This is a genomic window from Caloramator australicus RC3 (assembly GCF_000297115.1).
Lineage (GTDB): Bacteria > Bacillota > Clostridia > Clostridiales > Caloramatoraceae > Caloramator > Caloramator australicus.
On the sequence record NZ_CAKP01000138.1, the window covers coordinates 57,672 to 115,342 of the forward strand.

53 protein-coding genes, 1 other RNA gene, 1 pseudogene, 1 riboswitch and 2 other annotated features (2 of these 58 cut by a window edge) are annotated in these 57,671 nt (G+C 34.0%); of the genes and pseudogenes, 3 read left to right on the forward strand and 52 right to left on the reverse strand.

Going from position 1 to position 57,671, the window contains the following annotated elements; translation table 11 throughout:
* Both CAAU_RS12955 and CAAU_RS12960 read right to left on the reverse strand, forming a co-directional pair.
* Window positions 1-534, reverse strand: partial view of a replication-associated recombination protein A gene (locus CAAU_RS12955; RefSeq protein ID WP_008909887.1) — the start only. Its footprint begins 780 nt before the window's first position; only the first 534 of its 1,314 coding nucleotides appear in the window; it begins with the start codon at window positions 532-534; its stop codon lies beyond the left edge, outside the window.
* 63 nt (window positions 535-597) lie between these two features.
* Window positions 598-1,642: pseudogene (locus CAAU_RS12960) on the reverse strand (PTS sugar transporter subunit IIC).
* A 64-nt stretch (window positions 1,643-1,706) separates the two neighbouring features.
* Window positions 1,707-1,800, reverse strand: a riboswitch (glycine riboswitch).
* A 283-nt stretch (window positions 1,801-2,083) separates the two neighbouring features.
* Here CAAU_RS12960 and CAAU_RS12965 point away from each other — a divergent pair.
* Window positions 2,084-3,286 carry an MFS transporter gene (locus CAAU_RS12965; RefSeq protein ID WP_008909889.1) on the forward strand — a complete coding sequence of 401 codons (1,203 nt, stop codon included), beginning with the start codon at window positions 2,084-2,086 and terminating at the stop codon, window positions 3,284-3,286.
* A gap of 46 nt (window positions 3,287-3,332) precedes the next feature.
* Here CAAU_RS12965 and CAAU_RS12970 read toward each other — a convergent pair whose 3' ends face one another.
* From CAAU_RS12970 to CAAU_RS12990, 5 genes are all read right to left on the reverse strand, one after another.
* Complete coding sequence (locus CAAU_RS12970; RefSeq protein ID WP_008909890.1) at window positions 3,333-5,639, reverse strand: helicase C-terminal domain-containing protein; 2,307 nt, start codon at window positions 5,637-5,639, stop codon at window positions 3,333-3,335.
* A gap of 13 nt (window positions 5,640-5,652) precedes the next feature.
* Window positions 5,653-6,936, reverse strand: a complete 1,284-nt coding sequence (locus CAAU_RS12975) for a hypothetical protein (protein ID WP_008909891.1) — start codon at window positions 6,934-6,936, stop codon at window positions 5,653-5,655.
* A 77-nt stretch (window positions 6,937-7,013) separates the two neighbouring features.
* A complete protein-coding gene (hcp, locus tag CAAU_RS12980; RefSeq protein WP_008909892.1) occupies window positions 7,014-8,675 on the reverse strand; it encodes a hydroxylamine reductase in 1,662 nt (553 codons plus the stop codon).
* 102 nt (window positions 8,676-8,777) lie between these two features.
* On the reverse strand, window positions 8,778-9,362 hold the full coding sequence (gene rbr, locus CAAU_RS12985) for a rubrerythrin (RefSeq protein WP_008909893.1): 585 nt from the start codon (window positions 9,360-9,362) through the stop codon (window positions 8,778-8,780).
* Window positions 9,363-9,374: 12 nt separating this feature from the next.
* Window positions 9,375-9,635: an ATP cone domain-containing protein gene (locus CAAU_RS12990; protein ID WP_008909894.1), complete on the reverse strand. Its 261-nt coding sequence runs from the start codon at window positions 9,633-9,635 to the stop codon at window positions 9,375-9,377.
* A gap of 109 nt (window positions 9,636-9,744) precedes the next feature.
* Window positions 9,745-9,959: a binding site (T-box leader), on the forward strand.
* Between the two features lie 102 nt (window positions 9,960-10,061).
* Here CAAU_RS12990 and trpS point away from each other — a divergent pair.
* The gene (gene trpS / locus CAAU_RS12995; RefSeq protein ID WP_008909895.1) at window positions 10,062-11,057 is read left to right on the forward strand and encodes a tryptophan--tRNA ligase; all 996 of its coding nucleotides are present in this window, start codon (window positions 10,062-10,064) and stop codon (window positions 11,055-11,057) included.
* 64 nt (window positions 11,058-11,121) lie between these two features.
* Here the strand turns inward: trpS and orr are convergent, their stop codons facing one another.
* From orr to CAAU_RS13205, 44 genes are all read right to left on the reverse strand, one after another.
* Window positions 11,122-12,180: an ornithine racemase Orr gene (gene orr / locus CAAU_RS13000; RefSeq protein ID WP_008909896.1), complete on the reverse strand. Its 1,059-nt coding sequence runs from the start codon at window positions 12,178-12,180 to the stop codon at window positions 11,122-11,124.
* 1 nt (window position 12,181) lies between these two features.
* On the reverse strand, window positions 12,182-13,540 hold the full coding sequence (locus tag CAAU_RS13005; RefSeq protein WP_008909897.1) for a GlmL-related ornithine degradation protein: 1,359 nt from the start codon (window positions 13,538-13,540) through the stop codon (window positions 12,182-12,184).
* Window positions 13,530-15,734, reverse strand: coding sequence for a D-ornithine 4,5-aminomutase subunit OraE (oraE, locus tag CAAU_RS13010; RefSeq protein ID WP_008909898.1), 2,205 nt, complete (start codon window positions 15,732-15,734; stop codon window positions 13,530-13,532). The genes CAAU_RS13005 and oraE overlap by 11 nt, the downstream gene beginning before the upstream one ends.
* Window positions 15,727-16,101 carry an ornithine aminomutase subunit alpha gene (locus CAAU_RS13015; protein WP_008909899.1) on the reverse strand — a complete coding sequence of 125 codons (375 nt, stop codon included), beginning with the start codon at window positions 16,099-16,101 and terminating at the stop codon, window positions 15,727-15,729. The genes oraE and CAAU_RS13015 overlap by 8 nt, the downstream gene beginning before the upstream one ends.
* 111 nt (window positions 16,102-16,212) lie before the next feature.
* A complete protein-coding gene (ortB, locus tag CAAU_RS13020; RefSeq protein WP_040306747.1) occupies window positions 16,213-17,640 on the reverse strand; it encodes a 2-amino-4-oxopentanoate thiolase subunit OrtB in 1,428 nt (475 codons plus the stop codon).
* Window positions 17,627-17,935, reverse strand: a complete 309-nt coding sequence (ortA, locus tag CAAU_RS13025; RefSeq protein WP_008909901.1) for a 2-amino-4-oxopentanoate thiolase subunit OrtA — start codon at window positions 17,933-17,935, stop codon at window positions 17,627-17,629. The genes ortB and ortA overlap by 14 nt, the downstream gene beginning before the upstream one ends.
* A gap of 16 nt (window positions 17,936-17,951) precedes the next feature.
* The gene (ord, locus tag CAAU_RS13030) at window positions 17,952-18,992 is read right to left on the reverse strand and encodes a 2,4-diaminopentanoate dehydrogenase (protein WP_008909902.1); all 1,041 of its coding nucleotides are present in this window, start codon (window positions 18,990-18,992) and stop codon (window positions 17,952-17,954) included.
* Between the two features lie 278 nt (window positions 18,993-19,270).
* Window positions 19,271-20,671 (reverse strand): sigma-54 interaction domain-containing protein, encoded by a 1,401-nt coding sequence (locus tag CAAU_RS13035; RefSeq protein WP_008909903.1) that lies wholly within the window; start codon window positions 20,669-20,671, stop codon window positions 19,271-19,273.
* Window positions 20,668-21,915 (reverse strand): competence/damage-inducible protein A, encoded by a 1,248-nt coding sequence (locus CAAU_RS13040; protein ID WP_008909904.1) that lies wholly within the window; start codon window positions 21,913-21,915, stop codon window positions 20,668-20,670. The genes CAAU_RS13035 and CAAU_RS13040 overlap by 4 nt, the downstream gene beginning before the upstream one ends.
* A 9-nt stretch (window positions 21,916-21,924) precedes the next feature.
* Window positions 21,925-22,146 (reverse strand): (2Fe-2S)-binding protein, encoded by a 222-nt coding sequence (locus tag CAAU_RS13045; protein ID WP_008909905.1) that lies wholly within the window; start codon window positions 22,144-22,146, stop codon window positions 21,925-21,927.
* 150 nt (window positions 22,147-22,296) lie between these two features.
* On the reverse strand, window positions 22,297-25,428 hold the full coding sequence (locus CAAU_RS13050; protein ID WP_040306748.1) for a hypothetical protein: 3,132 nt from the start codon (window positions 25,426-25,428) through the stop codon (window positions 22,297-22,299).
* A gap of 86 nt (window positions 25,429-25,514) precedes the next feature.
* On the reverse strand, window positions 25,515-27,533 hold the full coding sequence (locus tag CAAU_RS13055; protein WP_008909908.1) for a beta-propeller domain-containing protein: 2,019 nt from the start codon (window positions 27,531-27,533) through the stop codon (window positions 25,515-25,517).
* The gene (locus CAAU_RS13060; protein ID WP_008909909.1) at window positions 27,523-28,047 is read right to left on the reverse strand and encodes a sigma-70 family RNA polymerase sigma factor; all 525 of its coding nucleotides are present in this window, start codon (window positions 28,045-28,047) and stop codon (window positions 27,523-27,525) included. The genes CAAU_RS13055 and CAAU_RS13060 overlap by 11 nt, the downstream gene beginning before the upstream one ends.
* Before the next feature lie 74 nt (window positions 28,048-28,121).
* Window positions 28,122-28,889 (reverse strand): patatin-like phospholipase family protein, encoded by a 768-nt coding sequence (locus CAAU_RS13065; protein WP_008909910.1) that lies wholly within the window; start codon window positions 28,887-28,889, stop codon window positions 28,122-28,124.
* 21 nt (window positions 28,890-28,910) lie between these two features.
* On the reverse strand, window positions 28,911-30,173 hold the full coding sequence (locus CAAU_RS13070) for an MFS transporter (RefSeq protein WP_008909911.1): 1,263 nt from the start codon (window positions 30,171-30,173) through the stop codon (window positions 28,911-28,913).
* A 16-nt stretch (window positions 30,174-30,189) separates the two neighbouring features.
* Window positions 30,190-31,416 (reverse strand): alkaline phosphatase family protein, encoded by a 1,227-nt coding sequence (locus CAAU_RS13075; protein ID WP_008909912.1) that lies wholly within the window; start codon window positions 31,414-31,416, stop codon window positions 30,190-30,192.
* Window positions 31,417-31,645: 229 nt separating this feature from the next.
* Window positions 31,646-31,825 carry a dipeptidase-like gene (locus tag CAAU_RS13080; RefSeq protein ID WP_008909914.1) on the reverse strand — a complete coding sequence of 60 codons (180 nt, stop codon included), beginning with the start codon at window positions 31,823-31,825 and terminating at the stop codon, window positions 31,646-31,648.
* A gap of 55 nt (window positions 31,826-31,880) precedes the next feature.
* Window positions 31,881-33,113: a serine hydroxymethyltransferase gene (locus CAAU_RS13085; protein WP_008909915.1), complete on the reverse strand. Its 1,233-nt coding sequence runs from the start codon at window positions 33,111-33,113 to the stop codon at window positions 31,881-31,883.
* A gap of 159 nt (window positions 33,114-33,272) precedes the next feature.
* Entirely contained in the window at window positions 33,273-33,545 is a 273-nt protein-coding gene (locus tag CAAU_RS13090; RefSeq protein WP_008909916.1) for a metal-sensitive transcriptional regulator, read from the reverse strand.
* A 12-nt stretch (window positions 33,546-33,557) separates the two neighbouring features.
* The gene (locus CAAU_RS13095; RefSeq protein ID WP_008909917.1) at window positions 33,558-34,052 is read right to left on the reverse strand and encodes a YajQ family cyclic di-GMP-binding protein; all 495 of its coding nucleotides are present in this window, start codon (window positions 34,050-34,052) and stop codon (window positions 33,558-33,560) included.
* 81 nt (window positions 34,053-34,133) lie between these two features.
* On the reverse strand, window positions 34,134-34,898 hold the full coding sequence (locus CAAU_RS13100) for a tRNA threonylcarbamoyladenosine dehydratase (protein WP_008909918.1): 765 nt from the start codon (window positions 34,896-34,898) through the stop codon (window positions 34,134-34,136).
* A 17-nt stretch (window positions 34,899-34,915) separates the two neighbouring features.
* Window positions 34,916-35,096: non-coding RNA, 6S RNA (gene ssrS / locus CAAU_RS14425), on the reverse strand.
* Between the two features lie 69 nt (window positions 35,097-35,165).
* The gene (aspS, locus tag CAAU_RS13105) at window positions 35,166-36,950 is read right to left on the reverse strand and encodes an aspartate--tRNA ligase (protein ID WP_008909919.1); all 1,785 of its coding nucleotides are present in this window, start codon (window positions 36,948-36,950) and stop codon (window positions 35,166-35,168) included.
* A gap of 10 nt (window positions 36,951-36,960) precedes the next feature.
* Window positions 36,961-38,220 (reverse strand): histidine--tRNA ligase, encoded by a 1,260-nt coding sequence (gene hisS, locus CAAU_RS13110; protein ID WP_008909920.1) that lies wholly within the window; start codon window positions 38,218-38,220, stop codon window positions 36,961-36,963.
* 50 nt (window positions 38,221-38,270) lie between these two features.
* Window positions 38,271-38,474: a binding site (T-box leader), on the reverse strand.
* Window positions 38,475-38,509: 35 nt separating this feature from the next.
* Window positions 38,510-39,919 carry a coproporphyrinogen dehydrogenase HemZ gene (gene hemZ / locus CAAU_RS13115; RefSeq protein ID WP_008909921.1) on the reverse strand — a complete coding sequence of 470 codons (1,410 nt, stop codon included), beginning with the start codon at window positions 39,917-39,919 and terminating at the stop codon, window positions 38,510-38,512.
* 11 nt (window positions 39,920-39,930) lie between these two features.
* Window positions 39,931-40,113 carry a hypothetical protein gene (locus CAAU_RS13120; RefSeq protein ID WP_008909922.1) on the reverse strand — a complete coding sequence of 61 codons (183 nt, stop codon included), beginning with the start codon at window positions 40,111-40,113 and terminating at the stop codon, window positions 39,931-39,933.
* A gap of 51 nt (window positions 40,114-40,164) precedes the next feature.
* On the reverse strand, window positions 40,165-40,785 hold the full coding sequence (locus tag CAAU_RS13125; protein ID WP_008909923.1) for an MBL fold metallo-hydrolase: 621 nt from the start codon (window positions 40,783-40,785) through the stop codon (window positions 40,165-40,167).
* 9 nt (window positions 40,786-40,794) lie between these two features.
* Complete coding sequence (dtd, locus tag CAAU_RS13130; RefSeq protein ID WP_008909924.1) at window positions 40,795-41,244, reverse strand: D-aminoacyl-tRNA deacylase; 450 nt, start codon at window positions 41,242-41,244, stop codon at window positions 40,795-40,797.
* A 10-nt stretch (window positions 41,245-41,254) separates the two neighbouring features.
* Complete coding sequence (locus CAAU_RS13135) at window positions 41,255-43,423, reverse strand: RelA/SpoT family protein (protein WP_008909925.1); 2,169 nt, start codon at window positions 43,421-43,423, stop codon at window positions 41,255-41,257.
* Window positions 43,424-43,529: 106 nt separating this feature from the next.
* Window positions 43,530-44,048 (reverse strand): adenine phosphoribosyltransferase, encoded by a 519-nt coding sequence (locus CAAU_RS13140; RefSeq protein ID WP_008909926.1) that lies wholly within the window; start codon window positions 44,046-44,048, stop codon window positions 43,530-43,532.
* Between the two features lie 2 nt (window positions 44,049-44,050).
* The gene (locus tag CAAU_RS14050; RefSeq protein ID WP_083852907.1) at window positions 44,051-45,475 is read right to left on the reverse strand and encodes a DHHA1 domain-containing protein; all 1,425 of its coding nucleotides are present in this window, start codon (window positions 45,473-45,475) and stop codon (window positions 44,051-44,053) included.
* Complete coding sequence (locus tag CAAU_RS14055; RefSeq protein ID WP_008909928.1) at window positions 45,457-46,419, reverse strand: single-stranded-DNA-specific exonuclease RecJ; 963 nt, start codon at window positions 46,417-46,419, stop codon at window positions 45,457-45,459. The genes CAAU_RS14050 and CAAU_RS14055 overlap by 19 nt, the downstream gene beginning before the upstream one ends.
* A 103-nt stretch (window positions 46,420-46,522) precedes the next feature.
* Window positions 46,523-47,383 carry a protein translocase subunit SecF gene (gene secF, locus CAAU_RS13150; protein ID WP_040306764.1) on the reverse strand — a complete coding sequence of 287 codons (861 nt, stop codon included), beginning with the start codon at window positions 47,381-47,383 and terminating at the stop codon, window positions 46,523-46,525.
* A 23-nt stretch (window positions 47,384-47,406) separates the two neighbouring features.
* Complete coding sequence (secD, locus tag CAAU_RS13155) at window positions 47,407-48,639, reverse strand: protein translocase subunit SecD (protein ID WP_008909930.1); 1,233 nt, start codon at window positions 48,637-48,639, stop codon at window positions 47,407-47,409.
* 105 nt (window positions 48,640-48,744) lie between these two features.
* A complete protein-coding gene (scfB, locus tag CAAU_RS13160; RefSeq protein WP_008909931.1) occupies window positions 48,745-50,103 on the reverse strand; it encodes a thioether cross-link-forming SCIFF peptide maturase in 1,359 nt (452 codons plus the stop codon).
* 53 nt (window positions 50,104-50,156) lie between these two features.
* Window positions 50,157-50,297 carry a six-cysteine ranthipeptide SCIFF gene (scfA, locus tag CAAU_RS13165; RefSeq protein WP_008909932.1) on the reverse strand — a complete coding sequence of 47 codons (141 nt, stop codon included), beginning with the start codon at window positions 50,295-50,297 and terminating at the stop codon, window positions 50,157-50,159.
* Window positions 50,298-50,391: 94 nt separating this feature from the next.
* Window positions 50,392-50,790 (reverse strand): TIGR04086 family membrane protein, encoded by a 399-nt coding sequence (locus CAAU_RS13170; protein ID WP_008909933.1) that lies wholly within the window; start codon window positions 50,788-50,790, stop codon window positions 50,392-50,394.
* A 41-nt stretch (window positions 50,791-50,831) separates the two neighbouring features.
* Entirely contained in the window at window positions 50,832-51,956 is a 1,125-nt protein-coding gene (gene tgt, locus CAAU_RS13175) for a tRNA guanosine(34) transglycosylase Tgt (RefSeq protein ID WP_008909934.1), read from the reverse strand.
* A 10-nt stretch (window positions 51,957-51,966) separates the two neighbouring features.
* Window positions 51,967-52,992 carry a tRNA preQ1(34) S-adenosylmethionine ribosyltransferase-isomerase QueA gene (queA, locus tag CAAU_RS13180; protein ID WP_008909935.1) on the reverse strand — a complete coding sequence of 342 codons (1,026 nt, stop codon included), beginning with the start codon at window positions 52,990-52,992 and terminating at the stop codon, window positions 51,967-51,969.
* Window positions 52,982-53,995: a Holliday junction branch migration DNA helicase RuvB gene (gene ruvB / locus CAAU_RS13185; RefSeq protein ID WP_008909936.1), complete on the reverse strand. Its 1,014-nt coding sequence runs from the start codon at window positions 53,993-53,995 to the stop codon at window positions 52,982-52,984. Before ruvB ends, queA begins: the two co-directional genes overlap by 11 nt.
* Window positions 53,996-54,004: 9 nt before the next feature.
* Window positions 54,005-54,595 (reverse strand): Holliday junction branch migration protein RuvA, encoded by a 591-nt coding sequence (gene ruvA, locus CAAU_RS13190; RefSeq protein ID WP_008909937.1) that lies wholly within the window; start codon window positions 54,593-54,595, stop codon window positions 54,005-54,007.
* Between the two features lie 9 nt (window positions 54,596-54,604).
* Window positions 54,605-55,099, reverse strand: a complete 495-nt coding sequence (ruvC, locus tag CAAU_RS13195; protein ID WP_008909938.1) for a crossover junction endodeoxyribonuclease RuvC — start codon at window positions 55,097-55,099, stop codon at window positions 54,605-54,607.
* Between the two features lie 73 nt (window positions 55,100-55,172).
* Complete coding sequence (locus CAAU_RS13200; protein WP_008909939.1) at window positions 55,173-55,757, reverse strand: hypothetical protein; 585 nt, start codon at window positions 55,755-55,757, stop codon at window positions 55,173-55,175.
* Window positions 55,758-55,806: 49 nt separating this feature from the next.
* Window positions 55,807-56,961, reverse strand: coding sequence for a metallophosphoesterase (locus tag CAAU_RS13205; RefSeq protein ID WP_008909940.1), 1,155 nt, complete (start codon window positions 56,959-56,961; stop codon window positions 55,807-55,809).
* Between the two features lie 68 nt (window positions 56,962-57,029).
* Between CAAU_RS13205 and CAAU_RS13210 the strand changes: the two genes are divergently transcribed.
* Window positions 57,030-57,473, forward strand: a complete 444-nt coding sequence (locus CAAU_RS13210) for a YaiI/YqxD family protein (RefSeq protein ID WP_008909941.1) — start codon at window positions 57,030-57,032, stop codon at window positions 57,471-57,473.
* 5 nt (window positions 57,474-57,478) lie between these two features.
* Here the strand turns inward: CAAU_RS13210 and CAAU_RS13215 are convergent, their stop codons facing one another.
* Window positions 57,479-57,671: the 3' portion of a hypothetical protein gene (locus tag CAAU_RS13215; protein ID WP_008909942.1), read on the reverse strand. 44 nt of this gene lie beyond the right edge of the window; 193 of the gene's 237 nt are visible here — the last part of the coding sequence; its start codon lies beyond the right edge, outside the window — the gene reads right to left on this strand; its stop codon occupies window positions 57,479-57,481.

The following is a 57,671-nucleotide window of genomic DNA, read 5'->3' on the forward strand; positions in this document are numbered from 1 at the left end:
TTTTAGCACCTTAAAAATATCCTTTTCTTCTATGGGTTTTAATTCAAATATTAAGGATCTTGAAAGAAGAGCTTTGTTAACTTCAAAATAGGGATTTTCAGTTGTAGCTCCAATCAAAACAACAGTTCCCTTTTCAACATATGGAAGGAGGGCATCCTGCTGAAGCTTATTAAATCTATGTATCTCGTCAATAAAAAGAAGGGTTCTTTTGCCATATAACTTTTGGACTTTGCTTGCTTCATCGGTAACCTGCTTTATCTCACTTAAATTGGATGTTACTGCATTTATCTGCCTAAACTCTGATTTTGTAGTATTTGCTATTATCCTTGCAAGGGTAGTTTTTCCTGTTCCAGGTGGACCATAAAGTATTACAGATGTTAAATTATCCGTAGCAATAGCCCTATAAAGCATCTTTCCCCTTCCTACAAGATGCTCCTGTCCAACAAACTCATCTAAGCTCTCAGGTCTCATCCTTTCTGCCAATGGCTCTAATTTTTCTTTATTTTGTTTATTCATATAATCAAACAAATCCATATACATCACCAAAATTTATTATACCATAAAAATTAAAGGGGCGCTTAAATTTGTCCCCTTATACTATACAGCATTATCGATAGGATATTTTTTTACGCTTAATCTTTTTTCCCTAACCCTTTTAATGAACATATAAATTGTAGTTCCTACAAATCCACCAATAAGTCCTCCTATTGCTGCTAATAATAATGCTATTATTACTTTTTTAGGACTATTAAAACCAAAAGGAGCTAAAAGGCCTGGAATTGGCGATGCTGTCCCCGGTGCATTGTTGATTATTTTAAAATAAGCTGCAACAATCCCTGCAATTCCACCACCTATAAAATCCGAAAAATAAATTACAACAGCATTTTTAGTAACCAAATCTGCCTGTGTCAATGGTTCAAGCATAACTGCAATCACATTTCCTTTGTCTCCTATTTTTAGCCTTTTAAAAACCACTCCATTCGTAAAGGCTCCTCCAAAGCTTGCAATCCCCGCAATCCCCATTGCTAAGCCCTTTAAATTTAGCATCGCAGTTAAAGCCATTGAGCTTAGTGGTGATGTGCAAATTATCTTAATAATTCCGCCAAGCAAAAATCCCATAACAAAAGGTGATTGTTCAGCTGCTACTCTAATAACATCTCCAATATTTAAAAGGGTGCTATTAACTAATGGTGTTGATGCTTGAGCTATTAGTCTTGAAAGGGGTGCAATAATTAGCGCACCTCCAATTATATCAATGCCCTTGGGTAATTTTTTCTCTAAAACTGGTCCAGCAAGACCAATTAAATATCCATCGAAAAAGCCTGGCAATATTCCCATTCCCTTTAAGGATGCAGCTGCAACAACAGCATATATAGGGTTTGCACCCATATTTATCGAAACAAGAGCAGCTGCAATAACTCCGCCCATGCTTCCTGAAGATGATCCAACTTCACCTAATAATTTAATTCCTAAAAAATCCCCAAAAATATACTTAAAAATTGCCTCAATTAAAAATGTAGCAACAGCAGCACCAGCAAGACCTGACATAGCCTTTTCTCCTTTTGGTGCCTTAAAACTAAAGGCTGAAAAAAAAGCTAAGAACAATTAAAAGTAAAAAAATTCCCTTTAATACTTCTAGCATAAAACCCCTCCTTTATGATATAAAAATAAAAGGACAAGGAAAAAGAAGCATAAAAAGATTATGCTTCCCTTTCCCTGTCCTTTTATCTGAAAGCTTCTCTGCACACAAATGCAGATTACTTCTTCGATGCCCAAATGGGTCTCTCCAGGGTTGTGTCCGGCCATTGTATCTTACCTGAAAGTTTCGGAATGGATCGGAAACTTCCATTCCTTGCTTCTCCGGTCATCGAAAATTCGATGTCTTCAATGGCCTTCATCCACCAATATTTAGTTTGTAATGCAATTATATTCCAAAACTATCCTGAAGTCAATTAAATATTTGTAATATCTATAAATACTATTAATATTATCAATAAATATATTTATTTTGTCATAATATTGAATTTTATCAATACAATGATATAATTTATAAAAGGTTAAAGCTAAATTTAGGAGGTTAAAAATGAAAATAGATAAAAAGCTTAAATGGAATATGACGTATTATCTTCTATTCGAACTTTTTTTAGGCATATTCGTAGGTGCATATGGATTTTTGCTTGGGCCATACGTTATGCATAGAGGATATAAAGAAGATATAGTAGGAACCTTATCCTTGATTCAAACGATATCCTTTGCACTTTTCGCTTATGTTACAGGTATTTTAAGCACTAAATTCAGCGATAAAACATTGTTTGCTGCAACATCCGTTTTATGCTTTATCAGCTCAGTTTTACTGGCAACTTCTAAAAACTTTATTTATATAATTTTAGCAGTCATTGTATATGCATTAGGTCTTTCCATCGTCGTGGTTATAAAAACTCCCTTTATAGTTAGAAATACTAAAGGTTTCAATGCCGTTAATGTTATAAGTATTATATTAACCTACTGCGTTACTACAAACTTAATAGGAAATTATCTTGCTGGAAATTTAACAAACAAATTTGATTATGAAAAAACATGGATAATCTTCGCTTTTTTTGCCCTAGTAAGTTTCTTACCTGCTATTTTTATTAATACCGACAAAAAAGAAGTTACTTTTTCAAAGGCAAATATAAAAATTAATTTTACTCCAAGAATGTTCTTTTTAATAATGTATACATCTTTAGGTTCCTTTGCCTTTGGACTTATTGGTCCTTTTTATACAACCTTTCTCATAAGTAAATTAAACTTAAATACATTAAATGCATCCTTTATCAACAACTTTAATATTATTGGAATGATTCTAGCTATGCTGCTTTCTCCATATTCATCTAAAATATTTGGAAAGACAAAAACCCTCTGGTATGCTAAGCTCTTGTCTTTTCCAGTAATATTTATCCTTTCTTTTGTAAAATTTAATTCAATATTTTTAGTCGGCATTTTATCTATTTTATATCTTTTAAGGGCATTATTTTTAAATGTTCCTATCCCCATCGAAAGCGACCTTATTATGAAATCAGTTGCTGAAGGGGAACAAGCAAAGTTTAACAGCGTTGTAGTTTTAGCAAACAACCTAACCGTAGCTCTTTCTTCCCTCATGGCTGGATTCATAATTGCAGAAATGCCTAATGGATATGAAATAACATTTATAATGAGCTCTATATTTTTCTTAATGCAAGGATTTTTATTTTATAAATTTTCATCAAATTTTATAAAGAAAAAAAGAAATGATGGCTTATCCTTTTAGCCATCATTTCAGATTGTAGACAAACTCTCTTTGGTATTGAAATTTTTCAACAGTCTGATTTCTCTTTCCAAAACCTTTTTAATGTATTTATCACATCTTCATTTCCTTTTACTATTTTCAATGGTTTCCAAAGGTCAGGAATTAAATTATTATATGGTCTTTTTAAAAACCTATCATCAAACAATAGGGCAACTCCCCTATCATTTTCTGCCCTTATAAGCCTTCCAACTGCTTGCAACACTCTATTAAAGCCAGGATAAATATAAGCATATTCAAATCCCTTTCCAATCCTTTCATCAAAATATTCCTTTAGCACATTTCTTTCAAAATTAATCTGTGGAAGGCCTACACCTACTATACAAACACCTATAAGCTTTTCTCCCGGAAGGTCTATACCCTCACCGAATAGTCCTCCTAAAACTGCAAAGGCTACTAAGGTTTTTTCACTATCTTCGCTAAACCTTTTTAAAAAATCTTCCTTTTCTTTCTCCGTCATATCATTCCTTTGAACAATTAAATCTACATTATCCTGAGGGAACCTTTTTAAAATCTCGTTTAGGTATAAATAAGAAGGGAAAAACACTAAATAATTTCCCTTTTTATATGTTAGGCTTTTTATTCCATCAACAACCCTTTCATAAGTATTTTCCCTATCATTAAGTCGCGTTGAAATGTATGGGTTAAGCATAACACAAATATTTTCCTTTGAAAAAGGAGAGGAAAGTTTAAGTTTATAAGAACCATCCCCACCTAAAAGGTCCATATAATAACTTAAAGGAGTAAAGGTAGCTGAAAATAAAATAGCTGCTTGTGCTTTATCCATAATGCCCTTTAATATTTTAGAAGGATTAATACATAATAATTTAACTAAAATATCTTCCTCCCTTAAAAAAAGCGTTCTATAATTTTCATCATAAAGTTCCACTATTTTTTTAAATCTTTTTATATCAAAATACAAGTTTAATAATTCTTCATCTTTAATTAAATTTTTTAGGACAAATTCCTCTACAACCTCTTCACATTTGTTTATTCCATTTAAAAACTCATCTTCTATCGTCATAGCGACTTTATCCATTTCAATGCTTTCTCTTAGCCCATTAAAATACTTTATGACCCTTCCTAAAGCTAAATTCAATTTTCTAAAGGATTTAAATTTTTGCTTAACTTTATAAAACTCATTATATGATAAAGTTATAGAAAACATATCCCTTGCTCTATCCACAAGGTTATGGGCTTCGTCTATAAGATAAACATAATCGTTTTTGCTTTCAAAGGAATATCTTTTTAAGCTTGAGGTTATGTCAAATATATAATTATAATCGCAAATTATAACATCGCAAAACATTGATAAATCTAATGAAAATTCAAAGGGACAAACATTGTATCTTCTCGAGAGTTCTTCTATCCTTCCCTTATCAAAAAAATCCATAGAAAGAGAATGTAAAAGAGCATCGTTTATTCTATCATAATGGCCCTTAGCAAACTGGCATTCCATAGGATTACATTTTAGCTCATTAGGACATATTTTTTCCTTTGAAGTTAATGTTATTGATTTAATAATCAAACCATTTTCCTGCAAAAGCTTTATAGCATCCTCTGCAGAAGCTTTTCCAACTGTTTTTGCAGTTAAATAAAATATTTTTGAAGTAGGGCCTAATAACGTCTTAAGAGCAGGAAATAGAGTCCCCATCGTCTTTCCTGTCCCGGTAGGGGCTTCCAAAAAAAGTTTTTTTCCCTCCATTATCGTTTTATATACCGCAACTGAGAGTTTTCTTTGACTTTCCCTAAAGGCTGGATAGGGAAATTTTATTTCCTTTATCGTTTCATTTCTTTCATTAATATGTTCTAATGACTTTTCTAGAAACTTTATGTAACCCTCAACCAGTTCGTCAAAAAACTCTTTTAAATCATTGATTGTATAATCATATTCAAAGGCTCTACTTTCTAAGGAATCTGTATTAACATAGATTAATCTGACTTTTATTCTTTCTAAATTATTTTCCTTAAGAAACATATAAGCATAGCACCTTGCCTGAGCAAGGTGCATAAAATTTACATCTATATCCTCTATTTTCTTTGTTGTTGTTTTTATTTCTTCTAAAGTATAAATCTCTCCAAATCGCAATCCATCTATTCTTCCTGAAATTTCAATACTATATTTTCCGTTTTTGATTAAATGCTTAACATAAACCTCAGCCTGATCATTTTTTCCGTAATTTTTTTGAATCATCCTATGAATCCGTGCACCCTCCTGTGCCCTATCAACAGTAGCTAATAATCCTGTTTCTATATCGCCCCTTCTTAATATAAATTCCACAAGTTCCCTTACTGAAATTCTTATTAATTTTTCCATTACGTCCCCTCTCTTATTTTTTATTGTTAAAAAGATGAATTACATTACCTTCTTTATGGATCTTTCTTTTTGGTTTTTCTTCAACCACCATTTCCTCAACTTTTTCATCCAAAAGCTTAATAAGCTCTTCTAGCTCTTTAGGGTCTATATTCTGCCAAAAGTCCTGCATTTCAGGATTGCTATATATTTCATTCTTAGTCATTAAGATTTCATCGATATTTACTGGGGTGTCAAAAACATCCTGCAATCTACTCCTGTCGCTTCTTTTCATTAGTTTATTACCAAAATGGCTAAGATCGTAAATTAGGAATGGATCATTTAAAAGGTCATATGAAGAATATCCTTCTTTTAGTATTATTTCGGCATCGTTAAAAATAAAATCAAAATTAACTTTTGATATATAGCAAGGCTGAATAATAGGAATAAAATAACTTAAAGGAATAACAAAATATTTTACTAAATAGGCTGAAACTATAAAATAATTTTCATAATAGTTCTTTGATTCATCATTATCTATTCCTAAGGCATAATTCACAAATTCGTCCTTATTTATACTTAATGCTGCTAATGTTTTGTCTAAAAGTTTTTGGAGCATGGTTTTGTTTTTAATATATCTTTTTAGACAGCTAACAGTATAAGGATTCATGTTCCCAAAGAAATTTTCAAATAGCTGAGCCGCTATTGGTAACCAAAAATCTATTATTTTTAAATATGATTTGCTATCGTTGAAAAAATTCACATCAAAATCATTTCCTGTTAAAAATACCTTTTTGCCTATATCCTCATAAGAAAAGGCACTAAAATATGACGCAATGTTAAATAATTGAAACAGGTAGTATTCATCTTTTACAAATATATTATCCTGTACATTTTCAAAAATCGTTTTAAAATCCATTTTTTTTAACTCAAATTTTTTACCTAAAAAGAATCGTTGTAGAGATCTTATGTCATCAAATATAGAGTTATTATCAAGAGTAAAAACTCTATATTCTATTCTAAAGTCCCTTATTTCGTTTTCAATAAATATCGGAACAACATTAGGTAATACAGCAACCTCATCCCCAAAGTTTTCATAAATTATCCTATTAAAAATATTTGCTGGTGAAAAATATGTGTTATCAATCAAGGTTGAATAAAACCACTTTAAAAAAATAATTTGGCTATTCTTCTTTATGGCTAATTTCTTTTTCTTCTCGCTTCTTTTTATCCTTTTAAAGGATCCACTAAACTCATTTTTGTATACGCTAAATAATTTATTTATATCTTCATTTGATTTTAAAAAATCTAATACCTGCATATTCAACCCTCTCCCTATAAATTTATAAATTAATTATAAAACAAAAAAGAAAAAATAAAAAGGAGAGGATACCTCTCCTATGATAAAATTTCTTGTAAATCATGTTCTGCATTAGATATCGGCATAATATTGTAGTTGTCTATAAGAACCTGTAAAATATTTGGAGTTATAAAGGCAGGTAATGTTGGTCCTAGTCTTATATTTTTAATACCTAAATGCAAAAGCGTTAATAATATAGCCACTGCTTTCTGTTCATACCATGACAACACAAGGCTTAGGGGTAAGTCATTAACTCCACACTTAAAGGCATCAGCTAGAGCTAGGGCAATTCTAATAGCAGAATAAGAATCGTTGCACTGCCCAACGTCTAATAGCCTTGGAATTCCATCTATATCTCCAAAGTCAAGTTTATTAAATCTATACTTACCGCAAGCAAGAGTTAAAATAATTGTGTCCATCGGGGCTTTTTGTGCCATCTCTGTATAATAATTTCTACCAGGCTTAGCTCCATCACATCCACCAATTAGCATGAATCTCTTAATTTTACCTTGCTTTATCAAATCAATAACCTTATCAGCTATACCAATGACCGCATCATGGCCAAAACCTACCATTATTTTTTTATCTGGTTTATCTTCTTTAAAGCCTCCAAGTTCCAAAGCTTTGTTTATCAATGGGGTAAAATCTTTTTTCCCATTTTTAACTTCTATATGTTGAATTCCTGAATATCCTACCATGCTTGTTGTAAATAACCTATCTTTATAACTATCTTTAGGTGGCATCAAGCAATTTGTTGTAAATAAAATTCCTCCTGGTAAATTATCAAACTCATTTTGTTGATTTTGCCAAGCCGATCCAAAGTTGCCTACTAAATGCTTATATTTTTTAAGCCCAGGATAGCCATGGGCAGGAAGCATTTCACCATGGGTGTATATATTAATCCCTTTTCCTTCCGTTTGTTTTAAAAGTTCCTCCAAATCATTAAGATCATGACCCGAAACCACAATAAAAGGCCCCTTTTTCAAACTTAAATCAACTTCCGTAGGTTGAGGTGTTCCAAAGTGTTCCTTGTGTCCTTCATTTAATATTTCCATACATCTGTAATTAGCCCTTCCGCATTCTAGGCATAATTTTACTAAGTCATTTACAGTTAAAGAATCATCTAATGTTGCTGCAAGTCCCGTGTGGAAAAAGGCATTTACCTCTTCATCCTTTTTACCGAGAATATAGGCATGATGAGCATAGGCTGCCATTCCCTTAAGACCATAGATCAACATTTCTCTTAGTGCTCTAATATCTATATCCAATGTTTCGTCTGCCATTATACCCTTTCCTTTTGATTGTTCCAAAAGTTCCTTTTCTCCTCCATTTGGTCTGTAAAGGGCAGCCTCAGGTTCTTTAACATCCCATTTCCCATTCTTTTTTTCATATTCTTTCTTTACCGTTTCTTTTAACTTTTCCTTGTATTCATCCGCCTTAAATATAAGCCCAACAAATCTTTCATTGTCAAAATTAACATTGGTTAAAGTAGAAAACATCGAGTACGCAATGAAATGGTCTATTTCTTCATCTTTAATTCCAAGCTTTCTTCCTATATTGCCATAGAAGGCAATTCCTTTTAAAAGATAAATAAGCAGATCCTGTAAATTTGCTGTATCAGGTTGCTTCCCACAAACGCCAACCTTAACACAACCTTTACCTCCAGCTGTCTGTTCGCATTGATAGCAAAACATTTCCATTTAAATCACTCCCTTAATTTAATTTTCAATAACTATTATTTCCTTTTATTTATTTATTTATTTATCAAAAAAGGCACCAAACAAAAGTTTGACGCCACTAAATTAATAATTCTCTATAAATACCTCAAAATATCCTTGTGGATGTTGGCATGTTGGGCAAATTGCCGGTGCCTCTTTGCCTTCATGAATATAACCGCAATTATTGCATTTCCAAAGAACCTTTTCATCCTTTTTAAACACCTTATCATTTAAAAGATTTTCATAAAGCTTTCTATATCTAGCCTCATGCCTCTGTTCAACTTCTGCTATCTTTCTAAAAGCTAAAGCAATCTTTGGGAAACCCTCTTCTTCTGCAACATTAGCAAACTCTGGATAGAGTTTGGTCCATTCTTCATTTTCTCCGTTTGCTGCATATTTTAAATTTTCTAAAGTTGTAGAAAGTCCAACAGGATAATCCGCTGTGATTTCGACAGTTTCACCCTGCAAATCTTCGTTTAAAAATTTAAAAAATATTTTAGCATGTTCCTTTTCATTATCAGCAGTTTCCATAAATATGTTTGAAATTTGAATAAAGCCTTCCTTTTTTGCTTGACTTGCATAATATGTATATCTTGTCCTTGCTTGGGATTCGCCAGCAAAGGCCTTCATAAGATTCTGTGCTGTTCTTGTCCCCTTTAAGCTTGTCATAAAAATTCCCCCTTATATAAAATTTTTATAGGCTTCTGCGACATCATTAAATCCAAAATTTTTAAGCACTTCAATTATAACTTGTCTTATCTCATGGGTTGTTACTTCTTTTTTATTAAGGTTTAATAAATTTTTTTCCACTTCACGGACTACATTTTCTACATCAGACATAGTTAAAGGTTCCTTAACATCGTCAGATGCATTTTCGATAGAAGTAATTATCTTGTCTTTATAAAATTCTTCAACCCTTCCATCTTTTTTTATAACCTTCATAATATCACCTCAAATTTTATCTTGTAAAAAATTATACCAAAAATAGTATGAATTTTCAAACAAATTTTATAATTTCTTGACAATTATTGTTCAATATAATAGTATATAGATAAATCCAATGAGGGGAGCAAGTAGGCTTAAAAAGGAGCTTACAGAGAGCCGCTGCTGGTGGAAATGCGGTAGCATCCCTTAAGCCGAATGGGTCCCTAAGGAGCATGGTGAATCAAGTAGCCAGAGCCGTTTGCCTTACGTTATAAAGGCTTTTACAACGAGGGGAATATATTTCCTGAAAATAGGTGGCACCGCGCACCATGCGCCCTATACTTTTGTATAGGGTGTTTTTTATTAGTGCCTGCCACTTGACATTTTAACTTTTTGACATTTTCATTATTTACCAATTTTATATAAAAAAAAGGGGTGTTTGACATGGAAGAAAAAAAGGTTATATTTAGCGGAATAAAGCCATCCGGGGACTTAACCCTTGGTAATTATCTTGGTGCTATTAAAAATTGGATTAAACTTCAGGATGAGTATGATTCATATTTTTGTGTCGTTGATTTACATGCTATAACTGTAAGGCAGGAGCCTGCCCTTTTAAGAAAAAGAACCCTTGAAATTTTAGCAATATATATCGCCTCAGGCATTGCCCCTGAAAAAAATACTTTGTTTATTCAATCCCATGTCCCCGCCCACAGTGAAGCTGCATGGCTTTTAAACTGCTTTACCTACATGGGAGAACTAAGCCGTATGACACAGTATAAGGATAAAGCTCAAAAACTTGGTGAAAGCATAAGTGCAGGGCTTTTTAATTATCCTGTTCTTATGGCAGCAGATATTCTTCTTTACAATACAGACCTTGTCCCTGTTGGAAAGGATCAAAAGCAGCACCTTGAACTTGCAAGGGATATTGCAATTAGGTTTAATAACCTATACAGTCCAACCTTTAAGGTTCCTGAAGCATATATACCTGAAAGGGCAGCAAAGATAATGGATCTTCAAGATCCATCAAAGAAAATGTCAAAGTCAGAGGATAACCCAAACGGTTATATTTTAATAATGGACCCCCCAGAGGTAATAAGAAAGAAAATATCAAGGGCAGTAACCGATACAGTAGGTGTTGTAAGATACAGCGATGAACAACCGGGTATAAAGAATTTAATAAATATTTTATCTGCAATAACAAATATGACTCCTGAAGAAATAGAAAGAAGATATGAAGGATCCGGATATGCTAAGTTTAAAGAAGATGTTGCAGAAGCTGTTATTAATGAACTTGCTCCGATTCAAAATAAAGTAAAGGAACTTTTAGATGATAAAACATATCTTGAAAATATTTACAAAAAAGGTGCAGAAAAGGCAAATTATGTTGCCACAAAAACATTGAGAAAGATGCAAAGAAAGATTGGGTTTATAATAAAGTAATGAAATTGATATTGATATAAAGTTAAAAGCCAACTGATGAACGTTATCATCAGTTGGCTTTTTGTTAAACAGTCACCTTTTTTACATACTCCGAAGTCATAGCCCTTAAAAGGGCACCATATTCCATTACAAATTCTACCGTATCCCCAACTTTGTATTCCCTCTTGCTATGGGTAACATCTAAAATTGTATGATCGCTGCTTGCACCAACTATTGATATATCTTGATCTAATGGAATAAGTCCACTTGGATCAATATCCTGCCTTCCCATGGCAACAATTGCCCTTTTCATAATTCCCTTGTCTTCAAAATGGGGTTTTTGCCCAAAGGCATCCATACCAATGTTGCCAATAGGAACAGAAGGCTTTTCCTTTAATTCTATTATCTCAGCCTTTAAAATAAACACATCCTTATGAAGGCCATTTACAAAATTTCCAAAGGCAGTTTCTCTGCCTAAAAGTAGAGCTTCACCGAACCTTAAATTGTTTATCCCCTTTGGCAATCTATTCTCTAAGAGCAAATATAAACTTGAGGAATTCCCTCCTGATATAATCTCAAGATCTAAATCATATTTTTCCTGCATCTTTTTTGCAATCTCAACAAGCCTTCCAAGATTGTTCTCATCGGGAATAACTCCACCATAGCAGGTTAAATTAACACCAAACCCAACAATTTTGATTCCTTCAATTTTTATAGCTTCAGCAACAAAGCCATCAACATCCTCCGGCCATATCCCCTCTCTTAAATCCCCTAGGTCTACCATCAAAATTACTTTATGAATTTTTCCAATCTCTAAAGCTTTTGCCCCCAATAGCTTTAAAGTTTCCAATTCCGAATTTTGACTATAGTCTGCATATTTTACAACAAGCTCAGCTTCACTTTGCATTGGAATTCTTAAAAGAACCTTTTTAACATTAAGATCCTTAAGCTTAATCAAATTTTCAATCCTTGAATCAGCAATATATTCAACTCCACCTTCTATCAAAGCTTTTGAAAGCTCTGGAATTGCACAAAAGCACTTGGTAACCCCCATGATCTTAATACCATGCTTTTCTGACAACTTTGCTAAAAAGTTTGCATTTTCCTTTAATTTGTTTAAATTTACCTCAACTCGTGGATACATATTAAGCACCTTCCAAACCCAAACTTTCCATTAATAGTTTTAATGCAGCTTCCTTATGTTTTTTAGATAAAACTCCAAGGGAAGCCATGATATAATAGTTGTCGATAAGCACCTTAACTCCCTTTTTGGGATAAAGGAACATATCTCCTGTGTTATCATAGGGAATGCTGGACAATATTTCAACCCGCTTAGGCAGCCTTGTCAAGGCTCCTCCAGTCCCTATAATATATTTTACATTTGTAAGATCCTTGCCCTCTGCAACAGTTTTCTTTCCCGTAGGACCAAATATATGCCTTAATCCACCCGCATGCCTTCTTACAGCAGTTAAAACTGCCTCTTTTGTTAACCTTTCTATGAATTCCTTTTCCCTATCGGTTTCTGGTATAGGCTTTCTATTTTCTATAAGCTCTTCTGCATCAGGAAATTTCTTTTTTAGCTCCTCAAGACCTATTTTTTCAACTATATGAGGAAGATTAACATAAACTCCAAGGTCCCCTTCTACTGTTCTTTTTGCAAAGGGCTCTGGACTTATTAAAATTCTTTGTATTTCGTCGCTTCCTTCGGTAACAGAGTGAACGTCTGTAGTTGCCCCCCCAACGTCTAAAACCATCAAATCCCCTAATGCTTCGTGAAGCAAAATAGCACTTTCCATTACTGCCCCTGGGGTTGGAATTATGGATTCGTTAACCATGTTTCTCACCTTTGACATCCCTGGGGCTTTAGTTATATGTTCTTCAAAAACCTTTTGTATTACCTTTCTTGTAGGTTCAACGTTTAACATATCAATCCTTGGATAAACGTTTTCAACTATATAAAGAGGCTGACCAGCTTCTTCAAAAATTAGCTTAACCTCTTCATGATTTTCGATGTTTCCGGCATAGATTACCGGAACGTTGAGCTTTAGGTTAGCAATCTGTTCTGCGTTATAAAGGGCAGTTTCCCTTTCACCATAATCAACGCCGCCTGCAACAAGTATAATATTAGGCCTTATTTCCTTTATCTTTTGAAGATCAGTTCTTCTTAACTTTCCTGCAGTAACCATCTTTATAATGGCCCCGGCCCCAAGGGCGGCTTCCTTTGCCGCCCTAACAGTCATGTCATAAACAAGGCCGTGGACCGTCATTCTTAACCCTCCAGCTGCACTGGATGTGGCAAAAAATTCATCGTATTCTATATAATCTGCACCTATATTTTTTGCAAGGGAGTCTAGAGCCATGTTAAGGCCTATTGTGACATCCCCCTCAAGGACAGTCGTTGGCCCCTGTCCTTGACCTATAAACTTAATCTCATTCTTAATATTAAACGCATTTAATACCGTCGTAGTACTACCTATTTCAGCTATTAGACAATCAATTTTCATTCCTATCCTTCTCCATTTCCCATCTTCTCTTTACAAGGAAGGATGCCACGTGAACTCCCTTAGTTCCTCTACCAAATCCTGCGTCCATACCCGCTTCTTTTGCAATATCGTCGTTGATTTGCGTTCCACCTGCTGCAAGGATTATTCTATCCCTAATACCCTTTTCGATACAAAGCTCATGGAGCTTTTTCATGTTCTTAATGTGAACATCGTTGTGGGTTATAATTGTGCTTGCAAGTATAGCATCAGCGTTGAGCTCGATTGCAGCGTCAACAAGCTTTTCAACTGGAACTGAAGTTCCTAAATAATGAACTTCTATTCCATATTTTTCTATTCCGCCATGTTTTATGTCTATAACTTCTCTAAGTCCTACTGAGTGTTCATCTTCACCAACAGTTGCCGCAACAACCTTCATTCCCTTTCTTTCAATGTCCTTTCTAATAACATCGTCATCAAGAACTTCTGGCTTCTTTGGAATAGTAAGCTTTGAAACATCTATTGTAAATGGAACTCTACCCTTAATTTCAACTACCGTTCCTTCAGATGGATGGGCAGGTAATTTATGAATTACTACAACATCTTCAAGTCCCATCTTCTTTCCTATTTCTAATGCTGCAGCCTCAGCAGTATCTTCATCGCAGGGTAAGAATATTGTTGTTGCAACTATTCCATCGCCAGTCCATTCAACCTCTGGCTTGATTTCTGTGGATTTTCTTAAGTGTTCTGTTTCCTTTAATCTGTTGTATACATTGTCGTTTTCATCAAGCTCATCGATAAATACTATCTTTTCTGGTTTATGGAATGTGCAGCCATCTATAAGATCACATGGCTTTTCTAACCCTTCTGGAAGATTGTTATATCCAAAGTGTTCGCAAACTGGCGCCATGTAATCCTTATCCCTTTCAACTACTGTTCCTGCACCAATTCCTCCATCTATATGTCTTACTATACCATCTCCATTTCTTTCTGGATACATACCTGAATCAACAAAGAAGCCCATTTCAACAGCCTTAAAGTATCCACCAACTTCAAGGATTTCCTCCATAAATAGAACGGCTCTTTCCTTAAGTTCTCTAACCTTTTCAGCAAGGTAACCATCTTTTTTGAGCTCTACCATTTCTAAAAGTCCGTCCATACCAACAAGTGCCTGCTTTGCAGTGCTAATTGCTTGAATGTTATAGTAATGCCATGGAACGTTTCTTCCTTCATCTGGAGTTATTGTTGATTGTATATCTGCCCTTGTAAGCCTTGAAATTAAAAGGTTCAATACATGGGTTACTGTAGCTTCCCTCGTGTCGCTTTCCATATATTTTGTATTCATCTGAGCTCTCATCTTGTAATCTTTGAATAACTGTCTTAGGGCAACAGCATATGGAAGGTCAAGTCTTAAGCATGGTGCTGGTGGAGCTGTTGGTGGAACTGTAGATAGCGCTATATTTTCTGGTTTCATTCCAACAGCCTTTGAGAAGGCACAGTTGATAGCGTGCTGAACCATAAGCTCTGGCATAACCTTCCATGCCTTCATTGCAGTTGCGTTGGCATTGTGAGCGCCATCGATTTGCACCATATCCGCCCATGCCATTATCTTCTTTGCAACAGCTGCATCAACAAAGGATCTTATCATGTTTATGTTTCTGTATAAAACGTTGTATTGTGGGTCCTGATGAGCACCGTTAACTCCTTCTTCAGCAAACATAACGGCAATATCAGGTCCAGCAACACCTGATACGTATGAGTGGAAGTTTATTGGTCTTCCAACTTCTTCTTCTATAAGGTCAAGGGCCTTTCTTGTTGCTCTAACTTGCTTTCTTGATATTGGAACACCACCAATTCCTTCAGGAGTTCCTTCAATTAGCCCATCATAATGGCTTTGTCCTGCTGTTCTAATAACCATTATGTGGTCTGCACCATGCCATGCAGCCATTCTCATTCTTCTTATGTCGTCTTCAAATCTACCTGATGCGATTTCAGTTGTTACAATACAATCAGGCTGTGGGTCAATATTTCCAAAGCTTCTTGCAGCTGGAAGTGGAATGCTTTGCTTTAATGGTTTTGAAGCTTGATGATATTCAAATTCACCATAGATTTGCTTGCCCTGTTCTTCCCTCCAGTGCCAACCTCTTCTTTTTGGTCTATAATGTTCAAGGTCCTTTAAAATTTCTTCTATATCAAGCTTTTTGTTCTTTTCAAGCATTTGCAGCACCTCCCTCAAATAGTCCTGGAACTTCCTCCCAAGCCTTTCCTTCAACAAGTAGTAAACCTGCTTCTCTTATCGGTAAATTTTTCTTTTTTGCAAGTCTATAAACTACATTTCCTGCACCTTTACCTAAAAGGCCAAGCTTCATAACACCTTCAACAATTGCCTTTGCTTCTATGCTTGAAAATCCCATCCTTAAAAGAACGGATCTTTCAACAGCTGGAGATGTATGATTGTAAGCAAGCTCAACTAAAGGCTTAACGATTTCCTCAGCAAGCTGCCAAAATCTTCTTTCAAGTTCTTCATCAGTTAAATTTTTAAGATGTTGTCTTCTAACTTCAAAATCATCTGGTCTCTTTGACATCTTACTCCCTCCTTGTTATTGGGGACGGTTCTTAATTGTTTATAATTTAAGACAATAAACCGTCCCATATTTTTTAAATTTTTTATTATTTAAAACAATTAAGAACTGTCCCTATTCAATTTTTACGCCAAGTTCCTTTAAAGCTTCTATTACAAAATCATCATCAGTTTTTGTATCTTGTGCTAAGAATTCTATATCTTCCTTTGTTAGGGATTCTACTTTATTTATCTCTATACAGTTTTTGATGTAGGATCTTCTTAGTTTGTTAAGATCAACTTCCCTTGCCTTAATAAGGCCTGGATGTTCAGGAAGAATTATGTTTTTTCCTGCTACTTCTTCATCTGGGTTTCCAAATCTTATATCAATTCCATTTTTCCTTGCAAAGCTTAATTGTGATAGATGATGTTTGCCAACCCCTGTGTATTCAGTTTCCTGAACAACTATAACCTGATCCTCATCCATTTCCATCGCAAGGGCAAAGGCAGCCGTTAATGATGTATTTCCTGCCGGTCCCCTTTCAATTCCCTCAAGCTGTGCAAGGGCTTCAGTTATATAGAAAACTTCTCCCTGCTTAACTGTAAAATATCTATCAAGATATCTTAATGGTCTTGCAGCACTTCTTGGAACGTCTGATCTATCTGGCCAAGTTGCAAATGGTATTCCAAATCCTGTATGTCCTGTTGTAAAGGACTTTCTATTAAAATCATGGTCTGACGCCATATGAAGTCCTGACAAGTCCACACTAGCTCCATAAACCTTTGTGTCAAGGGCTCCAGCCTTTCTAAGTCCCCTTGCGGTTCCTGTTACATTTCCTCCACCTGCATGGGTTGCTATAACAACATCAGGATCTTTACCTATCTTTTCTCTACACTGCATTGCAATTTCGTATCCTAATGTTTCAACCCCCGCAATTCCAAAGGGTGAGTATAGCGATGCATTAAAATATCCCGTCTCCTCTAAAACCCTAAGGAACATATAGAAAAGTTCTGGACCAACTGAAAGCTGAATTGTTTCTGCCCCCAAGCATTCGCATTTTCTTTGTTTTTCCAAAATTTCAGGTTGTCCAATCTTTCTTGAATCATAGCACTCCTGAACAATAATAGCCTTTAAGTTTCTCATTGCAGCCTGGGACGCAACTGCAGCACCATAGTTTCCACTTGTTGCTGCAACTACACCTTTAAATCCAAGTTTTTCAGCATGATACACTGAAACCGATGCCCTTCTATCCTTAAAGCTTCCTGAAGGATTGCAGGCCTCATCCTTTATAAATATCCTTGCTCCCTTTCCCTTTGGTGCAAGTTTTCTAACAAGCTTAGTTAAATTTTTTAGTTCAATTAAAGGAGTATTCCCAACTCCAACACTGGATTGAATATTTTGTATTTCCTGAAGGGAATAACCTGTTTCCCTCATCATCCTTTCGTAATCAAAGGATATCCTTCCAGTTTCAAACACAGAGTAGTCTATACCAACTGCCCTTTTCATTATCTCATTTTTTCTTGCCATGACGGCCTGATAACTCATATCCTTACTCACGGCCATCACCTTCTTTCAATATGTTTCTCAATGTTATTCCAATCTGCAATACTTCAGGCACAAAATCTCCAAAACCATAGGTATAGCTTGGGTTTATTTCAACCAATTCACCCTTTACAATTCTTCCTGTTAAAGTAGTAATCTCTACTGTATCACCGATTTTAGCATCGTGATTTAAAAACCCCTTAACCCACATTTCAAGTGGAACTTTTTTTGTATCTTCGGGGATATTTGCAGTTCTTTCGTGGGGCTTTAAAACCACCTCATGAATTTGAACCCAATCCCCCTTCTTTGCCATCATTTTTTATCACCCCAAATTATCTTCTGATATACTTTCTAATATCTGCCATCAAAGCATGTGGAAGTGGCATATCTATCATTGACTTTAATCCTGGCTCTGAATTAATAACATGAGGAATCATATTTACTGCAACTGCAATTGTTCCTATTCCTCCTGGAGTTTCTGGCTTTATTGAAAGGCTAAGGTTTGGATCTCCTTCAATCCAGATGTAATCTCCTGTTTCAACGCCTTCTAAATGTGGATGGATCTGTTGTGGATGTTCAAGCGTTATTACAACTTCTCCATTCTTCTTTCCATATGCAATATGTTTACATCCTGCTACCATTCCTGGTTCTACCTTAACATGTGGAGTTTCTCTATAAACGCTTGATATAATTGGCTCTCTAGTTTCTACAACTTCGTCGATTTCAATTCCAAGAGCATCTGCAATCATTGGGATTGACTGTTGGAAACCAATGTGACCTACTATTGTTCCTTCCTTGATTCCCTTTTCGAATTCTTCAGGAGTAGTTCCTACACCCTGTGTTCTCATAACTGTTGGTCCGAAGGGTGAAAGGTCATTGATTCTTGCTGCTCTAATCTTGTTTACTCTTCTGCATGCTGCTGATAAAACAATTATTAAAGTATCAAGAACAAATCCTGGGTTAACTCCTGTTCCCAGAATAGTTACACCATTTTCCTTAGCAAGTCTATCCATTTCCTTTGAAAGCTCTGGTTCAATTGTATGTGGATATGACATTTCTTCTGCAATTGTAATAACATTCATCTTATGCTCTACTGCCATCTTAATTTGTGGAAAAACATTCTTTACAAATGAATCTGTTGCAATTATGCAAACATCAGCCTTTACAGAATCTAAAACTGTCTTAGCATCTGTTGATGTTAAAACTCCAACTTTTCTATCGATTCCTAAATAATCACCAAGGTCCATGTTAGCCTTTTCTGGATGCCCAATTATTGCACCTACTATTTCAATTCCTTCCTTATCTAAGATCATCTTTGCCATGCCACCGCCCATGGCGCCGATACCCCACATAACAACTTTTACTTTATCCATAAGATTACCCCCTTAATTTTAAAAATATTTTCACTTATATCTATAAGCAAATATCGTGCCAAAGTTTTTATTATATTTAAAAAAATTTTTAATTTTTAATAAATAAAAATTTACTTTTTATCAAACCATTTCAAATATTTATGCATGATTTTAGAATAGTCTAAAAATTCTGCCTTGATGCAAAAATTTTTGCAATTGTTAAAGTAACTACAAATCCCAATTTATAAAATCTCATAAAATAAAAAATCGGTCATGCAAAATATTTTGCATGACCATGCCTAATTTTCGTCATTTTCATTTATTTTATATTTTTTCATTTTATGTTGAAGGGTTTGTCTTTTTATTTTTAATTTTTCTGCTGCTTTTGTAATGTTGTAACCTGTTTCTTCTAATGCCGTTAAAATTAATTTTTTTTCCATGCCTTCTAGATATTCATCAAGACCAACTTCATCCATCATATCCATGTTGACTGTCCCCGATAAAGACTTTTTCTTAAATATTTTATCATGATTTATTCCTGAAAAATGTTCCTCCTTTAAAATACTGCCGCTCGCTAAATTCATCGCACTTTCTAAATAATTTTTAAGTTCTCTAACATTTCCAGGCCAATCGTAGGACATAAAGGCATCATAAACTTCCTTTGAAACATCATAAACATTTTTATTAAGTTCTTTATTGTATTTTTTTATAAAATACTTAACAAATAAGGCTATATCCTCCTTTCTCTCTCTTAAAGGAGGAATTGTAATATTAATCACGCTCAGCCTATAATATAAATCCTTTCTAAATTTTCCGTTTAGAATTGCCGTATACGGATCCTCATTGGTAGTTGCTATAACTCTAACATCGATAGGGATATCCTTAAGTCCCCCAATTCTCCTTACATAACTTTCCTGCAAAACCCTCAAAAGCTTTGCCTGAAGTGAAATAGGCATAGAATTTATCTCATCAAGAAGAAGGGTCCCACCATTAGCCTGTTCGAAAAGGCCTGGTCTGTCTATTGCACCTGTAAAGCCCCCTTTTACTGTTCCAAATAAAATTCCCTCTAAAAGGCTTTCAGGCAAGGCAGCACAGTTGACCGCAACAAAAGGTTTGTTTTTCCTTACACTTTCATTGTGAATGCACCTTGCAAAAACCTCTTTCCCTGTCCCTGTTTCACCATAAATTAAAACTGTTGATGAGGACCTTGACGCCTTTTTGGCTATCTCGACAGCCTTTAAAAATTTGGGACTTAATCCAATAATATTTGAAAAAGTGGTAAAATCACTAGAAATTCCTTCATCAGTTCCTTCGGTTAGTTTTATTATATTATCATAAAGCTCCTTAACCTTAGTAAAATCTTTGGAAATCTCAACTGCTCCTAAAATTTCTCCATCCTTAATAATCGGAACTGTTGTATTTACAGATGTGATGTTATATCCCTTTTTATTTAAATATGTCTGATATCTATCTAATATGGCCTCTCCAGTCTTTAGTGCATGCAAAAGGGTGCTGGAATTTTCATTTAAACTTGGGAAAATCTCAAGAAGATTTTTCCCTAAAACCTCCTCTTCATCCATCCCCTCTAAATTAGCCATTGCTTTATTATATATTATTGTATTGCCTTCTTTATCAACAACATGAATACCCTCTTGTGTGTATTTTAATATTATATCAAGCAGTTCCTTATAAAAACTCATTCTCCCCTCTCCCATAAACGTATTTCATTAATAAGCCAAAGAAGTGCTAAATTTGTTGTCAAAAGTCTAATCCTTTGTCTATCTCCAGAAAGCCTTAATTCCTTATATTTTTCCTTGCCATTAAAATAAAGTCCAAGATAAACAAGGCCTACAGGCTTTTGTTCTGTTCCACCTAAAGGACCTGCAATCCCTGTTGAGGAAATCCCAATATCAGAGTTTGAAGTTAAAGCAACTCCCCTTGCCATTTCAATTGCACATTCTTTGCTTACCGCACCAAAACTTTTTAAAGTTTCTTCACTAACATTAAGCCTTTTCATTTTTGATTCGTTACTATAAGTTACTAACCCCTCCACCAAAGATGCTGAAATTCCTGGAAAATTAACAAGCCTTGATGTTAACATCCCTCCTGTGCAGGATTCTGCTATTGCAATTTTTAAATTATGCTTTAACAAAAGAGTTCCTAAAACCTCCTCAAGACTAGTATCTCCTTCACCATAAACATATCCTTCTAATCTTTCATTGATTTCCTTAACTACAGGTTCTATTAGCTCTATGGCCTCTCTTTCATCCTTTGCCTTTGCAGTAATTCTTAAGGTAACCTCTCCATCCTTAACGTATGGAGCTATAGTCGGATTTGTCTGGACTTCTATTAAATCCTTAATCCTATCCTCAACAAAACTCTCTCCAATTCCTGCAATTCTTAAAACCTTTGACATAAGAATATTATCAGTATATCTTAAAAGAATTGGAACAACCCTATTCTCAAATAAAGGAATCATCTCCTTAGGAGGTCCAGGCATCATAATTAAGACCTTACCGTTTTCCTCAAAATATATCCCAGGTGCTGTCCCATAATCATTTTTTAGAGCCTTAGCTCCTTCAATTATCAAAGCTTGTTTTTTTATCCCCTCAGTTAATTGAAGCTTCCTTTTGGAAAAATATTCTTCTACTGATCTAAATGTTTCTTCATCTAAAATCAAATTTTTATTAAAATATTTTGCAGCAACTTCCTTGGAAAGGTCATCCTGAGTCGGTCCAAGTCCCCCAGTTGTTATCACTATATCGCTTCTTTTAAATGCAATTTCAAATGCATCCATAAGTCTTTTTTCATTATCCCCAACAACAGTTTGATAGTAAACAAATATTCCAAGATCCTTGAGCCTTCTTGCTATATATTGTGCATTTGTATTAACGATATCACCAAGCAATAGCTCTGTTCCAATTGAAATGATCTCCGCTATCATATTACCCTCCTAATTTTTACTATTTTTATATTCCTCCAAAAGTTCTATTATCTTTACTGTGCATCTTTGACCTCTGCAACTACCTGAACCTGCTCCAGTTTTTCTTCGAATCTTTTCTAATGTGTCAGCTCCTTCTTCTATAGCTTTTTTTATACTTGCTCGTGAAATGCCTTTACACAAACAAACTTTAGTAAGTTTATCAAGAATCTCATTATTTAACTTATTATTCACATTACCACCTCCCTACTATTATACCACAAGAATATATTAGATAGCCTATATAGGCTAATTCAGGTTATAGAAGTATTTAATCCCCCAAAGTTATAAGAGCCCTGGAAGGATTAGTCCAGAAATCCTTCTCAGGGCTAAGCAAAAATAATTTTAATTAAGATCTTTAAAGAACTCCTTTATTATATAGTAACTCTTTTTTAATCTTTCTCTATATGCTGGTTCTTCCCAGCCCTTCCATTTATAAATTAAATCTTTTATATTCTGTTTTTCTGGGAAAACATCAATAACATTATTATTTGATATAACTATCCCTGTTATCACAAAACCATCTGTAATTGTAGTTTTAAATCTATCCCTTTCAGGATAATAAAGGTATTTTCTTGAATCATCCAAAACCCTATGACTCGATGGATCAGTTACATTTAGTTTTCCCCAAGGAATCCTTATATGTATTTTATCGCTAATATATAAGGAGTGACTTGAATCTGTAAAATCACCATATCTTAATGTAGAGCCATCTTGTCTTATCTCAGGAATAAATTTTCCATCCATAGTTACTCTGCTTTTATTTATTAAAGGTCTTATCTCCTCGAATATTCCATTCATAGTTTTCCTTGATGAAAATCTCATATTGCCAATATTATAATCAGGATGAGCCAATAGTTTTGCCTCTTTATCCTTTATTTTAATTACAAACTCCATCCCACTTGGTGCCTTTATATCAATCTTTGAAGAGTATTTAAAATCTCCCCTTAACCTATCATAGGTATCAATTCCTATGATAATTTCATTATTTTTAAAATCAAAATTCTTGTCATATTCTAATTCTATATAAAGATAAGTTTCATCATTAAATAAGCTGATTTTTTTAATAATCCCATCATTCAAAAATTCCAAATCTGCCTTTTCTGGCTTTACGCTTTCAATTGCAAGTATTCCGTAGTTTTGTTCAGGGTCATTGGCATTATGCCAAAGCACATGTCTTTCATAAGGTATCATGAAGGGTTCCGTTATCCATGTCTTTTTTGCCCACTCATCCATCCATTCGAATATTATTCCTCCAATATAACCTTCCCTTTTTATTGCCTTCATCATCCTTACTATTCCTTCTCCTTGAGTTATCTCATCCACACCCCCATGGTTATATCCATCAGGATTCATATGTGCATTGCCCATCCCCGTTGCCAGCCCAAATTCAGCAACTAAAGCTGGGAATTTTTTGTGTTGAGAAATAAATTCCCTTATATATCCACCATACATAAGCCTTCCATATTCATCCTGATATTCTTTATAATGTTCTTCATTGTTCATAAAATCAGGATAGTTAGGATAAATATGATATGCCCCAAAAAATCCTGCAATATTTTTTTCTCCTAAATCAAATTTATTAATATCAACTGATGCCTTATCGTTATATTCTAATTCCTTTTTACCTTCTTTATTAAATTCCGTTCTATGAATAATAGGGTCCAAAGTCGGCCAACTTACTATAGCAACAGGATGTTGAAACTTATATTTTTCATCTTCATATTTAATCAAATAATCACAAGTCATAGCAAGCCAAGCCTCAGTTGCCTCACCATTTGGGGCAGAGATATACTCTCCTTTATAAACATATCCCTTGTTTTTCTGATTTGTGCTTATAACCTCTTCAGGCTCTAATTCTCTTCCTACTAAAAAAGCAATAGTCCATTTTGATACATCTGCCTCATATTTCCCATAGGACTTTCCTACTCTCTTTGGAATTTCAACATTCCCATGAATAGCATCAACCACATATCCAATTTCCTTTAAAAAGCTTTGTAAGTTGTCCTTATCCAAGTAATTATGATCCTTTGGATTTTCATCCGGCCAAGCTTCCTGAATTAGAAACAAAGGATTTTCCTTGTAAATTTCATTATACGTCCTTAAGGCTTTATAAAATGAAGGATGAACTAACGTATATACACGCACAACATTTGCATTCATTTTGCCAATCATATCAAACCATCTTAAATAATCTATTTCATTATCCGGCATCTGGGTAAACCACTTTCCTGGAGTTGCAAGTCCTAAATTAACTCCCTTTATAAACAGTTTTTGCCACGCACCATCCTTATAAATTTGAAACTCATTATCCCTTATTCTTGATACCAGTTTAACACCCTTATAGTTGTAGATTTCTTGGCTTAAATTTTTTTCATTTATAGTTTTAGCATCTTTTATTATCTTTTTCATCATAGGAACATAAACCTTCCAATAAAAGGCATCCTGCGATGATTCAGTATTGAAGGATAAGATTTTCTTTATAAAATCATATCCAACAAACCTATAAAATGACGGGACACTTTTAACATCTGCAAAATCTCCCGCAAAATAATACGCCTTATAATCTTCAGTTATTTTCCTAAGAACAGCTGGGAACTCAACTTTTAAGTTATATCCTTCAAGCTTTTTGATTCCATTATCCTTAAGATCCAAAACAAATTTTGCTAAAACTTCAGAATCTTTATTGTTTATTATCTCAAACCAATAATTAAAGTTAACTTTATTTATTACATTAAATTCATTAATATACTTATCATCAAAAACAACCTTTAATTTTTGTTTATTAAAATCATTTTTGTCTAAAACCACTATTTCATTATTCTCAGAAATAAACACAAAACCATTTCCTTTAAAATCCCACTTTTTATTATACTGTTTCTCATAGTTTTCAATCACCCATATTGGAACCTCTATATCCCTTTTAAGTTCCGCAAAGTATCTCCCAATCCACCCGCTCCACTTAAACCCGAAGATATCCTCCATTTCTTTTTTAACCTTTTCATTCGTTGGATATTCAATCGTGTTGAATTCTGCAACTATAGTTCTTCCATTATTTAAATATGATTTTATTTTAAATAGTTCCTCCTCTGTTAACCCACCGTATATTAATTCTGATTTGCTTCCTTCCTTATTATCTTTATTAAAATCATCCGTATAAACACCATAGGTATCAGCTAAATAAATAAAATCCGGATTATTGGGTTGAATTTCAAATATTTTATAACCATTTTCTTCAGGATGGAAGCCAAAGTAATCCTTTTTATAATCAAAATAATCCTTTGTTATCCTATTTTTTATCTTCATATTATTTAATACCCAAACCAATCCTTTATGCTCCCTAAAATCTCTAGTTGGGACAGTTTTATCTATTATCCAAATATTTAAATAAGATGTTTGCTTTTTCATGAAAAGCAAAATTGGCAGCATTACAATAAGCAATAGAAAACAAATCATAAAAATTAACCTTTTTTTCATCCCCCATCACCATCTTTCATATCAATTTTTACATTATTATACTACATTTTTCACTATATTGATATAAAAAAAGAGGCATAAGCCTCTCATATTCTTTCATTCTTTATAATCCTCATTTCATCTAAATCCAAAACAGTTACCCCGATATTGGAGATTACATACATATATTTATCAACGAATACCGCCCTATAACCGTAATCATAGTATTCGACTGCGTTATCGTTTTTTAATAAATCCATCTGGGTAATCTTTTGCAGCAATTTTATTTCATTTTCATCAATCCTTAAAAGGCAGAGTCCTCTAAATATTTGAGTATAAGAATCATCATCCCTGGTTTCATATAAATCAAAGGCATAAAGGTCGTATGGTTTATATACGGTTAAAGCCTTATGGTTGTATAAGGATTCTGAGAAGGTGCCTCTTCCTCCTATTTCAAGCTTTGAAATTTGTTTTGGATTATCTAATTCTGAAATATCAAATAAAGCAATCTTTATGCCCTTATTAATTACCCTGCCCTCTAAATCTGCCGTTTCCAGTCCAATTCCAATAAGTCTGTTATCTCCTAATGGATGAAGGTAAGTGCTATATCCTGGTATCTTTAGATATCCTAGTATCTTAGGATTATGAGGGTTTTTAAGATCAATAACAAATAATGGATCCACCTGTTTAAAGGTTACCATATACATTTTATCGTTAGAAAATCTTACTGAATATATCCTCTCACCCTCTGCAATATTTCTTATACTGCCTGTTAATTTAAGATTTCTATCGAGAACAAAAACATTATTGCTAGTATTGAAGCTTTTCCCATTATAGCTTTCTTCAGTTGTCGCAATTCTAAAATAGCCCTCGTATTCATCCATTGAAAATTGATTAATTATATATCCGTCAACTTCTCCATATCCTTTGTAATTTACATCACTTTGTAAATTGAACTTATATATAAGGGTTTTTTGTTTATAGTTTTCCAACGATTGAACTGCATCCTTACCATTTACTTTTTCAAAAGGCTTTACAGCCTCTGTTTGTGTTGTTATAAGATAAAGATTTTCCCTAGACATATACATTTGATAAAAATTGCCTAAAGCAGACTGCATTCTAATATTAAAATTATTTAAATTAATATTGGAAATTACAGTAAAGTTAGAACTTAAGTTATTTTCATTATATAAAACGTTTTTTGCATCAATATAAATTTTCTTATCAGTCTTATCATAATCTACATAATAGGGTAGAACATTTTCATTTTTATCTTGTATAAAATATCTCATCCATTTGTTTGTTACTAGATAAAAATTGTCCCCATTTATCCTGCTTGATAATATATTTCCTGAAACTTCAAATTGCTTAACTAAACTAAATTTATCAATATCCTTTATATCGTATATTGAAATTAAAGTCGTCTCATCACCCCACCTTATAGGCATAATATCAACTTTTTCACTTGGCGTTGACTTTTTATATGGCTCTTCCTTTCCTTGTTCGTATCTAATCAATCCGGATAATAAAACTAAATATTTTTTATCTTCCTTTACATAAATAAACATTTCTCTTAAATAGAGGTTATTTAAGTCAGCATTTATTATATTAGCATATAGATCTTTTACCTTTAGCCTTTTTATTATTTCAGCCCTATCGTTCGCCTTAAAAATTATCAACTCATTTTTGTAGCTGTTAATTGAATATATATATTTCCCATCGGTTTTAATTATATCCGCCTCATCAATTCCTTCTACTTGAACATTTGTAGTAGAATGGGCAGGACTTTCTGATTTTGCACTTTCTTGAGCAAGATTAAATACACCATCCCTTGCTGGCATTCCAACGCTCTTTAAGGCATTTAACAAATCCTTTTCACTTTTAGCTGCTTTAAGTTCATAGCTTTTTACAACCTTTATTCCTTTAGAATTATTCACAGCAATCGCAACATAGCTTAAAACAATAGCAAAAATTACTGCAAAAACTAGAGAAACCTTTGAAAGTGAAAAACTTTTAAATTTATTTCCATCATCTAAGCATCTATTTAAAGTCTTAGTCTTCAAATCCTTTGAAGCCTTAATCTTGTCAAGTTCGGATAAATCAAACCTTTTTCTGTCATCCTTCATAATCAACAACCTCCCCTTCATTGAAAATATTTTTTAGCTGATCCCTTGCCCGTTTTAATCTACTTCTCACTGCAGTCTCTGATATCCCAATTGTTTTTGCTATTTCTATCGTATTGAAGTCAAAATAATAATATAAAAGAATAACTTCTCTGTATTTAGGAGGTAAGTTTAAAACCGCCTTGATTACTTCATGCTTTTTAATTTCATCTATTACCAAACCCTCTACATCGGTAGAACTGTTTTCCTTTATTTCATCTAAAAATATAAACCTTTTAATCCAAGCGCTTTTTAAATAGTCCTTGCAAATATTTATCGCTATACGGATAATCCATGTTTTTTCGCTTGAATCCCCTCTAAAATTCTTTAGATTGTTATAAACCTTTATAAACGTCTCTTGAAACAAATCCTGCGCTGCAGCATAGTCCTTTGTATATACAAAACAAATTCTTAAAACATCATCGCCATATTTTTCTACTAAATCTTCTATTTTCCTTGAATCCTCCGCTCTATCCACGATTAACCCTCCTTTCAACCTTTAGACGACTTTCATACGCTTTTCGTTGCATAAATTTAGGGGACATATGTCCCCTAAACTTCTACTTTACTTGCCATCTCATATCCTTTTTGAAACAAGTCAAAGCAAAAATCCTTTTCAAACCTTATTGTATCCTCAGGATTTATTTTAAAATTTGGTTTAAACACAAATAGATCCTCTTCTTTATAATACTTATAAATATATTCAGGAACTTCAAAGGTATCCCTAAGGGCAATAATTATTATTTTATCCATCCTGTGATTAATAAAAGGCTGTAAAAGACAATTATTCATAATCCCTCCATCAAGTTTAAAGCCATCGTATAAGCCTAACAAAACATCCTGAGTAAACCTTTCAAATAAAAGTTTTGTATCGAACATTTTGCCTTTAAAATCCACTAAAGCTTTATTATTATAAGGCAAAAGCGAGCTTACTTTAACAGCCTCTAAGGCATCTTCCTTCCCCTTTCCCTTTATATCAACTATGATTTCATACAAGCTGCTTTTTTTGATTAAAACATAATTTATATAAACATGCTCTATCTTTTCATCTTCACCTTCCAGCAAATATAGTTCGTTTATTATCTTAGAATTATCGATTACCTTATCCAGCGAAGATTTATATCTTTCACCGTCCATATTTATCCAAAATTCATATAATCCTTCATAGGCATTTTTCATCATAAAATATGCATTTATAGCTCCAATGGATGTTCCTGAAACAATATTTATATTAAGGTCCTTTTCCTTCAAAGCCTTTATTATCCCAGCCTGAAAGGCTCCCTTAGCACCACCACCAGTTAAGCATAATCCATACCTCAATTTGCATCGCCTCCATAAAAATTATATATCTATTCCTATTGTTTTAGTGCTCTGATTAGGCACCTTTACAAGCAAAATTCCACCAATGATAAACAAAATAATTATACTAAAAACGCCATTATTAGTCCTTCCTGTAATTTGAGCAACAAGGCCAACTAAAAATGGTCCCATTATTGCCGCAAATTTACCAAATATATTATAAAATCCAAAAAATTCGTTTGAGTTCTCCTTTGGAACAAGCTTTCCGAAATATGAACGGCTGAGGGCTTGAATTCCTCCCTGGGATGTTCCAACCAGCATCGCAAGGACCCAAAAATCTAAAGCCGTCTTTATAAAGTATGCATAAATACATATAAATGTATATATGCCTATTGCAATAAGGAGCATAAATTTTCCGGAATACTTTTCAGCAAGTCTGCCATACAAAAGAGCAAAAGGAAATGCCACGAATTGAGTCACAAGTAGAATTATAAGAAGAGTTGTGGAACTTATTCCAAGATCCGACCCATAGGCTGTTGCCATCTTAATTATAGTATCTACTCCGTCTATGTAGAAGAAATAAGCAAGAAGGAATATAAAGATGCTCTTGTGTTTTTTTATTTCTCTTAAGGTTTTAAAAAGTCTTTTAAAACTTGACAAAATAGGATTTTTTTCTATTTCTACATAATGGACTTGTTTTACATTTTTAAGCATTGGAATTGTAAATACTCCCCACCATATGGCAGTTATAACAAATGAAATTCTCGATGCAGTTTCAATGCTCATAGGAATCTTTTTAAATTGTGCAAGTATTATTATTGCTATACAGATAATAAATGGGATTGTGCTTCCTATGTATCCTAGACCATAGCCCATTGTGGATACCCTATCCATCCTATCCTCCGTCGTTACGTCAACTAAAAAGGCATCATAAAATATATTTGCCCCGGCAAAGCCAACTTCTGTAATAAAATATATAATAAGAAGGGCCAGCCATTGATCCTTTGGAAGAGCAAGCATTGCCGTTGAAATTATTCCAAGCATGAAAAAGAATCTAAAAAACTTTTTCTTATAGCCTTTATAGTCAGCAATAGTTCCTAATATCGGTGCTAGAATTGCAATCAACAACGTTCCAAGGGAATTTGCATAACCCCAATAGGCCGTTGAAATGTTTTTTTCAATTCCAGCAGAATCAGTTATCATTTTAAAATACAAAGGTAAAATAGTTGAGGTCACCGTCATCGAGTAGGCTGAATTAGCCCAATCATAAAGGGCCCAGCTCCTTTCAAGCTTATTAAGCTTCATAAAATTCCCCCTAACATTATAATTTCAAACCTAAAATTTTATCAAAAACCTTCTTAAAATCTGTGACCTTTTTTACACCGCTAATATCTACCTCTTTATCGCTCAATGCAAAAAATGTTTTATGTTTTACAGGAAGCTGTCCATGAACCGCCTTATAATTTGACGGAGAAATTACATCTCCAAAATGTTTGCTTGAAAAACTATAGCCCTTGCCGCCCTCCAACATTAAAAAAGCAGCTTCATCAAATCCTAAGTTTACTGAATCCTCCCTTGTAAATATCCTTTCAATTGCATTAGGATAGTATTTATTAAATTCATCTAAAACTTCCATAACCTTATTTTTAACTTCTATATTACTATCATCCTTCAAATAAACATAAGCCGAACCGTCGCAGGATTTTAAATAGACATCATAATCTATAATCCTTCCCTTTTTATCCTCCCTTATCAATCCCCTTTCTAAAAATAATTTGTTTAATCTGATCTCTTTTTCAACATCTAAACTTCCATGATCTCCAAGAAGGCAAAGAATTGTATCCTTTGAAATGCCTGCATCCTCAATAGCCTGTCTTATCTTTGAAAGCCTAATATCATGCCTTTTTAAAGCCTCCATAACCTTATTAGATTTTGTGCCATATTTATGTTTATGTGTATCGACATCGGTAAAATGAATGAGCATGAGATTAGGCTTATATTTTTTTATGGTATATAATGAACATTCAAGGACAAAATTATCTAGGTCTGGCTGATTAAAGGATTTGAAAAGATGTCCAAAGCGCCTTACAAGGTCGAGCTGGTAAAAAATACTTCCAGAGGATAAGGATACTGTAATCTGATTTTGCCATGGTCTATTTGCAAATATTTCAGGCATATTGTATTTTATGTTAGCCTTTGCTGTAACCGGCCATAAAAGTGCAGCAGTAATTAACCCTTTTCTTGCTGCAGCGTCAAATAAAGTATCCGACTTTATATATTTTCTTTCCCAATACCAATCCGGTCTTCTCATCCTTGGTTGAATTAATGTATTATTAATAACTCCATGCACCCTTGGAAGTTTGCCTGTCATCATGCTGACATGAATGGGATATGTTAAGGTTGGGTAAACAGGTTCTACGTCAAAGGTATAGTTTCCTTTAGTTAAAAACTCGCTAAAATTAGGTAGGGTTTTTATAACATCATAATCATCTTTAGCTACAGCGTCAAAGGAAACGATAATCAAATGTTTGTATCTTTTAGTTTCCATCCTAACACCCCAAAAATAAATATATCTTTTTTAACAATTATACGCTAATTGTAAAAAAATAACAACAACTTCTTTTATTGCATAATTTAAGCAGTTCCAGATAATCTGAAACTGCTCAAATTGTAGAAAAAACCTTTTTCTGTTAAAAGCCTTGCAAGAACTCCAAAAGAATTAGAAAAGGCATCGCTCATTTCGCCAAGCAATTCTAATTATAAAAGTATCTTTTATTTTACAGTTTTTTATGCGGAATTTCAATATAGGTGCATTTAACCTTTTCATCCTTACTATGTTTTTTTCTCGGAACCCTTATTATAACATGAGGTTCATCCTTTTCTCTATCGCTATTTTTGCCAAAAATAACAGCTCCATTTTTAGTCCAACTTTTAAGGGCAACTAAAGTATCACACATACAACACCCCACCCTAAAAATAAATTTTAAAAAAGAGCCAGCTAGCTGGCTCCTTTTATGCATATAATTTAAACTTGTTTACAAGAGCTTTAACCCTTTCTCTTGCAGGTGTTAGATCCTTATCCCTATTTTCGATAACCCAATTTATTATATCTGCAATTTCTACCATTTCTTCTTTACCAAAGCCTCTTGTTGTAACTGCAGGAGTTCCTATTCTTATACCGCTTGTTACAAATGGACTTTCAGGATCAAATGGTATTGTATTCTTGTTAACTGTAATTCCAACTTCATCAAGAAGATGTTCTGCATCTTTACCTGTAATATGCTTATTTCTTAAATCAACAAGCATAAGGTGGTTGTCTGTTCCTCCAGAAACAAGCTTAAATCCTCTTTCCATAAGAGCATTTGCCAAAGTCTTTGCATTTTCTAAAACTTTTCTTTGATATTCTTTAAACTCTTCGCTCATCGCTTCCTTAAAACATACTGCCTTTGCAGCAATAACATGTTCAAGGGGTCCACCTTGTATCCCTGGGAAAATGGTCTTATCTATAAGTTTTGCATATTGTTCCTTACAAAGTATTGCACCGCCCCTTGGTCCCCTTAAGGTCTTATGGGTTGTTGTTGTAACAAAATCTGCATATTCAACTGGATTTGGGTGTAGACCTGCTGCAACCAATCCTGCAATATGTGCCATATCAACCATCATGTAAGCTCCAACTTCATCGCAAATTTCTCTTATTTTCTTAAAGTCTATTATTCTTGGATAAGCGCTGGCACCTGATACAATCATTTTTGGTTTTTCCTGAAGGGCAAGTTTTCTAAGTTCTTCATAGTCTATAAATCCTTCTTCATTTACTCCATATGCTATAAAATTAAATAGCTTTCCTGAAAAGTTTACAGGGCTTCCATGAGTTAAATGACCACCATGGGATAAATTCATACCGAGAACCTTATCACCTGGCTCTAAAACTGCCATGTAAACCGCCATGTTAGCCTGAGAACCTGAATGGGGCTGAACATTAGCATGTTCTGCACCAAATAATTTTTTCATCCTTTCCCTTGCAAGGTCCTCTATAACATCAACATATTCACATCCCCCATAATATCTTTTTCCTGGATATCCTTCCGCATACTTGTTTGTAAGTTGTGACCCTTGTGCCTCCATAACAGCTCTGCTTGTAAAATTTTCCGAAGCGATAAGCTCTATTTTGTTCTGCTGCCTTTCCATTTCCTTTAATATGTATTCATATACCTCAGGATCCACTTTTTTAACATTTTCAAGGCTCATCACAACACTTCCTTTCGCTAATTTTTGCAATATTTCTAATTTTATTATAAATTTAATTATTATAAATATCAATAAAAAATTGCACACTTATACCTATACTGAATAATTTCATTCACACCTTGTAAAAAAAAGAAAAATCTCCCACGTCTAGTAGGAGATTTACTTCATAAACTTTAGTATAACATCGATAAGCTCTTGAATTTCCTTCTCGCCATCGAAATCTTGAGTTGCTGCCTTCATAATACATGATTTTGAATAATTTTCCAAAATCAAACCACCAACTTTGTTAATTGCAGCCCTCACTGCAGCTATTTGAATTAGTATATCAGAGCATTCCTCATTATTTTCAACCATCTTTTGAATTCCCTTTACTTGACCTTCAATTCTTCTTAGCCTTTTGATAATATCTTCCTTAGAGCAGCATTGAACCATTTTTATCCCACCTTATCTATAATTTGTAAATTGAAGCTCTATTCCAAAGTCCCTTCCCCTTAGCATTTGAATAACTGACTGCAAATCATCTTTGCTTTTTCCTGATACTCTTATAATATCATCCATTATTTGAGCTTGAACCTTAAGTTTTGTATTTTTGATTTCCTGAACTATTTCCTTTGCCTTTTCCTTTTCTATGCCGTTTTTAATTTTAACAGTTTCCCTTACTGTTCCACCTGTTGCCGCCTCAATCTTTCCTTCATCTAAAAACTTTGGCGACACCCCCCTTTTAACCATCTTAGCCTTCAAAATTTCTAATATGCTCTTTAGCTTAAATTCATCCTGAGCATGAATTTTTATTTCATCCTTGCCGTTAAATTCAACCTCTGCAACTACGCCTTTAAAGTCATATCTTTGTGATATTTCCTTTATAGTTTGGTTAACAGCATTATCTATTTCTTGAAGGTCTGGTTTTGAAACTATATCAAATGAATATGTTCCTGCCATAGTAACCTCCTTATAAAAATTATTCATGACCGATACTCACATATAATAATATACTAAATTTAACATTTTCTCAATTGATTATTACTTATTTTCTCCAAAAACTATATCTTTAATTACCTCACCGGCCATTATAAGACCTACTACCGAAGGCACAAAGGATATGCTTCCTGGGATTTGTCTTCTGTCAGTGCATTTTCTTGTTGCACCAGGTGGGCATACGCATCCTACCTTGCAGGACACAACTTCATCAAGCTTTGGCTTCATCGGTGGCTCCTTTGAATAAACAACCTTCAGTTTTTTAATTCCTCTTTTTCTAAGTTCGGTCCTCATGACCTTAGCTAATGGACACACACTTGTTTTATAAATATCCTCAACCTCAAACTTAGTCGGATCAAGCTTATTGCCAGCCCCCATACTGCTTATTATTGGAATATTCATTTCATTGCATTTTACTACAAGCTCTATCTTTGAAGATACTGTATCTATAGCATCAATTACATAATCTATGTCATTAGTTAATAACTTTTCAATGTTATCCTTTGAAATAAATTCTTTTATAGGTAGAACAACAGCCTTAGGGTTTATTTCTTTAACCCTTTCAGCCATTACATCAACTTTTGGTTTTCCAACAGTTTTTGTTGTTGCATGTAATTGTCTATTTATATTTGTTATACAAACATCATCATCGTCAACTAAAATTAATCTTCCAACTCCTGAACGAGCAAGAGCCTCAACAGCAAAGGATCCAACTCCTCCAACTCCAAATACTGCTACAGTGCTTTTTTTGAGCTTTTCAACTCCTTCTTTTCCTAAAAGAAGTTCTGTTCTTGAAAAAGGTCCTAACATAGTTACCTCCTTACATACAAAAACCCACCATATCGCTGGATGGAATGATTGAACCTGCTCTCAGCAGGTGGGTGCCCTCCCCCATGCTTCTTGTTCCCTACCTTTAGTAGGCCTACATTCCACATGAGGAGCCCGGGCTCCCTTTTCGTAGGTGTTGGCTCAATACATAATCCATCCTGGCGAATACGGCAGGCTCTTTTATTTAATTATTAATATAACACCTTTTGTCGAAAATATCAATAGTAAACCCTTATGTAAATTAAGGGATTATTCTTTTTCAATAACAGTTATACCAAGTTCATCTAACTGCTTTTCATCAACCTCTGATGGAGCATTTGTAAGTGGGCAGGCTGCATTTTGATTCTTTGGGAAGGCTATAACATCTTTAATATTGTCAGTTCCCGTAAGGAACATAACAATCCTATCAAATCCAAAAGCTAATCCTCCATGGGGTGGAGGTCCAAATTTGAAGGCCTCAAGAAGGAAACCAAATTTTTCATAAGCCTTTTCCATCGAAAGTCCTAATGCCTTAAACATCCTCTCTTGAAGTTTTGTATCATGTATTCTAATGCTTCCTCCACCTATTTCTTCTCCATTTAGAACCATGTCGTAGGCCTTTGCCCTAACCTTTTCCGGATTTGTTTCTAATAATTCTATATCCTCATCCATCGGACTTGTAAATGGATGGTGCATTGCAACGTATCTTCCTTCCTCTTCATCGTATTCCAGAAGTGGGAATTCAGTAACCCAAAGGAACTTAAATTCTTTATTATTAGGACCAATTAACTCAAGTTTTCTTCCAAGTTCAAGTCTAAGGGCCCCTAAAGCTGCAAAAACAGTTTTTGGTTTGTCTGCAACAATTAAAAGTAAATCTCCTGTTTCCGCCTGCATCTTGTTTTTAATTGCATTTAATTCTTCTTCTGATAAAAATTTTGCAATAGGAGATTTTATTTCTCCTTCCTTTAAGGCTATCCATGCAAGTCCTTTAGCTCCATAGGTCTTAACAAGTTCTTCAAGTTTATCTATTTCCTTTCTTGAAAATTCTGCGCATCCCTTTGCATTTATTCCCCTTACTGTTCCACCATTTGCTACAGTATCTTTAAATACTTTAAAATTGCTATTTTTTACCTCATCACTAATGTCAACAAGTTCTAACCCAAATCTTATATCCGGCTTATCCGAACCGTATCTTTCCATTGCCTCTTTATATGTTATCCTTGGGAAAGGAGTTGGAATGTCTATATTGAGGATTTCTTTAAACAATCTTTTCATTAGCCTTTCGTTTAAGTCTATTACATCATCAATGTCCACAAAGGACATTTCGATATCTATCTGTGTAAACTCAGGTTGTCTGTTTGCCCTAAGGTCTTCATCCCTAAAGCAGCGAACAATTTGGAAATATCTATCAAACCCTGAAACCATAAGAAGCTGTTTAAAAATCTGTGGTGATTGGGGTAGAGCATAAAATTTTCCCGGGAAATTTCTACTTGGAACTAAATAGTCCCTCGCTCCTTCAGGAGTGCTTTTTGTAAGCATCGGAGTTTCAATCTCTAAAAATCCATTTTCGTCCATAAAATCTCTTACTACCTTAGCTGCTTTATGCCTTATTATTATATTTCTTTGAAGGTCTGGTCTTCTAAGGTCTAAATATCTATATTTTAATCTTATTGCCTCTGAGGCATCTAAGTTCTCCTTAATGTATATTGGTGGCGTCTCTGATTCTGATAATATTCTAAGCTCCTTCCCTTTAACCTCAATCATTCCTGTTGGTAGATTTGGATTTGGAGCTTCCCTTAAAACCACTTCACCAATAACTGCAATAACATATTCACTTCTTAGCTCCTGTGCCTTTATAAAGGCCTCCTTATTTATTTCCTCACCAAATACAACCTGAACAATTCCCGTTCTATCCCTAAGATCGGTAAAAATGAGTCCACCAAAATCCCTTCTTTTTTGCACCCATCCCATTAAAACAACATTTTGTCCAACGTGATTTTCCCTTAGTTCGCCACACATATGGGTCCTTTTTAACCCCTTTAAAGCCTCAGCCATAATATCCCTCCTAAATCCTTTCTTTAATTACTTCATAAATATCGCTTAAAACTATTTCTTCTTCCTGTCCAGTTTCCATTTCCTTTAATTTAGCCCTATTGTTTTCTATCTCCTCATCTCCAAGAACAATTACATATTTTGCACCGATTTTGTTAGCATATTTCATCTGAGCCTTTAAAGATTTATTCATAAGATCCCTTTCGCAGGAAATACCTTTATTTCTTAATCCATAAACTATCTTTGCAGCCTCATCCTTTGCCTTATCTCCTATCGATGCAACATAAAGACTTATTCCCTTTGGCTTTGGTATTTCAATCCCCTTGGATTCTAATGTTAATATGAGTCTTTCAAGACCAAGTCCAAAGCCAACAGCTGGCATGTCTGGTCCACCTATTTCTTTAATCAAATTATTATATCTTCCCCCACCGCATATCGTAAGATTTTCCTTTATGCTACTTGATATTATTTCAAAAACAGTTTGTGTATAGTAGTCAAGTCCCCTTACTATATGAGGATCTACTTCATAATGAATCCCAAGAAGTTCAAGCTCATGCTTTAATCCCTCAAAATGATTTTTGCAATTATCACATACATAGTCAGTAATTATCGGTGCTTCCTTTACAATTCTTTGGCATGTTTTTTCCTTGCAGTCAAGTATTCTCAAAGGATTTCTTTCATATCTATCCCTACATACATCGCAAAGCTCTTCTAAATTATCCTTAAGATAATTTTTTAACGCCTCGTTATAGTTCTTTCTGCACTCAGGACATCCTATATTGTTTATGTTTACCTTTAAATTATCTAGCCCAAGTCTTTTTAAGAAGGTCATAGCAAGGGAAATAACCTCAGCATCTGCAGATGGTGATGGTGAGCCGAACATTTCTATTCCAAATTGGTGGTGTTCCCTTAGCCTTCCTGCCTGAACGTTTTCATATCTAAAAACGGGTGTTATGTAATAAAGTTTAGTAGGTTGAGTATCAAATTGAAGGCCGTGCTCTATAAAAGCTCTAACGGCTGGTGCTGTTCCTTCTGGCTTTAAGGTTATACTTCTTCCAGCCTTATCGTTGAAGGTATACATTTCCTTTTGAACGATATCCGTAGTTTCCCCAACACCTCTTAATATTAGTTCTGTATGTTCAAAGGTTGGAGTTCTTATTTCAGAATATCCAAACTCAGCACAAATTTTTCTAACTTCACCTTCGATATAATGCCATTTATATGACTCCTTTGGCAATACATCCTTAGTCCCCTTTGGAGCTTGTGTTAGCATCTTTTAACCTCCTTTAAATTAAAATTTAAATAAATAAAAACCGCCCCTTAAAAAGGGACGGATAATTCCGCGGTGCCACCCTAATTGGCATAAAACCCACTTGACTTGATAACGCATCAGCGTCCCACCCTACTCATTTCAGGCGGAAGCTCCAGGGTGTCCTTCACCCTCCTTAACCGTGAAGATGCTCTCAATCGCGGCATCCCCTCCCTGTTCGGTGTTTGAAGGCTACTCCTCCCCTTCACAGCCTTTTAATATAAATTTTTTAATAATTATATTATCAATAAGTTTAACAAATGTCAATCAACATTTTTATTTTTTCATCTATTTGTTCATCTATTCTTAAGATATATTCTTTTACATCTTTAAGATTTGCAACCCTTTCTATCCTTCCTGATTCCCCATAAACAATTTTAGTTACAGCATCAGCACCTAAGGCTATAACAGTTGTAGATTCTGCTATCATTTGAATATTGTATATGCATTCCTTACCCCTAAAGCTATACCCCACATTCTCAAGGGGGCTAACCATATTCTTTTGCCTATACATATAATAGGGATGCATTCCTATGCTTTTAACATTATCTGTTGCAATATCATACATTCTGCTTGCTAAATCCTTATCCCCTTTAAACATCCTTTCATTTAAAAGACTTGCCCTTTTTACAGCCATAGTATGAATTGTAATGCTATCAGGCATTAAGACTAAAAGCTTTTCCATCGTCCTTTTAACGTGTTCCTCTTTTTCTCCTGGTAGTCCTATTATGATATCCATATTTATATTATTAAAGCCCACTTCCCTTGATAAATAAAATTTCTCAATTACATCCTCAACCGTATGCCTTCGTCCAATTAAATCTAGCGTTTCTTGATTCATGGTTTGAGGATTTATGCTGATCCTTGTAATTCCATTTTCCTTTAATATTATTAATTTTTCCCTATTTAAAGAATCAGGCCTTCCGGCCTCTACAGTAAATTCCCTTAATTTTTTAACGTTGATAAGATCCTTAACCCATGAAAAAAGCTCGTCTAACTCTTTTTCATTTAAAGAAGTTGGTGTCCCCCCACCAACATAAAGGGTATCAATTGTAATACCCCTATCCTTTAAAAAATTTATAACCGAATAGATTTCCTTTTTTAATGCAATTAAATAATCCTTAACAAGGTTATTTCCTTTATAGGGATTTGAAGTAAAAGAGCAATAGGCACACCTTGTTGGACAAAAGGGAATGCCTATATAAAGGGCAACTGAATTTTTAGGCTGATCTAAGAACGGCGCCTCATTTTTAGCAACTTCCAGTAATAAATTTATCTTTCCCTTAGAAACTAAATATTTTTCTTTTAAAATTTCTCTTATATTTTCTTCATTAAGGCCCCTTTTAAAGGCATCATGAACTATTTTGGTAGGCCTTATACCAACAAGTATTCCCCATGGCATTTTAACTCCGGTTTCATTTTGCAAAAGCTTTAAAAGGGTATACTTTATTGCATTTTTTATTTCTTTTTCATCATAAGAATTCAAATTAAACGATTCAAAAATTCCATTTAAACTAGCTGTAACCTTGTTGTTGTCCCTGTCATAAATAATTTCGAGCTCATATCCCTCATCCATAAACTTTATTTCATCCTTAGGATAAAACAAAGATGCTATTTGGTAAACTTCATATCTATAATCATGTCCTTTTAATCCAATCTTCACAATACTCTCCCCTATATATCCTTTTGCGTTCTATCCTTTAAGAGCTTAACCTCCTCCAAACTAATATTAAGCTCCCTTGCAATTTCGCTGTCCTTAAGTCCACTACTTATAATGTCCATATAAGTATCATAGTCCAAATCGTTTAACGGATTTTCATAGTCAAAGGATCTAGACTTATATTTCCTTTTTTTCATAAAAAATCCCCCTTTTGGCATACTTCATATTTTAGTATGCCCTAAGAATGGTTATTCATTCAAAAAGGGGTTAAACTTCTTTTCTTTTTCAATTGTAGTAGATGGACCATGTCCAGGAAAAACCTTTGTTTCATCATTTAATATTAATAGTTTGTTTTTTATTGAATTTATCAAAGTTTCAAAGGATCCCTTAGGGAAATCCGTTCTGCCTATTGAACCCTGAAAAAGCGTATCTCCTGATAATAGTATATTCCCTATCTTAAAGCACAAGCCTCCCGGAGTATGTCCAGGCGTCTCAATAACTTCAATTTTTAAATTGCCAACGTCAATTATATCCCCTTCCCTTAAATATCCATCGGGTAGGAAGGGTTTAATATTTCTAAAAATAGGAATTAGCTCCTGAGTCCCACCATTTACTAAATACTCATCCTCTTTACCCATTAAAACTTTAGCACCGCTTTTTGTTTTAATCCTTTCAACTCCAGCAATATGGTCCCCATGACCGTGGGTCAATAAAATATATTTAATTTTTAAACCTAATTCCTCACATCTTTTTAAAACTTTATCAGGAGTTCCACCCGGATCAACTATTGCACATTCTTTGGTCTTTTCATCTCCGATTAAGTAACAATTAGTCTGAAAATAGCCTAATTGGAACGCCTCAAAAATCATAATCTCACCTCAAAAGTTTTTCTTACTGTCCAAAAGCAATGTAACAGGCCCATCGTTTACAAGCTCAACATCCATATAAGCTTGGAACTTTCCTGTTTGAACATTTTCGACATATTTTTTGCATTCTTCAACAAATTCGTTATAAATCTTTTCCGCATGCTCAGGTTTTGCAGCCATCATATAATTAGGTCTTCTTCCCTTTCTGCAGTCTCCGTATAAAGTAAATTGTGAAACCACCAAAAGAGAACCCTTAACATCTATAAGGGATAAATTCATTTTTCCATCTTCATCGTCAAAAATTCTTAAATTGCATATTTTATCTGCTAAATATTTTATATCATCAGTATTGTCGCTATCCTCAACACCAAGTAATACCAATATACCATTATCTATTTTCCCAGTAAGCTCCCCATCAGCTACAACCTGTGCCCTTTTTACCCTTTGAACAACAGCCCTCATATTCTCACTCCTAACTTAGATTCCTATAGACATCAATAATTCCATTTAATTTTCTAAGATCCTTAATTAATTTTTCTATTTGTTCAACACTTGTAACTTCAATCGTTAAGTTTATTAGAGCCAAATGATTTCTTGTTGTTCTTGCATTTATAGCTTTAACTGAAAGCTTTGAATTAGTTAAAGTTGTTGAAATATCAGCAATAAGTCCATGTCTATCATTAGCTTCAATTGAAATTTCAGCAAGGAATTTTGCATTATGCTCACCTGTCCAGCTTGCATCAATAACTCTATCCGGTTCTGCTTCTGCAAGATGCTTGAAGTTGCTACAATCTTTTCTATGGATGGATACGCCTCTCCCTCTTGTTATAAAACCAATTATCTCATCGCCCGGAATTGGATTACAGCATTTTGCAAACCTAACAAATAAATCCTTTTCTCCTTCTATTATAACTCCAGGTTTTTTGATTTCTCCCTTTCTTGGCTTTTTTTCCACCTTATCTTCAGAAATTATTTCCTTTTGTGGCAATATTTCCTCCTTTTTAATCTCTTCCTTTAGCTTGCTTATAACCTGATGGGCAGTCAAAGCACCGCTTCCTATTGCTGAATAAAGATCCTCAATATTAGAAAAATTAAATTTTCTTATAACTGGTTCAATATACTCTGTCTTCAATGCCTCATTTAAATTTAAGCCCTGCCTTTTTATTTCCTTTTCAAAGGTTTCCCTTCCCTTTTCTATATTTTCCTCTTTAAAGGTCCTTTTAAACCATTGCCTTATTTTATTTTTAGCCTGTGAGCTTTTTGCAATATTAAGCCAATCTCTGCTTGGCCCCTTAGAGTTGGCGGATGTTATTATTTCAACTATATCCCCTGTCTTTAGTTTATAATCAAGGGGAACCATCCTTCCATTTACCTTTGCTCCAACGCATTTGTTTCCAACATCGGTATGAATCCTATAGGCAAAGTCTATAGGCGTAGAATCGACAGGAAGATCAATAACAGCACCCTTTGGAGTAAATACAAAGACTTCATCAGAGAAAAGATCTATTTTAACAGTTTCCATGAACTCCGTTGCATCCTTTGCTTCCTTTTGAAGCTCAAGGATTTGTCTTAACCAATGAAGTTTTTCATCTATATCCAGCTCTTTATTGTTAATCCCTTCTTTGTATTTCCAATGGGCAGCAATACCGTATTCAGCAGTCCTATGCATCTCCCATGTTCTTATCTGAATTTCAAAGGGCTGTCCATTAGGCCCAATTACAGTAGAATGAAGGGATTGATACATATTAGGCTTTGGCATCGCTATATAATCCTTAAATCTTCCAGGAATAGGTTTCCACAAAGTATGAACAATGCCAAGGGCTGCATAGCAGTCCTTAACCGTATCGACGATTACCCTTACAGCCAAAAGGTCAAATATTTGGTCAAAGGTTTTGTTTTTATAGTGCATTTTTCTATAAATACTGTAAAAGTGTTTTGGTCTTCCATCTATATCTGCTTTAATCCCTGCCTGTTCTAATTTTTCCTGAAGTATATTTTTAATTTCATTTATCTCCTTTTCCCTTTCAGCCCTTTTCTTTTGAACTTTAGAAACTAACTCATAATATTCATCTGGATGCAGGTATCTTAATGATAAATCCTCAAGTTCCCACTTAATTTTAGAAATACCGAGTCTATGGGCTAACGGTGCATAGATATCCAATGTCTCCTCAGCCTTAGCCTTTTGCTTTTCAGGTGGAAGATATTTTAAGGTCCTCATATTATGGAGCCTATCTGCAAGCTTTATTAAAATTACTCTAATATCCTTTGCCATTGCAATCAAAACTTTTCTTATATTCTCAGCCTGCTGTTCTTCCTTTGATTTATATTCTATTTTCCCAAGTTTTGTTACACCATCCACAAGATCCGCAATACTTTCATTAAATTCCCTTTTTACGTCCTCATAGCTCAAATGGGTGTCTTCAACAACATCGTGTAAGAGGGCAGCACAAATGGCGTCAGTATCAAGACCCATTTCAACAAGAATAATCGCAACTTCAACAGGATGAAGTATATATGGATCCCCTGACTCCCTTAATTGGCCTTCATGAGCCTTTTCCGCCACATTATATGCCTTTTTAATCATTTCAATATCAACGTCTAAATTATTCTCCTTAATCTTTTCTAATAACCTTTGTAGCATAATTAGCCCTCTTCCCCATTGTAAAATTTATGGCTGGTCAAAAACCAGCCATGTTTTTAATATATTATATATTAATCTTCATCATTTTGCAAATTTTTTCGACATTTTAAAATTCATATTGAACTAATGAAAATACATCATATCCTTCAAGCTTTTCCCTTCCATTAAGGCCAGTAAGTTCAACAACAAATCCCATAGAAGCAACAACCCCACCAAGCTCCTCTACAAGCTTTGCAACAGCTGAAATTGTTCCTCCAGTTGCAAGAAGGTCATCCACTATTAGAACCCTTTGTCCTGGCTCTATAGCATCCTTATGAATTTCTAATGCATCATTGCCATATTCTAATGAATATTCATATTTTAAAGTATCAGCTGGAAGCTTTCCAGGCTTTCTTACTGGAACAAAACCAACGCCTAAAGCATAGGCAACAGGTGCCCCAAGAACAAATCCCCTTGCTTCAGGACCAACAACCAAATCGATTTCCTTATCCTTAACTATTTCAACTATTTTATCTATAACATCCTTAAATGCCTCTCCATCCTTAAGAACAGTAGTAATATCCTTAAAGCTTATTCCCTTCTTTGGAAAATCCTCTATTATTCTTATTTTTTCCTTTAAATCCATTTTTATACCTCCCTGATTTTATTTTCTAACAAATTGATTATTTTATTAAAATTATCTTCCAAATCATCAGCAATTGTCAAAATTTCTGTGCTGTTAGGAAGAATTTTTATCTTATCATCCTTTGTAAATATTCTAATTGCTCCTATTTTTTTTAAATAAACTATCATCCTGTATAGCAAAAATATATTTATATCAAATTTACATGCTATATCATCTAAACTACCAACAACTTCATTATACATCAAATCTTCAAGAAACTTAATAGCCTTTTTATCGTCAAATGTTATCATGTTTTTAAGATTTTTTAATCTACTAATAAACTCTTCATTTAAAAAATGATAAACCGTAACGTCTAAGCTATCTAAATACAAATAATCATCTACATTTATTAGATAATCATAGATAAGAACCTCATTATTTTTAAAATCAATTTCCTTAATTTTAGGTAAGAGAATAAATTGCGATTCAAGTCCAAAATTTTTGTAAAGGTTAAAATCCATCACCTGTCTAAATTTATCAACCTCTTCTATCGAATTATAATCGTTTAACAATATAATTCCTCTTTTAAAATAAACAAACTCCTTTAAAAAATTCAGATCATAGTTTAAATAATTTATATTTTTTGTTTCAATAAAAGGAAAGTCGCTAAAATTTAGGACTTCTTTAATATTTCTAAAATAATTTTCCTTAAGCTTACTTCCACTATAATCCATAGAAGGTTTAATATCTTTTATATTAAGCTGAACATTTCTTGTATTATTCCATTCGTTTATATTCAAATTAAAGGCCACATCGATATATTCCCAGTCTCTATCCATAAATTCCACGTTATTTATAAAATCAACACAATCCAATGTTTTGGAATCTTTTTCAATGAGCATTTTAATATACTGTCCTTGATTGCCTATCCTTCTTTTAGATATTACCCTTGCATTCATAAGGCAAAATATCGGCTGATTATTGCCCATCCCAAAAGGCTCTAACATATTTAAAAGTTCACATGTTTCAATGTTCAAATCATCAGAATCAAGTTCTAAGTCTATATCTATTCTTTCTGCAAAGTATTCACAATCTATTTTTTTAGCAAGTTCATTGAGCCTTTTTCTAAAATCATCAAGCTTTGACTTTTCAATTGTAAGTCCTGCTGCAAGTTCATGTCCGCCGTATTTAACAAGAAGATCCTTACATTCTACTAAATTATCATAAAGATTAAATCCCCTTATACTTCTTCCTGAACCCCTTAGTGTTTCACCTTCTTCGTAAAACAATATAGTTGGTCTATTGAATCTTTCCACTATCCTCGAAGCAACAATTCCAATTACACCAACATGCCAGTTTGGTGATGATAAAACTATTACTCTGTCCTTTTTAAGATCTATCTCCCTTTGAATCTTTTCTATGCATTCATCTAATATCTCCTGTTCAATTTGCTGCCTTTTTTATTTTCCTGATCAAGGTATTTTGCAATCTGCATTGCCTTTTCATTATCGCTTGTAATAAAAAGCTCCACAGCAATTTTGGCATCGCTTAATCTTCCTGCAGCATTTAGCCTTGGTGCGATTTGAAAGGCCACATTATAGGTTGAAATCTTGTCCTTAATTCCTGCAACCTGCTTTATTGCATTTATTCCAGCCTTATCGCTAGTTAGTATTTTTTCAAGACCATATTTTACAATAATTCTATTTTCATCTGTGATATCAACAATATCAGCTATTGTTCCAATAGCAACTAGATCTAAAAATTCCTCGTATCCCTGAAGATCATAAAACTTAAATAAAGCCTGAACAAGTTTAAATGCTACGCCACATCCAGCAAGCCCCTTAAAGGGGTATTGGCAGTCATGCCTTTTAGGATTTAATGCTATTGTATTTGGGATCCTTTCTTTACATTCATGATGGTCAGTAATTATTATATCCAATCCCTTTTCCTTTGCATATTCAACTTCTTCAATAGCGCTTATTCCACAGTCAACTGTTATAACAAGATCCACATCAAGGGAGCTTATATGGTCAATCGCTTCTCTATTAATACCATATCCTTCATTAACTCTGTCGGGAATATAAAAACTAACATCTACTCCTAATTTATTAAATGCCCTATAAAGAATTGCTGTGCTTGTGATGCCATCAACATCATAGTCCCCATAAATATATATCTTTTCCCTTTTCTTAATAGCTTCATCGATCCTATCTATTGCCCTGTCCATATCCTTTAAAAGAAAAGGATCATAAAGCAACCTAAGATCAGGATTCAAAAAAATGTCTGCCTTCTCCTTTGAATTTATACCTCTTGAAATAAGCAAACTATTTATAACTTTGTTTTCATGAACAATTAAATCAAAGTTTTTCTCTTTAACATCCCATCGTTTCATACCTTTCTCCTCGACAGACACAAAAAATTAGGAAACAAAGATATTATATATAAAGTAAAGGCATTTTGCAATAAAAAAGAGTTAGCAGAGCTAACTCTTTTTATCATACCCTTTGTCCTTGTCTTTTTTCAAATATCACCCACAATGGGCTGGCGATAAAGATTGAAGAATAAGCACCGCTAATGATACCTATGATCAGTGGTAATGCAAATTCCTTTATGGATGGAACTCCAAATATATAAATTGCTGTTATTGTAAATAAAGTCGTTAATGTAGTATTAATTGATCTTGCTAGTGTTTGAGTTATACTTGCATCTACCAAAGTTTCAAAGTCATGATATTTTCCAAGCTTTCTGTTTTCCCTTATTCTATCAAATACGACTATAGTATCGTTAATAGAATAACCTAATATAGTTAACATCGCTGCAATAAAGCTTGAGTTTACTGGAATTTGTAAAATTGTATAAACGGATATAGTAACTAACAAGTCATGAACTAATGCAATTATGGCTGCAAGCCCTGACCATAGTTCAAATCTAAATGATGTATAAATAAGGATACCTAAAGTAGCAAGCAATGTTGAAATTATTGCACTTCTTCTAAGTTCCTTACCTATAGATGGTCCTATAGTATCTATTGAACGAAGGGCATCATCTTTTAATCCATACTTTGCCTTAACATCATTAAATATTTGATTTACTTGTTCTGTTGTTATTTTATTACTTCTTATAGTAACTTCATATCCTTCTATTTCTCTAACATCGATTTGTGGGTCATATTTTTCAAGGGATTTTCTAAGTTCCACAACATCAAACTCTTTTCCAATCTTAATTGTAACAACAGTTCCTCCCTTAAAGTCGATACCAAGGTTTAATCCCTTAAATAGCCATGTTGCCATTCCTACGATAATTATAATCAATGATATTGTAAACCATATTTTGCTCTTTTCAACAATCTTAAACATTCTTTCCATTTTAATCCCTCCCCCTATGCTCCGTAGAATTTGCTGTTAGTAATCCATCCTGCATTTACAAAGGATTTAAGCAGGAATCTTGTTACAGTTATAGCTGTAAACATACTTGATAAAACACCTATAATTAGGGTGAGGGCAAAACCTTTAACTGCACCCGTTCCAATAAAGAACAGAACAAATCCAGCAATTAAAGTAGTTACATTTGAGTCTAAAATTGAAGTAAATGCCCTCCTAAATCCAGCGTCGATTGCTGTCCTTAAGGATTTACCTAATTTCAATTCTTCCTTAATTCTTTCAAATATAAGAACATTAGCGTCAACAGCCATACCTATTGAAAGTAAAAGCCCTGCAATACCAGGTAAAGTTAAAGTTGCTTTAATAACAACTGTAAACACCAATGCTGTTATAATCATATATACCATAAGGGCAAGGTCTGCAATAAGACCTGGAATTCTATAGTAAAGTAGCATAAATAACATGACTAAAGCAATACCAATTGTTGCAGCTTTTAAGCTTGTTGGGATAGCCTCTGCTCCAAGGGCTGGTCCAATAGCTCTTATAGTTGCAGGATTCAACTTTACAGGAAGAGCACCAGATTTTATAATCCCTGCAAGCCTTTTAGCTTCTTCAACATTTTTGCTTCCAGTGATAATTGCTTCACCATCTGGAATAACTGATTGAACAGTTGGCGCTGAAACTAAATCCTCATCCATATAAATTGCAATCTGCTTTCCTAAGTATTTTTGAGTTGCTTCAGCAAACTTCTTTGCTCCCTCTTGATTGAGCTTCAATTGAACTACAGGTGCATTTGTCCTTTGATCTACTCCTACAGTAGCATCCTTTACATCTTTTCCAGTTATTATTTCATCATTATTAGGACCTACAAATCTTAATCTTCCTGTTTTCCCAATTTGCTCAAGGGCAGCCTTAGGATCATAAATTCCTGGTATCTCAACCCTTATTCTATTACTGCCTGTTATAGCTACAATAGGCTCACTAACGCCTAATGAATTAACTCTAAGTTCAATTAAATCCCTTGTTCTTTCAATTGTATCTTTACTTACATTCTGATCAACTATTTCCTCCTCAACATAAACTCCACCCTTTAAATCAAGTCCAAGTTTAACTATTTTGCTGAGCGGCTTTACTTGATAATCCCCTAATGTTAGACCATTCACTAATACATAAGAAAGAAACAAAATTAATAAAGTAGTAACGATAAAATAAATCCTACCTCTGGTTTTCATATTAATCCCCCTTCATTACTATGTCTTTTGCATAAGGACAAATGCCTCTAAAAAAGCAAACTACTTAATATAATTCTACATAAAAGACAAAATTCCTTCTAAATTTTAATTTTCTTCTTCAAAAACTTTTACAGCGATTGCACATTCAATTCTTTTCTTCATCATTTCACATGCTAAATCATAAGGTTCATGTATATTTCCGTTGAAGGAGTAGTTGTTTGCCTGGCATCCACCGCTACAGTAAAACCTTGCCCAGCAATCCATGCATTTTGGTTTATTGTATATATGGGCATTTTTAAATTCATTGGAAAGTTTCTCATCTATCCTTCCATCAAATACATTGCCAAGCTTAAATTCTTCCTTTCCAACAAACTGATGGCAGGGATAAATGTCACCTTCTGGAGTCACTGCAACATATTCATAACCAGCGCCACATCCCGATACCCTCTTATAAACGCATGGTCCTCCGTTTATGTCTATATTGAAGTGGTAAAATTTAAAACCTTTGCCTGCCTTTTTTCTTTCTATAAGTTCCTTTGCAATCTTCTCATATTGTTCAAATATAACAGGAAGATCCTCTTTTTTAATTGCAAGAGGATTCTCATCCTCTAAAACAACAGGTTCAATAGAAATCTCATTAAATCCCTGATCTGCTAAAAACACAACATCATTGTAAAAATCGATATTTTCATGGGTAAATGTTCCCCTCACATAGTATTGCTTATTTTTGTCTCTTTTTTCTACCATTTTCTTTATTTTAGGAAGTATAGTATCAAATGTTCCAGAACCATCGTATCTGATTCTTATATTGTCATTTACTTCCCTTCTGCCATCTATGCTCAAAATAACGTTTCCCATGTTTTTATCTATATACTCCATAATTTCATCGTTTAAAAGAGTAGCGTTTGTTGTTATAGTAAATCTTATATTTTTATTATGAATTTTTTCCTGCTCCTTTGCATACTCTATTATTTCTTTTACTGCATCAAAATTCATTAAAGGTTCTCCACCAAACAGGTCAATTTCAATATTGTGCCTGTATCCCGAATTTTTTATAACAAAATCAATAGCTTTTTTACCAACCTCTGCACTCATAAGGCTTCTTTTCCCCTCATAGCTTCCCTCCGATGCAAAGCAGTATTTACATTTTAGATTGCAGTCGTGAGCAACGTTGAGGCACATAGCCTTAATGTATGAAGGGCTCTTATCATTTAAAACTATTTCTTTGTAAAAGTCTTCAGTAAACAGCATGTTTTCCTTAACTAAATATTCAATTTCTTCAAGGGCCTCTAAAATGGACTCCTTTGAATGCTTGTCCAATAATATTTCAACGATTTCCTCCTTGCTTTTTGTTTCATAATAGTCTAAACAGTCATAAACTACATCATCAACTACGTGAATTGCTCCACTATTTACATCTATTACTATGTTTTTATCAAACATTTTATATTTATGAATCTTCAATTTGGTTACCTCCTTCTAAATTTAAAAGCAGTAACCTTAAAGTTACTGCCTGATTAATTATGTTCACATGGTAAATTAGCAACTGTAGCTGAAGTTTTGCAAGCTGATTGACATGAATTTGCGCATTCTTTACAACCTGGTTTTGTTAAACTTGCCTTCAATGTTCCAACGTTTATTGTTTTAACATGCTTCATATTAACTCCTCCTTCTAATTACTCAAAATTTACATATTTCCAAGGATAAGTCTACCATGTTAATTATACCAGCCTTGTAATGCAAGTTCAAGTATTAATCATTACCTTTTAAAACCATCCCAATCATCCCAGATAAAGCTCCAATAATAATTGAAGCTATAAAAATAACAATATAAGTTCTTATATTTACTGCACCCTTATCAGACAATAACGCAGCTAAAAACATTATTATAGAGTAAATCAATGCAATCAAAGCTCCGTGAAGATAACCTTTTTTGCCTATTTTTAATACACCATATATTGCTGCATAGCAAATAGCAATTATATTAATTATCCATGTTATTGTCCTAAAATAGGATTCATCAATCTGCGCAAAATATGCAATAGCCGTTACTACAAAAATCAAAATTAGCGTTAGAATTATTCCCCTTAGAATAGCTTTTGCATAAATCGAAACAAGCTTTGATTCCTTTTGATTGTCAGTTTTTGACATAAACCCACCCCCTAATAAATATTATGTGGTGGGCTTAGCTTTTATTCATTCGTATAGCCATATTTTCTAAAGAACTCTTCTTTAAAATCTAAAAGGCTATCCTCCATTATTGCCCTTCTGACATCCTCCATAAGCTTTAAAAGGAATCTTAAATTATGAATCGTCGCAAGTCTTGCTGCAAGTATTTCCTTGGCTTTAAAAAGGTGCCTTATATATGCCCTTGAATAATTTTTACATGCATAGCAATCGCATTCATCATCTAAAGGCCTAAAATCCTCTGCATATTCAGCATTTCTTACAACTAATTTCCCTTTGCTCGTAAATACTGTTCCATTTCTTGCTATTCTTGTTGGGAGGACGCAGTCAAACATGTCTATTCCTCTTATTACTCCTTCCAATAGGGCATCTGGACTTCCAACCCCCATTAAATATCTTGGTTTATTTTCAGGAAGGAAAGGAACTGTCCAATCAAGGACCTGATACATAATCTCCTTTGGTTCGCCAATGCTTAAACCTCCAACAGCATATCCCGGAAAATCCATTTTAACTGTTTGTCTTGCACTTTCTTGTCTTAAGTCTTTGAACATACCCCCCTGAACTATTCCAAAAAGAGCCTGCTTATCTGGTTTCTGGTGGGCTTTTAGGCACCTTTCTGCCCATCTTAGTGTCCTTTCCATTGAATTTTTTGTGTAATCATAATCTGCCTCATAGGGTGTGCACTCGTCAAAGGCCATAATGATATCAGCACCCAGTGCATTTTCTATTTGGATTGCCTTTTCTGGCGATATAAAATGTTTTGAACCATCTATATGGGATTTAAAGGTTACTCCTTCCTCCGTTATATTCCTTAAATCACTAAGGCTGAAGACCTGGAATCCACCACTATCAGTTAAAATTGCTCTATCCCAATTCATAAACTTATGGAGTCCACCGGCCTTTTCAACAAGCTTTTCTCCAGGTCTTAAATATAAATGATATGTATTGCTCAGAATAATCTGGGCCCCTATTTCTTTTAGCTCCTCTGGAGTCATAGCCTTAACCGTTGCCTGCGTTCCAACGGGCATAAATATTGGAGTATCTATAACTCCATGCGGAGTATATAGCTTACCTAGTCTTGCGCCTGATTGTTTGCATGTCTTAATAAGTTCAAATCTTATAGCCGACATAACTTACCTCCTATTTTATAAACATTGCATCTCCAAAGCTAAAAAATCTATACCTTTCCTTTACTGCAATATTATATGCCCTCATTATATTTTCTTTACCTGCAAAGGCACTTACGAGCATAATCAAGGTGGATTCTGGAAGATGGAAATTGGTTATAAGCCCATCTAATATTTTAAACCTATATCCAGGATAAATGAATATATCCGTCCATCCGGATGAAGCCTTTACAAACCCATCTTCATCTGCAATAGTCTCAAGGGTTCTGCAGGATGTTGTCCCAACTGCTATAACTCTTTTGCCATTTTTCTTGGTTTCATTTATTATCTTTGCGTTTTCCTCATCAAGATTATAAAATTCCGCATGCATCTTGTGTTCCTCGATATTTTCAACCTTAACAGGTCTAAAGGTTCCAAGACCCACATGCAAAGTCAAAAAGGCAATATTTATTCCCTTTTCCTTTATTCTTTCTAAAAGTTCCTCAGTAAAATGCAGCCCTGCCGTTGGTGCTGCAGCAGAACCTTCCACCTTTGAATAAACCGTCTGATATCTTTCCTTATCCTCAAGCTTTTCTTTTATATATGGCGGTAGGGGCATCTCACCTAATTTATCCAAAACTTCTTCAAAAACTCCATCATAGTGAAATTCAATAATTCTTCCTCCAAAGTCTGTGTTATCTAAAATCGTGCAGGAAAGTTCTCCATTGCCAAAAATAAATTTTGATCCAGTTTTAACCTTTTTCCCAGGCTTAACAAGGGCTTCCCACCTATCCCTATCCAATCTTTTAACAAGGACAAACTCCGCCCTTGCCATTGTGTCCTCCTTAACCCCAAAAAGCCTTGCAGGAATAACCCTGCTGTTATTTAAGACAAGGCAGTCTCCTGGGTTTAAAAAATCAATAATTTCTTTAAATATTTTGTGTTCAATCTCTCCCGTCCTCCTGTCAAGGACCATTAATCTTGATTCATCCCTTTTTTCTAAGGGTTTTTGTGCAATTAACTCCTCTGGAAGATGAAAGTAAAATTCCTTAACCTTCAATGTCCAACCCTCCTAATTTTATTCCTAAGTGCTCATATGCAAGTCTTGTTGCAACTCTGCCGCGTGGTGTTCTGCTTAAAAATCCTATTTGCAAAAGATATGGTTCATAAACATCTTCTATGGTTTCTGCCTCCTCTCCTATAGAATAGGCAAGGGTATCAATACCTACAGGGCCACCGCCGAATTTAAAAATAATCGTCTCTAAAAGTTTTCTGTCAATATTATCAAGACCTAATTTATCAACATCTAAAAGATCTAAAGCGCTGCTTGCAATCTTAAAATCTATATATCCATCGCCTTTAACCTCAGCATAATCCCTTACTCTTTTTAATAGTCTGTTGGCAATTCTTGGTGTCCCCCTTGAGCGTTTTGCAATTTCAATAGCCCCAGCATCATCTATCTCAACGTTTAAGATGCTGGCAGATCTTTTTATTATAAGCTTTAATTCATCAACAGTATAAAGCTCAAGCCTTGTTACCACCCCAAATCTATCCCTTAAGGGGGATGTTAGCATACCTGCCCTTGTAGTTGCTCCTATTAATGTAAATTTGGGTAGATCTATTCTAATAGACCTTGCTGAAGGCCCTTTACCTATTATTATATCCAAACAAAAATCCTCCATAGCAGGATACAAAATTTCCTCAACGCTTCTGTTTAGCCTATGAATTTCATCGATGAACAAAACATCTTTATCCCCTAAATTCGTAAGAATTGCCGCAAGATCACCAGGTCTTTCAATAGCAGGGCCTGAAGTTATTCTAAGACCTGATCCCATCTCATTTGCTATTATACTTGCAAGGGTTGTCTTTCCAAGGCCAGGAAGTCCATAAAGTAGAACATGGTCAAGGGCTTCTCCTCTTTTTTTGGCAGCCTCAATAAAAATTTTAAGTCTTTCCTTAACCTTTTCTTGTCCTATATATTCCCTTAAGGTTTTAGGCCTTAGGCTTCCTTCATAATCTAAATCCTCTGGCTTTAAACTAGAACTTATAATCCTATCCTCCATAATCTCCTCCTACTTCATAAGGAATTTCAATGCACCCTTTATATAATCCTCAACCGAGCTTGCACCTTCAACTCTTTTTACCGCCTGAATTGCTTCCTGTTTAGTATATCCCAAAGTCAATAAAGCTGCAATAGCCTCTTTTGAGACATCCTTGTCTAAGAATTCCCTTTTATCCTCTTCCTTTTCATTTGCAAATTCATAATCTTTAAATTTATCCTTCAGTTCTAGTATTATCCTTTGGGCAAGTTTTTTACCTATTCCCTGGGCTTTGCTTAATGTCTTATCATCCTTTGTCACTACGGATAAAATAAAAGAAGATGGGGTAGTGCAAGATAAAATGGATAGCGCTGCCTTAGGCCCAACGCCCGAAACTCCCAAGAGCAATTTAAAAATATTTAAGGATTCTTTATCTAAGAATCCATATAATGATATATTGTCCTCTCTAACATAGTAATATGTGTAAACTAAGACATCCTTTTTATCCCTTAATGCATCAAGATCCCTTGATGGCATAAAAATCATATATCCTATACCGTTATTTTCAACCACAGCATAATCATCTAAAACAAGCGTAACAGTTCCTTTTATGTAAGCAAACACCTTATCACCTCATTTTATTCTAAACATATCGCCGAATTGATTTGAATGGGCATGGCATATTGCAATGGCAAGGGCATCAGCAACATCATCCGGTTTTGGAATTTCACTCAAATTAAGGAGCATTTTGACCATCTGCTGAACTTGTTTTTTATCTGCCCTTCCATAACCAACAACTGCCTGTTTTACCTGAAGGGGAGTATATTCAAATATATTAAGTTTATTTCTTTGAGCGCAAAGAACAGCAGCTCCCCTTGCCTGTCCTACAGTTATTGCCGTTTTAGCATTCATATTGAAAAAAAGCTCTTCAAAGGCAACTGCATCAGGTTTAAAAATATTTAGCAAGTCCTCTAATTTATTATAGATTATCTCAAGCCTTTCCGGCATGGTATTTTTAGGAGTTGTAAATATCGCTCCATAATCGATAACTTTAAACCTATTATTCTTATATTCTATAAATCCATAACCCACAATTGCAATTCCAGGGTCTATTCCTAAAATGAGCAAAACAATCACCTTCCTGTCTTTAATAATGATATTTTATAACAACAAAAAAGTCCATGCAAGTTTTTAGCATGGACTATGAGGTATATTCTTCTATAAGCTCATTGGCATCCTCTAAGGATTCATATACTTTTCCTTTTATGACTTCCTCCCTATCCGTATCAGGAAGGTCAGTTACTTTAAGTTCTGTAACTTTAACTAGTTTTAGCTCTCCATTCTCATCAACCTCAAAGATTGCTACAAAACCGTCCTTTTCCTTTACAACAAAGCAACCGCTGGGCCATTTGTCTTTAATATCCTTTACCAATAATACCCTTTCGTTGCTAAAATCAATAACCAAGTAACCTTTATTTTTAAAATATTCCTCTGCCTCCTCCTTCGTCATCCCGACTACTTCAGCTGTAGCCCCTTCAACAACATCTCTATTATACTCAACGCCCTTTACGTATCTTTCCCTATAGACTATTTCTGTATTTGGTCCTATTACGTTAAGTTCGGGAAGTTTTGCAGTATTTTCAGCTAATTCTTCATGGAGCAAATTTTCATTCTGCTGTGAAACCTTGTTCCTTTCCACATATCTTAAAGTCGTATAATAACCTGCAAAAAAACTGGTTACTAACGATAATAAAAGCGCAGCAGCAATGCCAATTGTTTTTTTCATAACTATCCTCCTCTCATGAGGATAGTATTACCATATTTTATAAATTTATTCATATTCCTTGTTTTTGTATCAGTTTTATTACTACAATTTCCGATCTACTTCCAATCCTTATAGGCGGTCCCCATGTTCCAAAACCCGATGTCACTATTAAGTTATATTCCCCTTTTGCATAATGACCATAATCATTTACAAACAACCTTTTTGTAAACAAGTTTATCGGAAAGAACTGTCCCTTATGTGTATGTCCTGAAACTTGAAGATCAACACCATAATGAATAGCCTCATCAATTTCCTTAGGCTGATGATCAAGCAAAATGATATATCTATTTTTGTCAACGGCTTTAAAAAACTCATCAATGCTTTTCCTTTTCCCACCAAATCTATTAAATACAGCATCTTCCCTTCCTATAATAGTTAAAAAATCCCCTATATCGACAACTTCATCCCTTAAAACCTTTATATTTCCTTTTTCAAGGCTTTTCTTAATCTCATCCGTGTTTTCCCTAAAATACTCATGATTTCCTAAACAAGCAAATATTCCATACTTTACTTTTAATTTCTTAAAAAGTTTATCCATTTCTAATCTATCAAAAATCTCATGATTTTCATCTATGATATCCCCTGCAAGCAAAACTATGTCTGGATTAATTTCGTTTACTTTGTTTATAAATATCTTCAGTCGTCTTTCATTTATTATGTTGCCTAAATGGAAGTCTGATGCTAAAACTATCTTTAACTCTTCCTTTGGAAGTTTTTTATCCGTTCTTATTTCATACTCTGATATTACAATATCCTTAGCATTCATATTGCCATAAATAAAAATTAATATTAAGACACAAGTTGAAACTAAAAGCCTTAAAATCATAAATTTAGGATTTATCCAAAATTCATTTAATCCAAATATCTTTGCTACAATTCCTATAATATCGTAAAATAATAATATAATTAGCGAATATACCAATATAGCCAGCCAATAATTTGATATAAGCTCAAAAATATAGAAAAACTTACCCCTAAACTTATTATCAAATATTCTTACCACAAATGTTGAAGAAGCTAAAATAACAAAAAATCCCCAATATAAAATTCCATTTGATATGCTTAAATAACTTAAGGCCTTGTATGCCCTCAACCCTATATAAAAATTAATCAATCCATAAATCCCTAAAAATAAAATAATAAAAATATAATTTATCACCTTCATACTATCCCCCCTTAGAATTTAATCAGCAATAGTTTCATAAAATATACTAAAAAGACATGGAGGATGCCATGAAAATACTTGTTGATGCCGATGCATGTCCCGTTAAGGATATAATAATCGATACAGCTAAAGAATACAATGTTGAAGTTATTATGTTTTCAGATACCAGCCATATTCTCAATTATGATAATTGTAGGATAATAATCGTAGACAAAGGCAGAGATTCTGTAGATTTTGCCTTAATAAATGAAGTATCTCCAAAGGACATAGTCATAACCCAGGATTATGGCGTAGCTGCAATGGCCCTTTCTAAAGAAGCCTATGCTTTAAATTACAACGGCCTAATTTTTAATAAGCATAACATAGACTCCCTTTTAATGCAAAGATATATAGCTTCAAAGGTTCGTAATGCAGGTGGAAAGATGGGGGGCATAAAAAAAAGAAACAAACAAAACGATCTACATTTTAAAAAAAGTCTTGAACTTTTAATTAAACAAATTAAAGGCCCCTAAAGGCCCTACTTTAAATTTGAAACTTCGATTGAATTTTTATTATTTATTTCCTTTGAAACCTCTAAAATATATTTTAAATCCTCACTATTAATCTTTTCATTGTATTTATCCAATTTATCCAATGTAATTGTTTTCACATGAAGTTTTCCCTTTTCATAAAACTTTAGTCTATATACAGGTATTAAATCCAAATCCTTT

What these genes read in the sequence shown, in the direction of transcription:
- CAAU_RS13055 (WP_008909908.1), bottom strand. Translation starts at nt 27,533, where the DNA reads ATGAAGGATGACAGAAAAAGGTTTGATTTATCCGAACTTGACAAGATT.
- rbr (WP_008909893.1), bottom strand. Translation starts at nt 9,362, where the DNA reads ATGACAAGCTTAAAGGGGACAAGAACAGCACAGAATCTTATGAAGGCC.
- orr (WP_008909896.1), bottom strand. Translation starts at nt 12,180, where the DNA reads ATGTATCCACGAGTTGAGGTAAATTTAAACAAATTAAAGGAAAATGCA.
- dtd (WP_008909924.1), bottom strand. Translation starts at nt 41,244, where the DNA reads ATGAGGGCTGTTGTTCAAAGGGTAAAAAGGGCACAGGTTGTAGCTGAT.
- CAAU_RS12975 (WP_008909891.1), bottom strand. Translation starts at nt 6,936, where the DNA reads ATGCAGGTATTAGATTTTTTAAAATCAAATGAAGATATAAATAAATTA.
- CAAU_RS13040 (WP_008909904.1), bottom strand. Translation starts at nt 21,915, where the DNA reads ATGATAGCGGAGATCATTTCAATTGGAACAGAGCTATTGCTTGGTGAT.
- hisS (WP_008909920.1), bottom strand. Translation starts at nt 38,220, where the DNA reads ATGCTAACACAAGCTCCAAAGGGGACTAAGGATGTATTGCCAAAGGAG.
- ortA (WP_008909901.1), bottom strand. Translation starts at nt 17,935, where the DNA reads ATGATGGCAAAGAAGGGGGATTGGGTTCAAATTCATGAGGTGGTTTTA.
- CAAU_RS13205 (WP_008909940.1), bottom strand. Translation starts at nt 56,961, where the DNA reads ATGAAGGTGATAAATTATATTTTTATTATTTTATTTTTAGGGATTTAT.
- CAAU_RS12965 (WP_008909889.1), top strand. Translation starts at nt 2,084, where the DNA reads ATGAAAATAGATAAAAAGCTTAAATGGAATATGACGTATTATCTTCTA.
- ruvB (WP_008909936.1), bottom strand. Translation starts at nt 53,995, where the DNA reads ATGGAGGATAGGATTATAAGTTCTAGTTTAAAGCCAGAGGATTTAGAT.
- CAAU_RS13210 (WP_008909941.1), top strand. Translation starts at nt 57,030, where the DNA reads ATGAAAATACTTGTTGATGCCGATGCATGTCCCGTTAAGGATATAATA.
- CAAU_RS13015 (WP_008909899.1), bottom strand. Translation starts at nt 16,101, where the DNA reads ATGTCAAAGAGACCAGATGATTTTGAAGTTAGAAGACAACATCTTAAA.
- CAAU_RS13120 (WP_008909922.1), bottom strand. Translation starts at nt 40,113, where the DNA reads ATGAAAAAAAGGAAATATAAGTCTAGATCCTTTGACTATGAAAATCCG.
- CAAU_RS13005 (WP_008909897.1), bottom strand. Translation starts at nt 13,540, where the DNA reads ATGAAAATTGATTGTCTAATAGCTGAAATAGGTAGTACTACGACGGTA.
- secF (WP_040306764.1), bottom strand. Translation starts at nt 47,383, where the DNA reads ATGTTTAAGATTGTTGAAAAGAGCAAAATATGGTTTACAATATCATTG.
- hcp (WP_008909892.1), bottom strand. Translation starts at nt 8,675, where the DNA reads ATGGAAATGTTTTGCTATCAATGCGAACAGACAGCTGGAGGTAAAGGT.
- CAAU_RS12970 (WP_008909890.1), bottom strand. Translation starts at nt 5,639, where the DNA reads ATGGAAAAATTAATAAGAATTTCAGTAAGGGAACTTGTGGAATTTATA.
- secD (WP_008909930.1), bottom strand. Translation starts at nt 48,639, where the DNA reads ATGAAAACCAGAGGTAGGATTTATTTTATCGTTACTACTTTATTAATT.
- CAAU_RS12990 (WP_008909894.1), bottom strand. Translation starts at nt 9,635, where the DNA reads ATGAAGGTTATAAAAAAAGATGGAAGGGTTGAAGAATTTTATAAAGAC.
- scfA (WP_008909932.1), bottom strand. Translation starts at nt 50,297, where the DNA reads ATGAAGCATGTTAAAACAATAAACGTTGGAACATTGAAGGCAAGTTTA.
- CAAU_RS13125 (WP_008909923.1), bottom strand. Translation starts at nt 40,785, where the DNA reads ATGATTTTTGAGGCGTTCCAATTAGGCTATTTTCAGACTAATTGTTAC.
- CAAU_RS13035 (WP_008909903.1), bottom strand. Translation starts at nt 20,671, where the DNA reads ATGAGTTTTTATAAGGAACTGCTTGATATAATATTAAAATACACACAA.
- oraE (WP_008909898.1), bottom strand. Translation starts at nt 15,734, where the DNA reads ATGCTTGAAAAGAACAAAAAGCTTGATATAGAAGAAATTTTAAAGGAC.
- CAAU_RS13050 (WP_040306748.1), bottom strand. Translation starts at nt 25,428, where the DNA reads ATGAAAAAAAGGTTAATTTTTATGATTTGTTTTCTATTGCTTATTGTA.
- CAAU_RS13090 (WP_008909916.1), bottom strand. Translation starts at nt 33,545, where the DNA reads ATGGTTCAATGCTGCTCTAAGGAAGATATTATCAAAAGGCTAAGAAGA.
- tgt (WP_008909934.1), bottom strand. Translation starts at nt 51,956, where the DNA reads ATGTCGGCTATAAGATTTGAACTTATTAAGACATGCAAACAATCAGGC.
- CAAU_RS14055 (WP_008909928.1), bottom strand. Translation starts at nt 46,419, where the DNA reads ATGAAACGATGGGATGTTAAAGAGAAAAACTTTGATTTAATTGTTCAT.
- CAAU_RS13080 (WP_008909914.1), bottom strand. Translation starts at nt 31,825, where the DNA reads ATGTGTGATACTTTAGTTGCCCTTAAAAGTTGGACTAAAAATGGAGCT.
- CAAU_RS13135 (WP_008909925.1), bottom strand. Translation starts at nt 43,423, where the DNA reads ATGCTACAAAGGTTATTAGAAAAGATTAAGGAGAATAATTTAGACGTT.
- ord (WP_008909902.1), bottom strand. Translation starts at nt 18,992, where the DNA reads ATGGATAAAGTAAAAGTTGTTATGTGGGGTATCGGCGCCATGGGCGGT.
- CAAU_RS13085 (WP_008909915.1), bottom strand. Translation starts at nt 33,113, where the DNA reads ATGAGCCTTGAAAATGTTAAAAAAGTGGATCCTGAGGTATATGAATAC.
- CAAU_RS13140 (WP_008909926.1), bottom strand. Translation starts at nt 44,048, where the DNA reads ATGGATTTAAAGGAAAAAATAAGAATAATAGAGGATTTTCCAAAGAAG.
- ortB (WP_040306747.1), bottom strand. Translation starts at nt 17,640, where the DNA reads ATGGCCGTGAGTAAGGATATGAGTTATCAGGCCGTCATGGCAAGAAAA.
- aspS (WP_008909919.1), bottom strand. Translation starts at nt 36,950, where the DNA reads ATGGCTGAGGCTTTAAAGGGGTTAAAAAGGACCCATATGTGTGGCGAA.
- CAAU_RS13095 (WP_008909917.1), bottom strand. Translation starts at nt 34,052, where the DNA reads ATGGCAGGAACATATTCATTTGATATAGTTTCAAAACCAGACCTTCAA.
- CAAU_RS13070 (WP_008909911.1), bottom strand. Translation starts at nt 30,173, where the DNA reads ATGAAGCTTAATAAGCTTGAAAGGAGCTGGGCCCTTTATGATTGGGCT.
- CAAU_RS13200 (WP_008909939.1), bottom strand. Translation starts at nt 55,757, where the DNA reads ATGAAAAAAACAATTGGCATTGCTGCTGCGCTTTTATTATCGTTAGTA.
- CAAU_RS13100 (WP_008909918.1), bottom strand. Translation starts at nt 34,898, where the DNA reads ATGTTAGGACCTTTTTCAAGAACAGAACTTCTTTTAGGAAAAGAAGGA.
- trpS (WP_008909895.1), top strand. Translation starts at nt 10,062, where the DNA reads ATGGAAGAAAAAAAGGTTATATTTAGCGGAATAAAGCCATCCGGGGAC.
- CAAU_RS13170 (WP_008909933.1), bottom strand. Translation starts at nt 50,790, where the DNA reads ATGTCAAAAACTGACAATCAAAAGGAATCAAAGCTTGTTTCGATTTAT.
- CAAU_RS13075 (WP_008909912.1), bottom strand. Translation starts at nt 31,416, where the DNA reads ATGGAAACTAAAAGATACAAACATTTGATTATCGTTTCCTTTGACGCT.